This is a genomic window from Flavobacterium sp. F52 (assembly GCF_000278705.1).
Taxonomy (GTDB): Bacteria; Bacteroidota; Bacteroidia; order Flavobacteriales; family Flavobacteriaceae; genus Flavobacterium; species Flavobacterium anhuiense.
In genome coordinates this window covers 173,015-230,685 of record NZ_AKZQ01000019.1, presented here as the reverse complement: position 1 = coordinate 230,685, position 57,671 = coordinate 173,015, and the positions used below count along the sequence as shown (strand labels likewise).

Here is a 57,671-nt window from a genome sequence, read left to right as displayed (position 1 = left end):
AAAACGTTTTACATCAAACCATCTTAAACCTTCGTGCACAAAATCCCTTCTTCTTGCTTCGGCAATAGCTTTTACATAAGAAGTCTGTACTGGTGTCATGGTATAATATGGAGTAAACTCATCTGCAATTACAGGATACATAGAAACCACTTTTGCTTCTGTTAGTTTGTCTGTCGTTGCATTGTAACCTGTTGTTCTCGTTCCTAAAAAATATTCTAATTCTGTATTTGCTTCGGCAATTCTACCCTTCATTACCAAAGCCTCGATACGATTTAGATAAAATTCGTCATTAGATAAAAGAACGATTCCAACATAAGGCTCACCAATATTCGCTGTTAAGTTTGTGTATTTAAAATATTCCTCGAATTTTGGCGTAAACAATGTTCTGCTACTATTATAGCTATAAAAATCAAACAACCATGTTTTATTATACGGATTGGTTTGTGTTCTAAATAACTCTGTTTGTTTGTCATCTGACAAATAGAAATTACTACTGCTTGCAGATCTTCCTAATAGTGAGTTCGCCGAAACAATTAATAAATTGGCCGCATAAGAAGATTTCCCATACTCAATAAACTGAATATCTGGTGCAAGACTTGACAATGTTGCATAGTCTTTTAATTTTCCAACAGGTTTCGACCCAAGTCCTTCAGAAACTTGAAGCACTTTATCCCAATCTCCTTTTATCAAATAGAAACGGCTTGCAAAAGCTTTTGCAGCATCGATATTAAAATGAAATTTTGGTTCTTTGTAATTGTTCGTTACATACTTTAATCCTTCTTCTATATCTGCTTCAATAAAGTCAAACACCTCTTTTACAGTATTTCTGGTGTAATTTTTTATCAATTGTGTTTCTGGTTCTCTTACATACGGAACACCTAAGTCTGTCTGCGCTGTCGATGGATTATATCGGTTTGACCAAAAAGTTACTAACATAAAATGAGAATAGGCTCTTGCTAGCAATGCTTCTCCTTTCTGAGGATTTAGTGTAGCGGGATTTCCTAATTCTTCTATTGATTTTAAAGCTTGGTTTGCGTGTGCGATAGCGCGGTAACAGGCATCCCAATAATAGTTTTCTGTATCAATATTAGTTTCAGTATGCATTTCCCAGTTATAGCTCTGTTCATTTTTGATAGCTATACTACCTAATTCTCCATCTCCAACGTTATCTGACATTGTTTCAGCCAAATCCATATACGACGCCTGTGGATAAGCATATACCAATAGTTCAGATATTTTTTCTGGAGTATCTATCTGAGTTCTGTTATCTGGTATTTCAGAAAGAAAATCATCGCAGCTAACAAGACTTATCAGCATTAAAAATGATAAAGTTACTTTTATATATTTTTTATTTTTCATAGTCAGCTAAATTAAAATGAAAGGTTAATTGCAAAAGTGTACTGTGACGTAATAGGAAATGCGACACCTCCTGTATTACGGAATTCAGGATCTTGTCCGTTTAATCTCTTATCCGAGTAAATCAGCCAAGGATTAACCGCTGAACCTTTTAATGTAAATGTACTCACTCCTAACTTTCTTTTGAAATCACTTGGAAATTCCCAGCTAAGCGATACGTTTTTCAATCTAACAAAATCTCCGTCTGCAATTCTCACGTCAGAATAATTATAAGTATTGTAAGCGCGTCCTAATGTATTTGTTCCTCCATAATTAGTAATCAAACGTTTATCTGCAATAACTGGAACATTTGTAAATTCTTCATCACCAGGATTAATCCAACGATTTGTGAAATCTTTTGTAAAAACAGTTAAGTCATCATACTGACTGCTAAATGCTGGATTTAAACGCACTTTGTTTCCTCCAGATCCCACAACAAATACATATAATGACCAGTTTTTGTATGTAAAAGTATTCGCAAAACCAAATGATTTATTTGGTTCTATGGAGCCTTCATATTTCAAGTAATCGGTAGCATTTTCATTATCTTGAAAATTAGCGCCAGTTACATTATCAGTTTCTCCATCTTTCATGATGAAGGTTGGTAATCCTTGATTATTTAAACCTGTAAATTGATATGAATAAATTGAATTTCTTGGGTGACCAATAGCATTACCTCCGTTACCATCGACTAAATCAAATACTGTTGGCTGATTTTCTAATTTTGTAATCTCCTGTTTAAAAACAGACATATTTACAGTTGTTGACCATTTAAAGTCTTTTGTAGAAATATTTTGAGTAGTTAACCCAATTTCAAGACCTTTGGTTTCCATATTCGCATTGTTACCTTGTTTGATTTTTTGACCTCCAATTCCAGAAGTCACAACAAAATCTACTAAATCAAAAGCTTTACGGCTGTAAACATCTGTAGTTAACTGAACTCTATTGTTAAACATTCCTAAATCAACCCCAATGTTTGTTTCAAACTGTTTTTCCCAAGTTAAATCTCCATTTTGTAATTCATCAATACTAATTCCAGTTTCTCTATCAGAAAGCCCTAAACGATCTGTAATGTAGCTTTTGTAAATTGCTAATGAATTGGTCGCAGGCCCTGCAGTTGCAGTAAGTCCGTAAGAAGCTCTCAATGCCAAAGTGTTTACTTTATCAACATCTTTCATAAAATTTTCTTCTTTAACATTCCATTTACCACTAAATGTGTAAGTAGGAAGCCATCTAGAAGAACCGCTGTTTCCTTGTCTATTAGAACCATCATAACGTCCTGTTACAGATCCTGTGTAACGACGATCGTAAGTATATCCTACTTTACCGAAGAAACCAACTGTTCGCTCTCTTTCTTCATTAAAACCATAGTATGAATTCCCTTCATTTATAATTTTTTCAATCAATCTAGGATCGGTGAACGCTGTAAGACCTCTATCATATTGAAGTCCTGCCGCTGTAAAATTATCGCTGTTTCTATCTACAGAACGTAATTCTGTTCCAAAAAAACCTTCTAATTCATGTTTTTCCGCTAGAGTATTTCTATATGTAACACTATTTCTAATGTTATAAGACGTCATATCGTTTGTAAACTTTCTTAAAAAACCACCATTTGGCAATACAGATATTGGCTGTGCTGTTAAATCATCTGGATCTTTATACAGAAATATATTTGCGTTTCTAACTGTTGTGTTTACACCGTCAGCACCATATTCTGTGCCCGCTCTGTAAGCTCCCACTACATTCGAGTTTTCATAAATTTTATGCTCTCTTGAAGTATTTGCATAACGTGCAGAACCTACAAGGTTGTATGTTAAGTTTTTGTTGATCTTGTAATCTAAATCAAGCTGGAAACGAATATCTTTTACTTTAATATCCAAAATATTGTTTTCTAACTCATTGATGATATTCATTGGCGCCCAATTTGTTCTGTAATATTCCAAATTACCATTATCATCATAAGGTCTTAATGTTCTGCTGGTACTCAAAACATAATTGAATGGATTGATATCAAAATCTCTTGTAACATTACCAAAAACAACATCTTGCTGGCTTTCGTAACTACCTGGAGCATTTTGATCACGAACAGATGCTAGAGTTGAGAAAGTAATGTTTAATTTATCGTTTACAAAAAATGTTCCTTTAATGTTGGATGATAACTGTTTCACATTATCAGCAATCGTCCATCCTGGATCTGAATAATAACCTAAAGAAGCATAGAAAGTATTATTTTTTCCTCCACCAGAAAAGCTTAATGAATGATTTTGTGTGATAGATGGTCTAAATAAAACACTAAACCAATCTGTATTAGCCAATTCATACTTTCTTAAAAAATTATTTCTGCTTACAGGATCATTATTTACTAAATATCCTCCCGTCTCTGGAACGTAAGTATTGATTGCTCTGCTTAAAATATTGTAAACACCACCATATCTGCCTTGCAATGTAGACGGTACATCAAGGAAACCTTTTTGTTCCATCTCTTTTAAAATACTCATAGATTCTTGAGAATTTAAAATATCATACTGCGTGTAGTTTGGTACCGTTCTAACTGTATTTTCAACTGAATAAGTAACTTTTAGAGGAGAATCTCTACGACCTTGTTTTGTTGTAACAACTACTACTCCATTTAAAGATCTTGAACCATAAATAGAAGTAGCAGACGCATCTTTAAGAATTTCAATACTTTGAATATCGTTTGCATTTAATCCTGCAACAGATGAACTCAATAATGTTTCTGAGTTACCAGATGCTAAATCTGCAAATGTTAAATTGATGATATCCTCTTGAACAACACCATCAATAACCCATAAAGGCTTTGTATCTCCAAAAATAGACGAAGATCCACGAACTGTAATTTTAGGTGCTGTACCAAATGTTCCTGTAACGTTTTGTACTGTAACCCCTGCCGCTTTTCCTTCAATCATTCTACTAACATCGACAACACCATCCACTTTTAACTCAGCTCCAGAAATTTTACTGATTGCTCCTGTAAATGTTCTTTTTGAGGTCTTTTCATATCCAGTTGTAACGACAACTTCTTTAAGATTTTGTCCTGCTTCTGTTAAAACTACGGTTGGTGTAGGATTGCTAATTCCGATTTCTTTTGTCTCCATACCTACATAAGAAATAACCAAACGGTCTACGTTAGCAGGCATTTCAATAGAGAAATTTCCATCAAAATCTGTTAATACAGCAGTTTTTGTTCCTTTTGCTAAAACAGTAGCTCCAGGAAGAGGCGACCCACTTTGATCTGTCACTTTTCCTTTGATAATTGGTCCGAAAGCCAAAATTTCAAACAAAGAATCATGATTATTTGAATTTGAAAAAGAAACAGCACTTTTTTGAAGCACAATCTGATTACTCACTTCAGAAAAAGTAATATTAAAAGGAACCAATATTCTGCTCAAAATACTAGATAGAGTTTCTTGGTTTGCTTCAATACTTACTTTCTCTCCAAGCTGAGGAAGTCTTGAGTTATAGGAAAATTTTACACGAGCAGACTTTTCGATTTTCGATAAAGCATTGTCTAAAGTTAAGTTATCAACTGTAATAGTTACTTTAGTATCTAATTTTTTCTGCCCATTTACATTATTTGCGAGAGTAACGCTCGAAAACACAAGCGCTAACACAAACTGAAACAGCGTTATTTTCATGATTTGGTGAAGTAATCGTTGCTTGACAACAGGTTTTTTCATAATTTTGGTTTGTTTTGATTAATACTATTCGAGTGTATTTTAAGAAACATCATAAATTACCCTTTACAGAGAGTAATTTACTCAGATTTAAGTGTCGATAATGTTACAGCATTCTCGGCACTTTTTTTATGTATTAGTTTTTTACATAGGCACTTACAAATTATTTTTTAGTTTTTTAATTAGTTTAATTTTGGATTTTCTTTGTTTTTATTTTAATTGAATTAAGAATTCTAGTTACAGCCAGAAGTCGTAATTACAATCTGATTTCCATTCATTTCATAATTAGTATCGTTACCGATACTTTTACAAATTATTTTTAGCTTTTCCGCCAGTGGCTGATCGCTTAATGAAGTAGTTAATCGGCAATCTTTCAATTTGTCGTGAGGAAAATCTATATCTACCAAATAAGCCTGTTCAATGGTTTCAAGAATTTGCGCTACAGGTATATCTGTAAATTCGAAGCTTAATTGCTCTATATTTCCAACACTGCTAACTAAAATCGGATCCTGCGTAATATTTGTTATTTTGTTAAATAGCAATTCTTTACGAACAAAACGCAATGCTTGATTAGGAAGAAGAACAATTTCCTCATTTTCAACATTATGAACTAAATTGTTAGATTTTACCTTAACTTTACCGGTGCGAACAAGAACTTCGACATTTTGCTGATCTGGGTAAGCTTTTATTCTAAAGCTAGTACCAACAACACGAGTTACGATCTCGTTAGCGTAAACAAAAAAAGGCTTTTTAGGATTTTTACTAATTTCAAAGAAACCTTCGCCGGATAAATACACCTTTCTTTCGTTTCCGGTAAAGATTTTAGGGTAACTTAATTTACTATTGGGCTGCAATAACACCGAACTTCCATCAGACAAAGTAATTATCTGCGATTTTTCAGTATTGTTGGTTTGTTCTACTAAACCTTCATTATTGTCCTGAATAAGTTCGTTATAAGTAACTACGTTATCAGTAGTTGTCATGTTAGTTTTAAAAAACCATACAGAAAATATACCAACCAAAATAGCGGCAGCAACACCACTAATCCAGTATCTTTGTTTTTTTAGCTTCTTAATTTTTGAAGTTTCTTGAGAAAGTTCTTCTCTCTGCTCAATTTTACGCCAAGTTTGCTGCAAGGCTTCATGAACTTCATTTGAAGAAAGATTAGACTCTGGAACTCGCATTGCCAACAACACAAGTCTCGCGTCTTCGACAAGCTTGGCTCTCTGAAGATTTTCTAAAGTCCATTCTTCCCAGCCTTGTTCATCAACTTTTGATAAAATCCATAGTTGAAAAGATTCATCAGCTAAGAAGTCTTCTATTTCGATATAATTGTTACGTTTTTGCATCTTACTATTAAGGTTACAAAAACATAGAGGACAGTTTTTATATTATATACTCACTTATTTAAGATTTTTTTTTGATTTTTTCTTAAATTTTTAAAAAACCCCTGAGGATATAAGGACTAGAAGCGGAATACTGCCCTTCCATTCTTTACGAAGAGTTAGCAAACCACGGTGTAAAAGGTTGCTAGCTGATTGATAGTTTACATCTAACAAATCTGCTATCTGATCTACGCATAAACCTTGATGATAGCGTAAATACAAGGCTTCTTTCTGGCGGCCTGGCAAATCGTTTAATAATTTATTTAAAAGAAGAACACGTTCGGCAGTTACTTCATCTTCTACCAAACTATTTTCTATAGAAAAATCAAAAAGAAACTCCAAAACGTCTGTTGTGGTGGTTTTTCTAAACACATGATCTCTTTCATGCAAACGCGCAATTCTCTTTCTAACACTAGAAAGCAAATAGGCCTTAACTATAACATTATCTTGAAGAGAATCTCGATAAAGCCAAATATCAGCAAAAACATCTTGAATACAATCTTGCACTTTTTCAGTATACGGGCAAAGTGAATTACCATAACTGATTAAGTCTCTATAATATTTTTCAAAAAGTAACGAAAATGATTTCTCATTACCATTTTTCAAATTGTTCCATAGAATAAAATCGTCTAAAACCTTGTTCTTTAAAATTTGGCTCATACAAAAATACTTAGGTGCGCAAAAAATCGAATCAATTTAAATCAATCATAAAAAGGGATTAATTGCAAAGGGGTTAATATTGCTTTTAAAATTTGATTCTTAACGATTATAATGAATCTGTAACAAACTATAATTTAACAAAAAGTTAAGCAAGCGCCTTACATTCTATCAAACCTTATCTATCACAAAAGAACCATATTTTAACATTATTTTTTGTTTTTGTGTGATAAATATAGAAAAGCAAATGATTAAAACCCAATAATTCGCTAAAATTTGCTCATTTTTCCAAATTCATCAGTATTTACCCTACTTTTTTAACTAAACTTAAAATTTACTATAATTTAAATTTTAATTAACAGAATTAGATTTAGCGCTTTAAAAACAAAAAAGCCTTACTGAAAACAGTAAGGCTTTTTCTATTCTATTTTTCTAACTTCCTAAAAAGCTACATTCCATCTTGGCAACTTAGCATTTTCATCTAAGAAATTTTGCAAAACTTGCCCTTCAACAGCAGTTGGAATAGCTTTTGCATCACCCGCAAAAGTTTCATACCAAACTACTTCAAGCTCAGAAATATTCTCTAATTTCATTTGAGCTGGCCAAGAATACTTTCTTCCTGTTTTCGCAAACTGATGTCCGTTTACGATTTTATCATAAAGTCCGCCATTTTTGCTTTTTAAAGTTCCGTCATTCTGAACAGTTCCTGTAGAACCAACCATAATCAGTTCTTTTGTATCACCTTCAACAGCATATACGATAAAGATTCCAGCGCTTCCTTCTGGCGCGTTGCAAGCTTCTTCTAAACTATCATTTACAGTAAAAGTAAAACTGTTTGTTGATTTAAATTTTTCTAATTCTTTGTACATAATTCTTTTTTAAGCTTCTGAGATACTGTCCCGATAGCTATCGGGATCGATGCTGAGTTTTATTTTATTTATGCCTCAGCCTTTAAAATGTAAAAAAGTCTCAACAAGAAATTGAGACTTTTTTTTAAAATTTGTTATTTTGAGACTTGAAAATTATCCAAGTACTTCTTTTACTTTTTTACCAATTTCAGCTGGTGAATCAACAACATGAATTCCGTTCTCTCTCATGATTTGTTTTTTAGCAGCAGCTGTATCATCAGAACCACCAACGATTGCACCTGCGTGACCCATTGTTCTACCAGCAGGAGCAGTTTCTCCAGCGATAAAACCAATAACTGGTTTACGGTTACCATCAGCTTTTACCCATCTTGCAGCATCAGCTTCTAATTGACCACCAATTTCACCAATCATGATGATAGCTTCAGTTTCTGGATCGTTCATTAATAATTCAACAGCTTCTTTAGTAGTAGTTCCAATAATTGGATCTCCACCAATTCCGATAGCTGTAGTGATTCCTAATCCTTGTTTTACAACTTGGTCAGCAGCTTCGTAAGTTAAAGTTCCAGATTTAGAAACGATACCAACTGTTCCTTTTTTGAAAACGAAACCTGGCATAATACCAACTTTAGCTTCACCTGGAGTAATTACACCTGGACAGTTTGGACCAATTAATCTTGAATTTCTTTCTTTAACATAATTATTTGCTTTAATCATATCTGCTACAGGAATTCCTTCTGTAATAGCAATAATTACTTTAATTCCAGCATCAGCAGCTTCCATAATTGCATCAGCAGCAAAAGCTGGCGGAACAAAAATGATAGAAGTATCAGCACCAGCTTGGTCAACAGCATCTTTTACTGTATTAAAAACTGGACGATCTAAATGGCTAGTACCACCTTTTCCTGGAGTTACACCTCCAACAACATTAGTACCGTACTCAATCATTTGAGAAGCGTGGAAAGTTCCTTCACTTCCTGTAAATCCCTGAACAATTATTTTGGAATCTTTATTAACTAAAACACTCATGATATATATTTTATGTAGTTTTTAAATTTGTGTTGCAAAAATAAGGTTTTGTAATGTATTTTGACTCTTTTATTGTCAAAAAAATATTAAGAAAATTGACTCATTTGATAACCTCTATAAAGTTTATCATCTTTTATTTGCCAAATGGTTGCGAAATGCGCTAAAAGCATCTCCTCTCTCGGATTCTCGATTGTTTTCACAAAATGAGAGTAACGCACTGATACTAAATCATCTTCACTAATAATATGACTAATTCTAACCTTAGAACGTACATAGGCGCGGCTAAGCTCATTGGCCATTTCAATTATCGAATCATAATCCATCTGAATAAAACCTTTGCTGCTGTTCCATTCAAGCGTTACATCAGGATGCAGATATGTTTTTAAAATTTCGCTATCAATTAGGGCATCTGACTTATAAAATTTCTGAACAAACTCTTTAATAGACATATTACTTCAATTTACTTAAAATTTCAGGAATCTTCTTGATATTGGCTAATTGTTTCAATTTCTCTCTAGACTCTTCAATTGGGGTTCCAAAATATGATTTTCCTCCCTCAACTGATTTTGTTACACCCGTTTGCCCCATAACAACTGCTTTTGCTCCAATTGTTATACCGCTTGTTGTACCAACTTGACCCCATAAGGTCACTTCATCTTCTATAATCACGCAACCTGCAATACCAGTTTGCGAAGCAATCAGACATTTTTTTCCAATTACGGTATCATGGCCAACATGTACTTGATTATCTAATTTAGAACCTGCACCGATAGTTGTATCTCCAGTAACTCCTTTATCGATTGTACATAAAGCACCAATACCAACATTATCTTCAATAACAACTCTCCCTCCAGAAACCAACTGGTCAAAACCTTCAGGACGTTTTTTGTAATAAAAAGCGTCGGCTCCTAAAATAGTTCCAGCATGTATAATTACATTGTCACCGATTATAGTATGATCGTAAATTGACACATTAGAATGTATCAAACAGTTTTTACCTATTTTCACATGATTTCCAACAAATGTATTTGGCTGAATTATAGTACCCTCTCCTATTTCTGCAGAAGGTGCAATGGCAACATTAGCAAATTGAAACGGTTTAAAATGTTTGGTAAGAATATTGAAATCTCTAAACGGGTCGTCAGATATTAAAAGGGCTTTACCTTCTGGACATTCCACTTCTTTGTTTATTAAAACAATTGTCGCTGCCGATTGTAAAGCTTTATCATAGTATTTTGGGTGGTCAACAAAAACAATGTCTCCAGGCTCCACAACGTGTATCTCGTTCATGCCTAAAATTTGAAAGTCTTTGTCGCCAATAAATTTGCAATTAAGCAAATTGGCAATTTCTTGTAAAGAATGACTCTTTGGAAATTTCATATAGTATAATTAGAAAATTTGTCAATTAGAAAATGAGTCAATTAGAATGTGAATATACAAAATTATGTCGATTCACTTATTATCTAATTGACTCATTGTCAAATTTATCTTAATCAAAAAAACTACTCTTTTACACGCTCCATATAAGAACCTGTAGCCGTATCAATTTTAATTTTATCACCTTCGTTAATAAACAAAGGAACATTGATGTTCGCTCCTGTTTCTACTGTAGCATTTTTAGTAGCGTTAGTTGCAGTATTTCCTTTTACACCTGGTTCAGCGTAAGTTACTTCAAGAATAACAGATGCTGGCATATCTACCGATAAAGGCAAATCAGTTTCTGTATTGATTTGAACCATTACGTTTGTACCTTCTTTTAATAATTCTGGAGCATCCAAAATATTTTTGTTCAAAGAAATCTGCTCAAACGTTTCAGCATTCATGAAGTGAAATTCATCTCCCTCTGGATATAAAAACTGGAATGTATGTGTTTCAACACGAATAACGTCAATCTTGTGTCCTGCTGAAAATGTATTATCTAATACTTTTCCAGAAGTTAAACTTTTCAATTTAGTTCTTACGAAAGCTGGTCCTTTTCCAGGTTTTACGTGAAGAAATTCAATAATTTTATAGATATCGTGATTAAATTTAATACACAATCCGTTTCTAATATCTGATGTAGATGCCATTTTGTTTTTTTATTTTAGATTTTATAATGTAGATTTCAGATTCTTTACATAGAATCAATCTTCATTTTTATTTAATGTTTATTTCAAATTCTTTTCAAAGTTCAGAAATCTATCCGATAGTTATAGGAACTAAAATAATTAGTAGTTCCCTGAATAACCTTTCATAATTCCTCTAGATGAATTTCTAATAAAATCTAGAATTTCATCTCTTTCTGGAGTTGCTTCCATTTCAGCTTCAATAATACTTAAAGCCTGAGTTGTATTATAATTCTTTTGATATAAAATTCTATAGATCTCCTGAATTTCTCTAATCTTTTCAGTTGTAAAACCTCTTCTTCTTAAACCAACAGAGTTAATACCAACATATGATAATGGTTCTTTTGCTGCTTTTGTGTATGGCGGAACGTCTTTTCTAACCAAAGACCCACCAGAAATCATAGCGTGATCTCCAATATGGATAAATTGGTGAATTGCAGCCAAACCTCCGATAACAGCATGATTTCCAACAACCACGTGACCTGCTAAAGCAACACCATTTACAATAATTGCATTGTTTCCAATCTCGCAATCGTGAGCAATATGCGCGTAAGCCATTACTAAACAATTGTTACCAATTACAGTCTGACCAGAAGCAATTGTTCCTCTGTTTATGGTTACACATTCTCTAATTGTACAATTATCACCAATAATGGCAAGAGAATCCTCACCTCCGAATTTTAAATCTTGTGGTACCGCAGAAATTACAGCCCCCGGAAAAATATTACAATTTTTTCCAATTCGAGCGCCTTCCATGATCGTCACGTTTGAACCAATCCAAGTACCATCACCAATAACAACATTATTGTGGATTGTTGTAAATGGCTCTATTACAACATTTTTAGCGATTTTTGCGCCTGGATGAACATATGCTAATGGTTGATTCATCTGTATGTTTTATATTTTTAATTAAAATATTCTAATTTGAAGCAACAAACCTAAACAATAAATTTGATAATTTATTATTGTTTTCTTGCTATTTGTGCCATTAATTCTGCTTCAGTTACTAATTTACCATTTGCATAAGCGTTAGCCTGCATATGACAAATTCCTCTTCTGATAGGAGAAATTAACTCACATTTAAAGATTAAAGTATCACCTGGCAATACTTTGTGTTTAAATTTAACATTATCAATTTTCATGAAATATGTCAAATAGTTTTCAGGATCTGGAACAGTGCTTAATACTAATATTCCACCTGTTTGTGCCATTGCTTCTACAATTAATACACCTGGCATAACTGGAGCTTCAGGGAAGTGACCAACAAAGAAATTCTCATTCATAGTAACATTTTTCAATCCTACTACGTGACGATCAGACATTTCGATAATTCTGTCAATCAACAAGAATGGCGGTCTGTGAGGCAGCATAGACATGATTTTATGAATATCCATCAATGGCTCTTGATGTAAATCATAAGTAGGAACATGATTTCTCTGCTCTATTTTGATAATTTTTGCCAATTTCTTTGCAAATTGAGTATTTACAAAGTGTCCTGGTTTATTAGCAATAATTTTTCCTTGAATACGAACTCCAATTAAAGATAAATCTCCAATTACGTCAAGCAATTTGTGTCTTGCAGCTTCGTTTGGATAGTGTAAAGTCAAGTTATCCAAAACTCCGTTTGGCTTAACAGAAATCTCTTCTTTACCAAAAGCTTTCTTTAAATTTTCCATTGTAGACTCAGAGATTTCTTTATCTACATAAACAATTGCATTATTTAAATCTCCACCTTTAATAAGTCCGTGTTCCAACAATGACTCTAATTCATGAAGGAAGCTGAAAGTTCTGGAACTTGCAATTTCAGATTTAAAATCTGCTAAACTTTTAAGAGTAGCATTTTGAGTACCTAAAACTTTTGTACCAAAATCTACCATTGTTGTAACCTGATATTCATCGCTTGGCATAACAAGGATCTCGCTTCCTGTTGCTTCATCAGTAAAAGAGATTACTTCTTTTACTACGTAAACATTACGTTGCGCATCTTGTTCTTCGATTCCAGCTTTTTCAATAGCTTCAACAAAATATTTTGATGAACCATCCATAATAGGAAGTTCAGAGGCATTCAATTCAATAATAATGTTATCCAAATCGCAGCCAACTACTGCAGCTAAAACGTGTTCTGGTGTTTGAATTTTTACTCCTAATTTCTCAAGATTTGTTCCTCTTTGAGTATTAACAACATAATTAGCATCAGCCTCAATGACTGGTTGACCTTGCAAATCTACTCTTACAAAAGTGAAACCATTATTAACGGGTGCAGGTTTAAAAGTCATTGTAACTTCTTTTCCAGTGTGTAAACCAACTCCTGTTAGCGAAATTTCATTTTTGATGGTCTTCTGTTTAACCATTATTTCCATTTTTTGGGTTTATTATTTGTTTTTTTAATTCTTCAACTTCAGCCACAATTTTAGGCAGATTCTTAAAATGAACGTACGATTTATTAAAATCCGTATATCCAAGAGATGGCGTCCCCTGCAGAACTTCATCATCTTTAATGTTTCTAGCTACACCTGACTGCGCTTGAAGCCTAACATTATTTCCTATTGTTAAGTGACCTGCAATACCTACTTGCCCACCAATCATACAGTTTTCGCCAATTTTTGTAGAACCAGCTACACCAGTTTGAGCGGCTATCACAGTATTTTTACCAATTTCTACATTGTGGGCAATCTGAATTTGATTGTCTAATTTAACTCCTTTTCTAATAATTGTAGAACCAAGAGTTGCTCTGTCAATTGTAGTATTAGCACCAATATCTACATTATCTTCAATGATAACATTTCCAATCTGAGGTACTTTACTGTATTCTCCATTTTCGTTTGGAGCAAAACCAAAACCATCTGCACCTATAATAACGCCAGAATGCACTGTGCAATTATTACCGATTACAGTTTCAGAATAGATCTTTGCACCAGCAAAGATGAATACATTATCTCCAATAACAACGTTATCACCAATAAAGCTATTTGGGTAAATTTTCACATTATTCCCTAAAACCACATTTTGCCCGATATAACTAAAGCTTCCTAAATATAAATTCTCGCCATATTTAGTTCCTTCAGACATATACGACTGAGGTTCGATACCGTTTTTGTTTAATTTTACCTGATTATAAAAATGCAAAAGTTTAGAAAACGCTGCATAAGCATCTTCTACCTTTATAAGTGTAGTACTAATTTCCTGTTCAGGAATAAAGCTATCATTAACAATTGTTACTGTCGCTTTTGTAGTATATATATAATTGATATACTTCGGGTTAGCCAAAAAAGTAAGCGATCCTTCGTCACCTTCTTCGATCTTAGAAAGCTTAGAAACTTCTGCATTGGGATTCCCAACAACTTCTCCTTCTAAAATTCCTGCTATTTGTTCTGCTGTAAATTTCATCGCGACAAAAATATAAAAAATAGGATTTAAATGTTAATTTTATATAAGTTGTTTTGGGAAACAGATATAATATTTTGTTACCAATTTAGATAACGATTTCAAATTCAGCTGGTCAGAAGCTTCAACAACATCTTCAATTGTTTTATCTTTTTTCAAAATACGAATAGGTTCTGCTTCTTTACTATACGCTTGGTTTTTAATTTTTCCTCTAAAAATAAAATACCCCGCATCTACAGCCGAAATTTGATGCGCTTCTGCAAACTCCTCTTTTAAAGATTGCGATTCTTCCATCGGAATTTTCTCTGCGCTAAGCTTAATTTTCAGCAAATCTCTGTTAATGATCATTTTACTTAAAGTAGAAAGTATAAAATCATTGTGCCTCTGCCAAGCTTTTAATGCACTTATAATATCAAAATCATCTAATTGTGAAAACAAGTCTAATTTCTCTGCATCAAAATCTTCAAGCGTAATTTTATTTTGCATGAAATACATTAGAGGTTCACTGCAAGGTAGTTTAACACCTTTTAGAGTCAGTTCTTTTGCTCTTTTTAAAACTTTCATTAAAATTAATTCTGCCACCAAGCTTGTTTTGTGCAAGTAAGCCTGCCAGTACATTAATCTTCTGGAAAGCAGAAATTTCTCGACAGAATAAATTCCTTTTTCTTCAATGACCAAAACATCGTTTTCTACGTTCATCATCTGAATCAATCGTTCAGAATTTACATTTCCTTCTGCAACACCTGTATAAAAACTATCTCGTTTTAAATAATCCATTCGATCCATATCCAATTGACTCGAAATCAATTGCAACATGAATTTTCTGTGATATTCTCCTTTAAATACCTGAATCGCCAAACTTAATCTTCCGCCAAATTCTTCGTTAAGCTGATTCATAAACAATAGCGAAATGGCTTCATGATGCACATCTTCAACAATGCTTTTTTCCATTGCATGCGAAAATGGCCCATGCCCTATATCATGAAGCAAAATTGCTATTAAAAGCGCATTTTCTTCTTCTTCAGAAATAACTACATCTTTAAAACGAAGCGTATCAATGGCCTTCTTCATCAAATGCATACATCCTAAGGCATGATGAAAACGGGTATGATTTGCTCCTGGATACACCAAATATGATAATCCCATCTGTGAAATACGGCGCAAACGTTGAAAATAAGGATGCTGAATTAAGTCGTAAACCAGCTCATTCGGAATCGTAATGAAGCCATATATAGGATCGTTGAATATTTTTAATTTATTGATCTGAGTCACAGTGTGGTCATTTTTTAGGTCAACAAATATAAGTAAATAAGTATAAAGAGCTTGGTGTTTTTTATTTAAAAATCACAATCGAAATTGTAATGATTATCAATAAAATACATTTAAAAATGTTAAATTTCAAAATAAAATCATGCTTCATCTTTGGTAATTTTATACTATTTTTAATACTTTTTAAGTTCTATAACTTTAAATTGCAGTAAAATTAAATTGATTTATGGATAAGATAAAAATACTTTGGGTCGACGATGAAATCGATCTTTTAAAGCCTCACATATTATTTTTAGAAAAAAAGAATTACGAAGTTACGACTTGTAATAACGGACTCGATGCGATTGCGCTATTTGAAGAAGATAATTTTGATATTGTTTTTCTAGATGAAAACATGCCTGGAATGAGCGGATTGGAAACACTTTCTGAAATGAAAGAGAAAAAATCGGCCATCCCGATGATTATGATTACCAAAAGCGAGGAAGAATACATTATGGAAGAAGCCATTGGTTCTAAAATCGCTGATTATTTGATTAAACCGGTAAATCCGAATCAGATTTTATTGAGTTTGAAGAAAAATCTGGATGATTCGAGATTAATTACAGAAAAAACAACCTTAGATTACCAGAAAGAATTCAGAAAAATTTCGATGGAATTGGCAATGGTTAATTCATATGAAGACTGGATTGAACTGTATAAAAAATTGCTTTTTTGGGAACTAAAATTAGAAGACATCAACGATACAGCGATGATTGAAATTCTAGAATCTCAAAAAGTCGAAGCGAATTCTCAATTTGGAAAATATATCGAGAGAAATTACGAAGACTGGTTTGCTCCAAAAGCAGATAAACCAATTCAATCCAATACTTTATTTAAAGAATTAGTGGTTCCAGAAATAAAAAAGAAAGACAAACCGATTCTTTTTGTAGTAATTGATAATCTACGTTACGACCAATGGAAAGCTTTTGAAGGCGTTATTTCAAACTATTACAAACTAGAAAAAGAAGTTCCGTACTACTCTATTCTTCCAACTGCTACTCAATATGCACGAAACGCAATTTTTTCTGGATTAATGCCTTTAGAAATGGAAAAACAGTTTCCTGAATATTGGAAAAATGATGTGGAAGATGGCGGAAAAAACCTTTACGAAGCAGAATTTTTATCAGCTCAATTGAAACGTTTAGGCTTAAACATTAAGGAAGATTATTTTAAAATCACGAATTATGCTGGAGGAAAAAAACTAGCAGAAAACTTTAAGGCCTTAAAAGGAAACGACTTAGTAACGGTAGTTTACAACTTTGTTGACATGCTTTCGCACGCTAAAACCGAAATGGAAGTGGTGAAAGAATTGGCTTCAGATGACAAAGCATATCGTTCTTTGACTTTAAGCTGGTTTAAAAACTCACCTTTGTTAGAAATCATTCAACAAGCACAACTTTTAGGCTTCAAGCTGATTCTAACAACAGACCACGGAACAATAAATGTAAAAAATCCGTCGAAAGTTGTGGGAGATAAAAATACAAGTCTAAATTTGCGTTACAAAACTGGACGCAGCTTAACATATGAGCAAAAAGACGTTTATGTAGTTAAAGAGCCTAAAACTATTGGTTTGCCGGCTATAAACATGAGCAGTTCGTTTATTTTTGCCAAAAATGATTTCTTTTTGGCTTACGTAAACAACTATAATCATTATGTGAGTTATTACAAAAACACCTACCAGCACGGCGGTATTTCGTTAGAAGAAATGATTATTCCGTTCTTGGTATTTAATCCGAAATAAAAAGTTTTCAGTCGCGGTTGTCAGTCACAGTAATACTGAAAACTGCGACTGAGACTAAATTAAATAAGTAATTAAAAATGAATATCGTTTTTTCATTAGATCAAATTCAAGAAGTTGCAGAGCAGATTATAGCTTCAAATCCTAACAAAATTATCCTTTTTAATGGAGAAATGGGAGTTGGAAAAACTACTTTGATCAAACAGCTTTGCAAAAGTCTTGGAATTACTGACGCAACTAGTAGCCCAACTTTTTCTTTAGTAAACGAATATCAAATTCCAAGCGGAAAAAAAGTCTATCATTTTGACTTTTACAGAATAAAACAAGAAACAGAAGCGCTAGATATGGGAGTTGATGATTACCTATATTCTGGAAATTGGTGTTTTATTGAATGGTCTGAAAAAATCGCAAGTTTAATTCCAGAAGAACATTCTACAATAAACATCAAATTACTTTCTGACGGTAAAAGAGAGTTAGAATTGGTCTAAAAATGTTCAATCAGTACTTTTAATTGAGGGATATTATATTTCTTAACTTTTCGCTTTGAGTATTAGCAGAATTTTTACACTAATTTTAAAACTTTTTACGTAATTTGTACTCTTAATTTTTTGCACAATCCATGTCAATCACGTTAACTCCATTTACAAAACAACAATTAATACCACAGGAAGAAAAACTTGAGGTTGGTCGTTTTAAAAGAGAACTTTTTATAGGAATCCCTAAAGAAACAAGTTATCAGGAACGTCGTATCTGTCTTACGCCCGATGCAGTGGCTTCCTTAACTTATGAAGGACATCGCGTTATGATAGAATCTGGCGCTGGAGAAAGTTCGAGTTATACTGATAAAGAATACGCCGATGCAGGCGCAGAAATTACAAAAGATACCAAAAGAGTTTTTGGCTGTCCGTTTCTATTAAAAGTAGAACCTCCAACTTTAACTGAAATAGAAATGATAAATCCTGAAACGGTTATTATTTCTGCTATTCAGCTAAAAACCAAAAAGAAAGAATATTTCGAAGCTTTAGCAAAAAAGAAAATCACTGCCTTAGCTTTTGAATATATAAAAGATGAAGACGGATCTTATCCTGCCGTAAAATCCCTAAGCGAAATTGCCGGAACAGCTTCAATCTTAATTGCTGCCGAATTAATGATTACAAACGAATTCGGGAAAGGACTTTTATTCGGAAACATAACTGGCGTTCCTCCTACCGAAGTTGTAATACTTGGTGCTGGAACTGTTGGTGAATTTGCCGCTAAAACAGCAATTGGATTAGGAGCCAATGTAAAAGTTTTTGATAATTCGATCACAAAATTACGTCGTCTGCAGAACAATTTAAATCAAAGAATTTTTACGTCAACCATACAGCAAAAAGGTTTATTAAAAGCTTTAAGACGCTGTGATGTCGCAATTGGCGCCATGCGTGGTAAAGAACGCTGTCCGATTGTGGTTAATGAAACAATGGTTGAACACATGAAAAAAGGTGCTGTAATTGTTGATGTGAGCATTGATACTGGCGGTTGTTTTGAAACATCTGAAGTTACGACTCATGAAAAACCAACATTCATAAAAAATAATGTTTTACACTATTGTGTGCCAAATATCCCTTCAAGATATTCTAAAACTGCCTCATTATCAATTAGTAACATCTTAACCCCTTATCTACATCAGATAGCCGAAGATGGTGGTATTGAAAGTGCCATTCGATGCAACAAAGGACTTAAAAACGGAATTTATCTTTATCACGGAATTTTAACTAACAAAGCCATTGGTGACTGGTTCGATCTTCCGGATAACGATATTAATTTACTTGTATTTTAAGGGAACTTTAGTGTACCTTTGCAAAAAATTTATTTCATGAAGTTCGTACATCGTTTTGCATATTACCTGATTGGTCTCGTTATGGGATGTTTTATTGTATCAGGATTTTTTATCGGAAAAGACACCCGATGCAATTATTTTCCAAATGCCAGAGTTTTAAACAATCTTAGAACAAAACCATTTCAATATTCTCCAAAAGCTGTTCAGACTTTAAACGAAAAATGGGTTGACACAGCAGATATCAAAAACACCTTAACTTACGGAGATGTGGATTTTGACCAAAGTAACATTCCGTTCAAAAAAGGAAAACTTTATATCATTGAAGGTAAAACAGTAAAAAATCAAGAAATTATTCTGAAAGTGGTTAATTATGAAAACAAAGCCGTTTTAGAAGAAATCGTAAAAAAATAAAAAGAAACCCAATAACAAAACAGTTATTGGGTTTTCTTTTATAAATATATTTCTCAAAAATCACAAAGCCAAAAAGTTTTTTCTCTTTGTCACTTTGCAATTCTGAACCTTTGTAACTCTAAAAAAATTACCATTCAATTTCTTTCAATCCTTTTGATTTCAAGAAATCATTGGTTTGGCTAAAATGTTTATTTCCAAACCAAAAACCTCTATTGGCACTCAAAGGCGAAGGATGTCCCGATTTTAAAATATGATGTTTTGATGCATCGATCAAAGAAGCTTTCTTTTGAGCAAAACCACCCCAAAGCAAGAAAACAACATTTTCTTTTTCAGCAGAAATTTGTTTAATCACGGCATCAGTAAATTTTTCCCAACCTTTTCCCTGATGACTTCCTGCCTCAGATTGTCTTACTGTTAAAGTTGCATTTAGAAGAAAAACACCTTGGTCTGCCCAACGCTCCAAGTTTCCAGTTTTTGGCAGCGGTTTACCCAAATCCGTTTCGATTTCTCTAAAGATATTATATAGCGAAGGTGGAAAAGGAATTCCGTCATTCACAGAAAAACACAAACCATTTGCTTGATTTGGTCCGTGATAAGGATCTTGCCCAATAATAACCACTTTTACTTCATCAAAATGGCAATGATCAAAAGCAGAAAAAATCTGGCTCCCTTTTGGGTAGCAAACTTTTGTCGCATATTCCGATTTTACAAATTCAATTAAATCTTTGAAATATGGTTTTTCGAATTCTTCATTCAAAACAGGCTTCCAAGAAGAATGCATTTTTACGTCCATAATTTTTTTATGCGAATTTCAGAAATAAATACTTAAAATCAAAAAAGTCCAAAGTCCAAAGCTAAGTAAACTAAAAACTATAATTCATAATTCACAATTCATAACTCATAATTCATTATTGTTTTCGTACTTTTGTCTTTGCTTTCATAAAGAAATTAAATGATCAGTATTACCGAAAAAACGTTACAAGACTTACAATTTCCAACCGTTCTCGAAACCATTTCTGATGGTTGCAACACCGATATTGGAAAAGAAAAGGCTTTACAAATAAAACCATTTAGAGATAAAGAAGAATTAATGCAAGCTTTGATGCAGACATCTGAGTATGTATCTTCTTTCCAAAATAATAACGCCATTCCGAATCACGGATTTGATGCCATAACGCATGAAATTAAGTTTCTTGCCATAGAAGACAGTTTTCTGGAAGTAGGGAGTTTTAGAAAAATCGCCAATCTTTCTGCGACTACAAATGTCTTGTTGAATTTCTTAAAAAAGTTTGATGATTATTATCCAAACTTAAACGCAAGAGCTTCTCGAGTAGAATTAACCAAAGATATTATAACAGCAATTGATGCGATTGTAGATAAGTACGGAGAAATAAAAGACAATGCTTCTCCTACTCTGTCTGGAATTCGTCAGAATATGAATTTGGTTCGCGGAAAAGTAAACCAAAGTTTTGGCGTGGCTTTAACTCAATACAATAGCTTGGGTTATTTGGACGACATTAAAGAGAGTTTTGTACAAAACCGTAGAGTTTTAGCGGTATTAGCTATGTATCGCCGCAAAGTGAAAGGCTCAATTTTAGGAAGTTCTAAAACTGGAAGCATTGCTTACATTGAACCTGAAGCGACTCTAAAATATTCTCGTGAATTAGCGAATTTAGAATATGAAGAGAAAGAAGAAATTACGAGAATTTTGAAGAATTTATCAAACGTAATTCGTCCTTATCTTCCTCTATTAATTGAATATCAAGACTTTTTAAGTGATATTGATGTTGTTGCCGGAAAAGCAAAGTATGCAAATCGCATTAACGGAATCTTACCAGCAATTACAGAAGAAAGAAGATTGTTTTTTAGAGAAGCCTATCATCCGATTTTGTATTTGACTAACAAACAAAAACAAGAAGTTACGCATCCGCAGACGATTGAGCTGAAACAAGAAAACAGAATTATTGTAATTTCTGGTCCAAATGCTGGAGGAAAAACTATTTCTTTAAAAACAGTTGGATTATTACAATTAATGCTGCAATCAGGAATATTAATTCCGGTTCATGAAAGAAGCGAAACTTTCTTGTTCGACAGAATCTTAACCGATATTGGAGACAACCAATCTATTGAAAATCATTTAAGTACTTATTCCTATCGTTTAAAAAACATGAATTACTTTTTAAAGAAATGTAATCGAAAAACCATGTTTTTGATTGATGAATTTGGTACAGGTTCTGATCCTGAATTGGGTGGTGCTTTGGCTGAAATTTTCCTCGAAGAATTTTATCATCGTGAAGCTTTCGGAATTATCACAACACATTATGCGAATTTAAAAATTTTGGCAAACGAGTTGCCTTATGCAACAAATGCCAACATGATGTTTGATGAAAAAACTCTTGAACCAATGTACAAACTAGCTCTTGGTCAGGCAGGAAGTTCTTTCACTTTTGAAGTGGCGCAAAAAAATGGAATTCCATTTGGATTGATTAATCGCGCAAAAAAGAAAATCGAAGTTGGAAAAGTCCGCTTTGATAAAACTATTGCCAATCTTCAAAAAGAGAGATCGAAGCTTGAAAAAACTTCTCTTAATTTAAAAGAAGAAGAAACTCGTGCACGTGAGGAAAGCAAAAAGATGGAAACCATCAATACCAAGATTCAGCAAAAACTGGAAAGCTATCAGGAACTATACGATAGCAATCAGAAGATTATATATATAGGACAAAAAATTGATGATATTGCTGAGAAGTATTTCAACAACAAAAACAAAAAAGAACTTATTGGCGAATTTTTGAAAATTGTTGAGATAGAAAATTCAAAACGTAAAAAAGCTACTCCGAAAGAAGTCAAAGCAAAAGTTGAAAAGCAAAAAGAAATTATTGCCGAAGTTCAGGTAAAAGTTGAAGAAATTCGAAAAGAGAAAAAAGAGAAAAAAATTAAACCTGTCGTAGAAAAACCTAAACCAATTTTAAAAGTTGGTGACCGAGTAAGAATGCTCGATGGTAGATCGGTTGGAAGCATAGACTTAATCGAAAAAAATAAAGCAACTGTAAATTATGGCATTTTTACTTCGAAAGTAAGTTTGGACGAATTGGAATTGGTAGAAGCTATTAAGAAATAAAGTTTTCAGTCGCAATGACAGTTTTCACTGTAAAAAATTGATCAAAAAACGCCAAAATTAAAATAAAGCAATTTAAGCGATTGTTTTAAAAATTACACAAAAGAAGGTCAGCATTATTTTTAAATCGATTTAGAGTAATTTATGAAAGCTGTTTTCGATTTGTTAAATTTATACAAAAATAAAATTCGATAGATAAAATTAATTTATTGATATTATATAAACTTTTATAAAGTTTTACTTTTAAAGCCATATAATGGAAAGCCTTCCCATAAATAAAAAAATTGTTCTTTTTGACGGAGTTTGTAATCTCTGCAGTTCCGCTGTACAATTTATTATAAAACATGACCGAAAAGACATTTTTAGATTTGTCGCATTACAATCAGACTTAGGAATTTCGATTTGCAAACATTTAGGGATCAGTTTTTCAAAAATGGACAGTATTATTTTATATGATCCTGGAACAGCTTATTTTTATAAATCTTCTGCAATTATTGAAATTGCTAAAAATTTCGGAGGCTTTTGGAAACTCACTCCAATTTTTAGAATCGTGCCCATTTTTATAAGCGACAAAATTTACGATTATGTTGCGAAGAATCGATACAATTGGTATGGCAAAAAAGAAAGCTGCATGATTCCAACTCCGGAGCTGAAAGAGAAGTTTCTTTAAGAGAAATTCCAAATTCTGAAATTCCAAATTCCAATTTTCCACAATATTGTCATTTCGACAAAGTAGAAATCTTCGCAAGTAACTCCGTAACGAAAACCAATCTTCGAGCTTCTCTTGGAGATTTCTCCTTCGTAGAAAAGACATACTATGTATTAACAAAAATCCCAAATTCACAATAATTGGAATTTGGGATTTTTAAAAATTGGAAATTAATTAAAGTTATCTAATCAATTTTCTGTATTTCAAACGTTTTGGAGTTAAGTCACCACCTAGACGTTTCTTTTTGTTTTCTTCGTAATCAGAGAAACTTCCTTCAAAGAAATAAACTTCAGAATTTCCTTCAAAAGCTAGAATATGTGTACAAATTCTATCCAAGAACCATCTATCGTGAGAAATAATTACGGCACAACCTGCAAAATTCTCCAAACCTTCTTCAAGTGCACGAAGTGTATTTACGTCAAGGTCGTTCGTAGGCTCATCCAGTAAAAGGACGTTTCCTTCTTCTTTCAAAGTCATAGCTAAGTGTAAACGGTTACGTTCTCCACCAGATAGCATTGACACTTTTTTGTTTTGCTCTCCGCCACCAAAGTTGAAACGAGATAAGTAAGCTCTAGAATTTACTTGCTTTCCTCCCATCATAATTAATTCTTGACCATCTGCAAAGTTTTCCCAAATAGATTTATTCGGATCAATATTGGCGTGAGACTGATCGACGTAAGCGATTTTTACAGTTTCACCAACCGTAAATTCTCCGCTGTCAGTTTGTTCTTCTCCCATAATCATTTTAAAAATGGTAGATTTACCAGCACCATTTGGTCCAATAATTCCAACAATACCTGCTTGTGGCAAAGTAAAATTCAGATTATCATATAATAATTTATCGCCAAAAGCTTTAGCAACATTTTTAGCTTCAATAACATTTGTTCCTAAACGAGGACCATTCGGGATGTAGATCTCTAATTTCTCATCCAATTGTTTTTGATCTTCATTCAATAATTTGTCGTAGTTCTGCAAACGCGCTTTTTGTTTTGTCTGACGACCTTTAGCACCTTGACGAACCCACTCCAGCTCACGCTCTAAAGTTTTTCTACGTTTAGAAGCCACTTTTTCTTCTTGAGCCAAACGGTTTGATTTTTGATCCAACCAAGAAGAATAGTTTCCTTTCCATGGAATACCTTCTCCTCTATCTAACTCAAGAATCCAACCTGCCACATTATCAAGGAAATAACGGTCGTGCGTTACAGCAATTACAGTTCCAGAATATTGTGCTAAGTGTTGCTCTAACCAAAGAACTGACTCAGCGTCAAGGTGGTTGGTAGGCTCATCTAGCAACAATACATCCGGTTGTTGCAATAACAGACGGCATAATGCTACACGACGACGCTCTCCTCCTGAAAGGTTTTTAATAGGCGTATCTCCTTCTGGAGTACGCAACGCATCCATTGCGATTTCTAATTTTGTATCGATTTCCCAAGCCCCAAGCGCATCAATTTTATCTTGCAATGCAGCTTGACGGTCCATCAATTTATCCATTTTATCTTGATCTTCGTAATACTCTGGAAGACCAAATAAGTCATTAATTTGATTGTATTCTTCTAAAACCGCCATAGTTTCAGCAGCTCCTTCACGAACAATTTCGATAACTGTCTTAGAATCATCAAGAATTGGTTCTTGCTCTAAATAACCAACTGTATAACCAGGTTGAAAAACTACATCACCTTGGTAGTTTTTATCTACTCCAGCAATGATTTTTAAAAGTGAAGATTTTCCAGAACCATTAAGTCCCAAAATACCAATCTTAGCGCCATAAAAGAAACTAAGGTAAATATTCTTAAGAACCGGTTTGTCTGCTCCTTGATAGGTTTTACTCAATTTCTGCATTGAGAAAATTACTTTCTTATCGTCTGACATTTTTTATATTTTATTTTAATTATTTAACTAGATTTGAGATTAATATTGCCGCTATTTAAATTAAACCCTGCCTTTTAAAGCATTGAATACCCAGGCATTTGCAAAAAAACCAACTCCAACAGCACCAAATCCCCAACCTGACACATCACTGTACCTAAAGATTCCAAGACCTATAAGCAACAATCCCATAAGGACCATTATTAAAGTAGCCCATCCTAAAATGGTATTTTTATTCATTCCCATAGTTTATAAATATTTTAATGCAATTTTTTTAGAAAGGCAAATATCGTGAATTTTAACGGCTTAATTAAAAATTTTATAAAGCATTTCTTTTAACAAATCAGATTGAGGTAAAGCATTAGCTCCCACACCTTTACTCTTAACATCAATATCTCGTAAAGCACCAACAATCTGACTTACTTTTCGCATTGGATAATTTTTTACTGCCAAATCATATTCTTTTAAGAAATACGGATTCACTCCAAGTGCTGATGCCACATTTTTAGGACTCTTATCTTTTAATCCATGGTATTTTAGAAGCTGAACAAAAAAACCGAATACCAATCCTGTAGTCATAACAAGAGGATATTCTTTCGGATTATGGGCAAAATTTTCCGCTATCTTATAAGCTTTCAATTGATTGCGTTCTCCAATAGCTTTTCTAAGTTCGAATACATTGTAATCTTTACTGAAACCTATATTTTCTTCAATGTGCTCGGCTGTAATCATTGTCCCCTGTGGTAAAATAATCTGTAGTTTCTCCAGCTCATTATTGATTTTACTCAAATCTGTCCCTAAAAATTCTACAAGCATAGCATTTGCTTTGGGATCAATCGTATATTTTTTTCCAGCTAAAACACGTTTAATCCAGTCTCCAACCTGATTTTCGTATAATTTTTTGCTTTCATAAACAACGCCTTTCTGCCCTAAAAGCTTAGTAACTTTTTTACGTTTATCCAGCGTTTTGTATTTATAGCAAAAAACCAAAACCGTGGTCTGCATCGGGTTTTCGACATAAGATTCGATTTTGTCAATTGTTCTAGATAAATCCTGCGCCTCTTTCACGATAACAACCTGACGCTCAGCCATCATAGGATAGCGCTTGGCCGTTGAAATTATATCATCAACTGATACATCTCTTCCATATAAAACTGTCTGATTAAAACCTCTTTCTTCTTCAGCCAAAACATTCTCTTCAATATACTCCGAAAGCTTATCTATATAATATGGTTCTTCACCCATTAAAAAATAAATCGGTTTAATATCTCCGGCTTTTATATCATTAACAATTTTTACTACTTCGTCCATTTAAAATTTGTTTCAAGTTTAAAGTTTCAAGTTGATACGAAACCTCAAACTATTTTTTATTTTTGCTTTATGCTTAAACTAAATTTCCCAACTTACACTTTCCGATTCAAAAATAGCGAAAATAAAGTGTCTATTTTTGATGAAATCAGGAAAAAATTTATAATTCTTACTCCAGAAGAATGGGTTCGTCAGCACGTTGTTCATTATCTCATGCATGAAAAAAAATATCCAAAATCACTTATTAACGTAGAGAAAGTTTTAACTGTCAATGGATTACGAAAACGATATGATGTTGTTGTGTTTAACTCAGATGGTTCTATACATATATTGGTAGAATGTAAAGCACCTGAAGTCAAAATCTCTCAAGCAACTTTTGATCAAATTGCGCGTTACAATATGACAATGCAGGCACGGTTTTTGAAAGTCACAAACGGACTAAACCATTTTTACTGTCAGATGGATTTTGAAAACGAACGATATGAGTTTTTAAGAAGCCTGCCTGACTATAAAGAAAACCATTTATAAAGAATAAATAATTAGAATACTTTTGGATAAGATAGCAGTTGTCATTTTAAATTGGAACGGAGTAAAATTGCTTGAGCAATTTTTACCTTCTGTTATTCAGTTTTCAGAAGGCGCAACAATTTATGTTGCCGACAATGATTCTACGGATAATTCTGTTGCATTTGTTATAGAGAATTTCCCTACCGTAAAAATTGTAAAGAACTCAGGCAATCATGGTTTTGCAAAAGGCTATAATGATGCCTTAAAACATATTGATGCAGAAATATACGCATTGGTAAATTCAGATATCGAAGTTACCGAAAACTGGCTGAAACCAATACTTGATACTTTCGAAAAAGAAAAACAAACTGCCATTATTCAGCCTAAAATTCTTGATTTTAAAAACAAGGAATATTTTGAATATGCAGGAGCCGCTGGTGGTTTTATTGATAAATACGGCTTTCCTTTCTGTAGAGGGAGAATATTTGACACAGTCGAAAAAGATAACGGACAATATAACGACAACATCGAACTATTCTGGGCTTCAGGCGCTTGTTTCTTTATCAGAAAAAATGTTTACCACGAGTTAGGCGGATTTGACGAAAGCTTCTTTGCGCATCAGGAAGAAATAGATTTATGCTGGAGAGCTGCAAATGAAGGACATATTATAAAATACAATTCGCAAACTGTTGTTTACCACGTTGGCGGCGCAACATTACAGCAAGGAAATCCGAAGAAAACCTATTTGAATTTTAGAAATTCATTGTTAATGATGGTCAAAAATCTGCCAAAAAGAGGATTATTCTGGGTGATTTTCTTCCGCATGATTTTGGATGGAGTTGCCGGTATACGTTTTCTTACACAAGGCAAGTTTGGGCATACTTTTGCCATTTTAAAGGCACATTTTTCATTTTATTGCTTATCTTTAAAATATCTCGGAAAAAGAAAAGATTTTCAAATACAGCAATACTATATGGTAAAAAGCATCGTTTTCCTTTACTATATAAGAAAATTGACCTTATTTAAAGAAATCTTTAACAGTATTCAAAATATTAAAAACTAAATTTGTAATTCAAGTCTAATTAAAATTAAATTTATGAGAAAAATAGTTATCGCACTATCAGTATTAATGGCCCTAACATCATGTGTTTCTAAAAAGAAATATGCTGAGTTGGAAGCTAAAAACAAAGAGACTCAAGATTTGTTAAACTCATGTACTGTAAAATTAAATACGTGCTTAGAAGAAAAAGCTGGATTAGCTGCTACAGCTGAAAGCTACAAACAACATAATCAAGATCTAATCAATAGTTCTAAAGATTTAACTATCTTAACTACTAAAGGTGCTGAAAACCTTGAAAAATCTCTTGAAAGTTTAAAAGAAAAAGATTTAAAAATCGCTAGACTTCAAGACGCCTTAACTAAAAAAGACAGCGTTACTTTAGCATTGGTTACAAGCTTAAAAGGAGCAGTTGGAATCAACGATCCAGACATCGAAATCAATGTTGAAAAAGGAGTTGTATTTATTTCTATCGCTGATAAATTATTATTCAAAAGCGGTAGCTATGAAGTAAGCGACAAAGCGAAAACAGTTTTAGGAAAAGTTGCTAAAGTGGTTAACGATAAACCTGATTTCGAATGTATGGTTGAAGGCCACACTGATAACGTACCATACAAAAGCAACGGTATTATCTTAGACAACTGGGATTTGAGCGTTAAACGTTCTACTTCTATCGTACGTGTATTAACAAACGATCTTGGTGTTAACCCAGCTAAATTAATTGCTGCTGGTAGAAGCTCTTACGTTCCATTAGTTTCTAATGATACCGCTGAGGATAGAGCTCGTAACAGAAGAACTCGTATCGTAGTTATGCCAAAAATCGATCAATTTTATGATATGATTGAAAAAGAAATGAAAAAACAAGCAAAATAATCCTTGGTTTTACATACTATAAAACAGAAAAAGCAGGTCAATTGACCTGCTTTTATGTATTCTTAATTCTTATTTTAATTAATCAATTAAACGCAAAATCAAGAATAACATTATCTTTAAGTAACTAACTAAATTTTAACATAATAAAGTTACTCATTATTTTTTGTACTTTTATACTTTTAGTGTATTTTTTTACAAAATATCAATATCACCCTTACCTTCTCTTACTATAACTGGTTCATGTTCAGAAAGATCAATAATTGTTGATCCCACATTATCTCCGTAACCACCATCTATTACCATATCTACAAGATGTTGCCACTTTTCAAAAATTAACTCTGGATCTGTGGTATATTCTATTATATCATCTTCATCGCGAATAGAAGTGGAAACCACAGGATTTCCTAACTGGCGAACAATTTCTAATATGATATTGTTATCTGGAACACGAATACCTACCGTAGTTTTCTTTTTAAATTCTTTTGGTAGATTATTATTACCAGGCAGAATAAAAGTATATGGCCCCGGCAATGCTCTTTTCAAGATTTTAAAAGTTGATGTATTAATCTGACGAACATAATCTGATAAATTGCTCAAATCATGGCAAATAAAAGAAAAATTGGCTTTCTCTAACTTTACTCCCTTTATTTTAGCAATTTTCTCCAATGCTCGCGAATTGGTAATATCACAACCTAAACCATAAACTGTATCTGTTGGATAAATTACCAAACCTCCATTCTGAAGCACTTTTACCACTTTGGCAATTGCGGCTTCACTAGGTTTGTCTGGGTATATTTTTATAAATTCTGCCATATCTTTTTGTTTCAAGTTTTTGTTTGTTTCATGTTTCAAGTTTGTCAGACTGAGCGGAGTCGAAGTCCTCTAGTTGAAAAGCTCTTTGACTCCGCTCAGAGTGACAAATGTTTTCGAAACTTGAAACAATAATTTTATCCTACGACATCTAATTTAGCAAATCTTAACAACAATTTCTTAATTCCGCCTACTTCAAATTTAATTTCTGCTTTTCGGTCTGCACCTGCTCCTTCAAGATTAATCACTTCACCTTTACCGAAACGTTCGTGCATTACAATATTTCCAACAGTCAATTTGCTGTCAAATAAATTCGAATTGCCACTACTTGGCGCATTTCCAGAAACAGGTTTTAATTTACGAATATTCAAATCTGGTTTAGACTCATTTTTAGTAATATGAGCAGGAGGAGTTCCTCCAACCGGTTTGCTTAGTCTTAGTTTTGATTTATCGACGTCTCCAAAAATATCACCATCAATTGGCGATTTATAACGGTAACTTGTTTCGGCAGGTGTCAAATACTCTAAATATTGCCCATCAATTTCTTCAATAAAACGAGATGGTTCACTGTCTGTCAGTTTTCCCCAACGGTAACGAGATTGCGCATAGGTTAAATAAGCCTGATGTTCTGCACGAGTTAAGGCCACATAAAACAATCGACGCTCTTCTTCTAGTTCACTTCTAGTGCTCATACTCATAGCACTTGGAAACAAATCTTCTTCCATTCCCACCACAAAAACGTGAGGAAACTCTAATCCTTTTGCCAAGTGAATAGTCATAAGAGCCACACGATCTTCATCGTTAGTGTCTTTATCCAAATCTGTTGCCAGAGCCACATCTTCCATAAATTCAGAAAGTGCGCCTCTTGCCCCATCAATTTCTCTTTGTCCCTCAGTAAAATCTTTAATACCGTTTAATAGCTCTTCGATATTCTGAATTTTTGCCATTCCTTCAGGAGTAGCGTCTTTCTTCAATTCCTGAACTAATCCTGTCTTTTTAGCGACGTGATCTGTCAAATAAAAAGCATCCTGATTCTGATCGATAACCTGAAAACTCTGAATCATCGTCACAAAATCTTTCAGTTTATTCTTTGTACCCGCATTCAGTTTCAAATCGATTTTATCGATATTCACCATCACTTCCCAAATCGAACGTTTGTAATGATTGGCAGCAATAGTCAATTTTTCAATAGTGGTATCTCCAATTCCACGAGCTGGATAATTAATAACACGAATCAAAGCCTCTTCGTCCTTAGGATTTAGAACCAAACGTAAATAGCATAAAACGTCTTTAATCTCTTTACGCTGATAGAATGACAGTCCTCCATAAATTCTATATGGAATATCACGCTTTCTCAATGCGTCCTCCATCGCACGCGATTGTGCATTGGTACGATACAAAATCGCGAATGAACCATTATGCAATTGATGCTGCATTTTCTGTTCAAAAATGGTGCTGGCTACAAAACGACCTTCTTCTGCGTCTGTCAAACTTCTATGAACCTTAATTTTTGGTCCAAATTCGTTTGCTGTCCAAACCACTTTATCCAGTTTCGTTTTGTTGTGATCCATAACCGTATTGGCGGCTTCCACAATATTTCTTGTAGAACGGTAATTTTGCTCCAGACGAAACATCACCACACCTTCGTAATCTTTCTGGAAGTTTAGAATGTTATTGATATTCGCACCACGGAAAGCATAAATACTCTGTGCATCATCTCCAACCACACAAATATTCTGAAACTTATCAGACAAAGCTCTAACAATCAAATACTGAGAGTGATTTGTATCTTGGTACTCATCAACCAGAATATAACGGAAACGATTTTGATATTTTGCTAAAACCTCCGGGAAACGGGTCAATAATTCGTTGGTTTTCAATAACAAATCATCAAAATCCATTGCACCGGCTTTGAAACAGCGCTCCACATACTGCTGATAAATTTCTCCCAATCTAGGCTTTTTAGACATCGCATCTGCTTCCTGCAATTCAGGATTATTGAAATACGCTTTTACTGTAATCAGGCTGTTTTTGTAACTTGATATACGTCCTAAAACTTGTTTTGGTTTATAAATATCACGATCCAGCTGCATTTCTTTGATAATCGAAGAAATCAATCGCGCCGAATCCTGAGAATCGTAAATGGTAAAATTGGAAGGATATCCCAAAAGTTCTGATTCTGCACGAAGAATACGCGCAAATATAGAGTGAAACGTTCCCATCCAAAGATTTTTTGCCTCAGATGCTCCCACAATATCTGCAATTCTATGCTTCATTTCTCTTGCCGCTTTGTTGGTAAAAGTAAGCGACAAAATATTAAATGCATCAATTCCCTGATGCATCAAATAAGCAATTCTAATTGTTAAAACACGGGTTTTTCCCGAACCTGCACCAGCAATAATAATCATTGGCCCGTCTTTCTTTAAAACAGGCGCTCTCTGCGCTTCGTTGAGCTGGTCAATATATTTCTGCATGTAATTTTCTCCTTTTAGGCAAAAATAAGAATTAATACTTTAAATAGCTACTAAGATACTGAGGTTCTAAGATGCTAAGTTTTTTGTTTTTTTTAAGCCAAACAATAGGCATTTTATTAAACATAGGTTCCCGCTTTCGGCTATATCTCTCCGCTCCGCTGCGAGGATACCGCCTCAATCGGGGCTAAGAAGCAAACATTTTTTTTTGAGATGCTAAGATGCTAAGTTTCTGATATTCTAAGTTTTTTTTAGACAAAATAGAGAAAACTCAGCAACTTAGCATCTTAGAACCTTAGTAACTTACTTAAAAAACACATCGTAAGCAAATCGAATCAATGTTCCCACAACCACAATCAAAAAGAAAATTCTAATAAATCCGTTGCCTTTATTTATCGCTAATTTTGCTCCAAGCCAACCGCCAAGTCCGTTGCTAATTGCCATTGGAATAGCGATTGCCCAAATGATTTTTCCTTTTATCATAAACAAACAAATCGAACCGAAATTGGTTGCCAGATTTACCATTTTAGCATTCGCGGAAGCGTGAAGAAAATCGAAACCTAGAAGTGCAATAAAAGCGACAACAAAAAAACTTCCTGTTCCTGGACCAATAAATCCGTCATAAAATCCAACAATGATACTAATAACAACTGCATACATAATTTGAGTTAATGCAGAATGATCTTTTGCAACATGCTGACCAAAGTTTTTCTTCGCATACGTGTAAATGAACAATAATGACAAAACGACAAGTAAAAGCGGTTTCATAAAATCATTACTAACAAGCGTTAAAACAGTTGATCCCAAAAATGCAGAAGGAACGGCCAGACACATCATTATAATTAGCAATTTCCATTGAATTACTACTTTCTTCAAATACTGAAAAGCGGCAAAGGCAGTTCCGCTAAAAGCTGGAATTTTTAAAGTCCCGATTACAGTCGAAACTGGAAGATTTGGCAGTAAAATTAACCCCATAGGTGTTTGTATTAATCCACCTCCGCCAACAATTGCATCAATAAAACCGGCGGCAAAAGCCGCCAAACAAAGAAAAAGTATTATGTATGAATCCATTAAAAAGATATTTCGGTCTTAGTAAAAAACAAGTTGCAAAAGTACGTCTTCCTTTTTGTTTATTACTATAAATTTAAAGTTGATTTTTGATCAAAAAGTATATTTTTGCTTAAAAATTATTCCAATGGATTTCAACAAAATTATAGAACTTGCGAGTTATACTTTACCAGCCTTAGTTACAGGAGTTGTAGCGTATCGTTTCTTTGAATTACACATTAAAAACAATGACAGAAAGCGTGCTTTTTTATTAAACAAGCAAGCACACAAAGAATCTCTTCCTGTGCGCTTACAAGCATACGAGCGTATGACTTTGTTTTTAGAACGTATTAACTTGACAAAATTGTTAATTAGACTTTCTCCTATTTCTCAGAATAAACACGATTACGAAAATTACGTAATTGACCAAATCGAACAGGAATTTGAGCACAATCTAACACAGCAGATTTATATGTCTGAAGAATGCTGGACTATCATTACAACTGCAAAAAATGCAACAATCCAAATGATTCGTAAAGCGGCCATGAGCGATAAAGTAGAAAATGCTGATAAACTTCGCGAAGTAATCTTAAATGATTTACTAGAAAAACAATCACCAAGTAATGCAGCATTAAGTTTTATTAAATCTGAGGTTGCTGAACTTTGGTATTAAATAATATTGTAGATTTTAGATTTTAGATTTTAGAGTTCAGATTTAAAACATTCAATCTAAAATCTAAAATCTGCATTCTAAAATATCAAATCAAAATCTTATTATCACTCATAACTTCCGATTTATTCTGAGCATATTCATAACCTTGCTCCCACCATTCTTTCATTACCTCTTTATTAAAAATCAGAGCATTATCGGTTAGTTTTATCGGAGTGTAATATAAATTTAGTTTTACATTTTTATTATTTGCCATAAGTTTTCCTATAGCAATATCATGTTTTTCTACTTGATCTAAAGCAATTCGGAACAAATCGATCATTAATGAAAACGGATTCTTTCCAATTACTGTTTTCGTCGTATTAACCTCCGTTTCAAGTATAATTACATCTATTTCAGTTGCTCCTCTATTGATTGCTTCACGAATTGGCACTAAACTCGAAAATCCTCCATCGCCATATTCACAGTTATTTTTTTCAACCAAACTCATAAAAGGAACATAATTGCTGGATATCCAAGACCACTCGCAAAATTCCTCGTAAGTACAATCTTTTACCGATTTATATTCTGATTCGTTCTTAGTAAAATTGGTTACCGTAACGATAACGTCTGTTTTTAGTTTTTTTAGTTTATTGAAATCAGAAAGAGAAAAATTATTCTGAATATACTTTTTCAGCCCTTTGCTTTCGCCAAAAGTACGTTTTCCTTTAAAGAATTGACGCAGTACATTAAAGTGATTAATAGTCACAATATCAACGCCATCTTTCGTTTTTACTACAAATGGACAAATATTAAAAATACTTGACATGGTAACATTGGTATAAACAGAATGGATTTTTTTAATATGACCGAGAGCCAAATGCGGAATCAGCAAACTTCCTGTTGAAGTCCCTATAAACAAATCGTATTCGTGTTTTTTTTCTTCTATTAAATATTGGGCAACACCGCCGGCAAATGCGCCTTTACTGCCACCACCTGAAATAACCAATGCTCTCATAAATTGTAATGTAGGTTTTGTTTTTTTTGGGATATTTTTTTTTGACTTAAATAAGAGGAAAGAAGCAAGAAGAAAGACCTTTTATATTCTTTGCTATGAATTCTTGACTCTTGCTTCTTGCCTCTTTCTACTCTAATTTACTCCTTCACCAAACGATTCAATTGGAACTGTTCATCGGGTGTCAAATTAGGCAAAATTCTATTAAAAGAAGCACGCATTTCAGGATTTTTTAACAGAAGTCTTACAGTATCTCTACCAAATTTCGAAAACTGCCACATATGATGTGTTGTAGCGCCAACTAAATTACTCAAAACCTGATCATTAATAATTTTAAAAGCTATTAATTTTTCTAACGCGTTTTGACGTGTTGTAGCTTCGTATTTTGAAGATGAAAATGCGATTAGTTCATTTATCAAATCATCTTTTTTATTGGTATAGTTTGGCGTCGACAAAGCAAGAGAAAGCCATAAAGTCCTCAAATTATAATCGTTGAAGCCAATCCAACTTTTAGATTTATCCAAGTATTCTGTTCTATGATCTGGAAAATTTCTCCATAGCCAATAAAGCGCTATTTCTTGTGTTTGATATGATTTATCATCCAAAAGCGTTTCATAATTTGTTCTAAAATCTTCCGGAATTTGGGTTAAAGAACCAGCTAGATTCTGGCGGACTTTGATGTTATTAGTCTGCAATGCCAAAAGCAGAAGAGCTTTTTTGTCTTCGTATTTTTCATTTTCCAATTGATCGACAACAGCTTCTTTTACCGACTGATACACATCCGATTCTAAAGTAGATTTCAAAATATCTTTTTTCTCTGCAAAAGGTGTTTTTTTTAGCTTATCGATTTCTAATCGCTTTTGAATTGCTTTGTTTTTGCTTAGCAATGCATTTGCAGTCGGCGTATCAAAAGCGGTCGATTCCAGCCAAGTTTTCTGAAATTTCTCCAAATCAAAATCGGAAACTTTTTTAATTTCATCAAAGAAATTCTGTGTGTTTACAGTTTGATAAGCATATTTATTCAGATAGCTTTTAATTGCTTTTTTGAACGCTTTATCGCCAATTGATTCATGCAAAACAAACAATGCCCAAGCGCCTTTTTCGTAAAACGTAAGCGAACTTGCTTTTGCATTTAAAACAGGAATGGTGTCCGTTCGAGACGCAAACTTTATTTGTTGCGCTGTGTCGTATAATTTAGAGTAAAAATAATGTTCTCCATAAATGTCTTTTTCAGCAAGCAACGCAAAATAAGTGGCAAAACCTTCTTGAAGCCAATGATGCGTGCTGCTTTCGGCGGTAATAAGATCTCCAAACCAATGATGCGCTAATTCATGAGCGTCTACATTGGTATAATTTCGATCACAAAAACCAGTTGAATCTACCACATAACGGGTTGCAAAAAGAGTCGAAGTTGTATTTTCCATTCCGGCATACAAAAAGTCTCGTACAGGGATCTGTCTATTGATTTTCCAAGGATATTTTACGCCGATTTCTTTTTCAAGGAAATCAAAAATGCGTTTCGAGTAACGATACGTTGGCTCAAAACGATCTGCATCTTTTGGTTCGTAATAATATTCTAAAAGAATTCTACTCTTAGATTTAAATTCTTTTTTATCAAATTTCCCGATAGCCAGCATCAATAAATACGAACTCATTGGTTTTTCCATTTCAAACTGCCAATGATTCAGATTTCCATTTGCAGTTTTTGTTTTTAAAACTCCGTTAGCGACCACCTGATAATCTTTATCATAAGAAATCCCAAGATTAAAAATCAGTTTTTCATTTACATCATCAAAACTCGGAAACCAATTGCTTGTATATCTGCCCTGCCCTTGTGTCCAGATTTGCACTTCGTCATTGCCCATATCTACAAAATACAAAGCTTGTTTTGGTTTTGCTGTGTAATTGAATGTCAAATGATTCTGTCCTTTTTTAAACGGAAAAGCCAATTTTAATTCTTTATTGGTATTGATAAACATGATTTCATTTTCATTGACTTTTACATTCGAAAATTCCATGTTTTTAGCGTCAAGCGAAATTGTATCGGTGTTTTGCAATACCTCAAATTGAAAATCGACAGCTCCAGAAATAAGTTTATCTTTTGGATTTATAGACAATTGCCCTGAAACCGATTTAAAATCAACGTATTGCGTTTGCTGAGCAAATAGAAAACTGGTGAATAATAGAAAAATGTATTTCATTGAAACAATTTTGAAGGCGAAATCCCAAAGTTACAAAGGTTTCCTTTACAAATAGAATGAAATTTGTATGTTTACAGTATTAAAATGCCAAATCGTGTCTGAACCTCAAAAAGCCTTATTTAACTGGAGCAGCGGAAAAGATTCTGCTCTCGCTTTATACAAAACACTCCAAAATACTGATTTTAAAATCGAATGTTTATTGACAAGCGTAAACCAGCAATATCAAAGAATTTCGATGCACGGAATCCGTATTGAATTACTGCTCGAACAAGCGCAGAGCATCGGAATTCCGTTAAAAATTCTAGAAGTACCCGAAATGCCGACAATGGAAGTTTACGAAAAAGTGATGACTGAAACGTTAACCGAACTAAAGCAAAATGGCATAACGCATTCTATTTTTGGAGATATTTTTCTGGAAGACTTACGTCAATACCGAGAAAATCAATTGGCAAAAATCGGATTAACAGGTGTTTTTCCGATTTGGAAAATCCCAACTCAAGATCTAATTCAAGAATTTATTTCATTGGGATTCAAAACCATTGTGGTTTGTGTAAACGAAAAATATTTGGATAAAAGTTTTGTCGGCAGAATAATCGATCAAGATTTCATAAATGATCTGCCTGAAAATGTTGACGTCTGCGGCGAAAACGGTGAATTTCATACTTTTACTTTTGATGGTCCGATCTTCTCAAAACCAATAGATTTTGAAATTGGCGAGATTGTTTATAGAAAATATGAAAAGCCAGAAAAGCAAGATTCATCAAATACAGCCTGTGATACTAATAATGAAACTGCTTTCGATTTTGGATTTTGGTATTGTGATTTAATTAAAAAGTAAAATGAAATTATTGTTTAGGCTCTTATTTGTCATTTTTATCTCTTTATCTTTCCAAAGCTGTTTGGTCAACAGATGCAAGAGACCTCAAATAACAGGATACATTTATGATGCAGAAACAAAACAGCCTATTGAAAATTGTAAAGTTGGTGAGACTTTAACTCAGTCAAACGGTTCTTTTTCATTAAAAGAAAAACGGTATCGCCAATTTACTTTTTTTGGTTTTGAAGCGCCTACTTTGTCTGTAAATGAACCTATACAAAAAGAAGGTTACGAGCCTCAAAGCGTTCAATTTATGCAGCCTTTTGGAGGCGGAATGAAAAAAGGAGCGTTACATCATGCAGATACTATTTACATCAAGAAAAATATTTTAAAAACAAACTAACATGGATTTAAAAGAAAATGATGAAGTAAAAAAAGTAATATTCTTTCTGAAAGAAATTGGAATTGATATTGTAGAAAAAGAGCTTGGAGAAACTTTTTTGCCAGGATTAGAATTAGGTCCTAACTGCATATATATCGATTACAGTAAATTATTATATCCTGGCGATATTTTACATGAAGCTGGACATCTAGCTGTAACGCTTCCGGCTGAAAGAAAACTAGTTGGAACCGTAGAAATCTCTAAAGATTGGCCAACACAAGGCGACGAAATTGCTGCGCTTTTATGGTCTTATGCAGCACTGCATCATTTACAGCTTCCTGCCGAATTTGTATTCCATCCAAATGGGTATAAAGGTAGTTCTGAATGGTTTATTTCAAATTTTACTTCAGGAAATTATATGGGATTGCCTCTTCTGGAATGGATGGGACTATGTTTGGGGAAAGAAAAAGCTGAAAAAGAACAAAAAACGCCTTTTCCAGCTATGCAAAAATGGATTCGAGAATGACATTAAGTCGATTGATCGACAAAAGTTTTCAAAAACCATTTGTTATCTTTTAATTCGAAAATATAATCAATATAAATCCCATTATCTAGCCCGCGCTCTTCAAGAGTGGCTTTGTTTTTCTTTACTAACAATGTACGCTTTAAATATCTTTCATCAGCCTTATTGTTGAGATGAAGCACTTTATATTTTTCCTTTGTCATTGTATAATCTGACAATTCAAAATCTTCATTGTTCGCTTTGTATTTTAACGGAAAAATAACTCTAGTTATTTGAAATTTAGGATCTGAATTGAATTTCTTAAAAAACTCATTAAAATCTTCTGAAGTTGCTTTTGAGGTTTGCGCCAGAGTCACTGAGCTTAGTCCTAAAAGGAACATCATAAAAAAAAACTTTTTCATTACTCATTATACATTTTAAGCAAGTTCGTAACCGTATTCCAGTTGCGAATTGTTGCTGTTACATTTAGTTTTTTCTCTATATATTTTTGGTCAAAACGAGTTTTTCCAGCGCCAACAGCATATTTAATAAAAATTCTATTTTCATCAATGCTGGCTTCGTCTGGCTTAAATTGGCTTATTTTCAAATCGTTTATACTTTCTTTTTTCAAATTCATTGAAACAAAAGCAACATATAGTTTTTTCATATCGATATCCTTCTCTTTCAAGAACGGATTATTGGCAAAACACGATTCTAGATTTTCTTTGGTAATCATTACAACTGGAACTTCGTGTCCGAAAACTTTAAAGATTTCCTGTTTAATCATGAAACCAACTTTAGAAGCTTCTTCTTCGCTATCCACAAAAACATTTCCAGATTGCAAATACGTTCGTACATTTTGAAAGCCAAGATTCTCCAGCATTGCTTTCAAAGCTTCCATTTTCATCATATTATGCCCAGAAACGTTGATTCCGCGTAAAAGCGCTAAATGTGTTTTCATTTTTTTAATTTTTTTCAAAGATAAAAAACACTATTCATCTTCCTCACTGATTTCAATGCCAAACTTTACTAAAAAGTCGTTAAACTTTTGTTTATATTTTCTCTGTGCCTCTTCTACAATTTCATTTGCATCTTCATTAGAATCTATTGCCTCCAAATCAAACTCTTCTTTCACCCATTCGCGAAACTCTTCCTTATTTTCACTTTCTTCGTAATATTCTTCGTCTTGATAAAAATAAGCTTTATCAAAATCAACAGAAATTTCAGTATCGAATGTTAGAAGCTGAATCAGTTTTTGAGTGTTTTCTGCTACAACATGAACTCCGCCTTCGTCTCCAAAAACAACAATTGGGCAATTATTCAAATCTTTATCAATAATCCAGTATGCATAAGAGCTTCCTGAACCGTTTGCACCTGCAAATTCGATAAAACTATTATAGAATTCTTCTTCTTCAGACCAAGTTTTTATACCCGTTTTATCATCAGTTATGGTAAGCCCAAAACATTCTGAAAACGTTTCTACACCATATTCCTGCTCAAATTCAAATAGCTTCACTAAATCTTCAGGCAGTTTATAATTGCCAAATTGAGAAGCATATTCTTCCAATGAAAATCTATTACTGTAATCTGAATACTCTGTTTCATCATCAGCTTCGCCGCCTTCCTCAACAACTTCAGCGGTCAATATTTCAAAAGTTTTCATGACCGCATTTTTCACGCAGAAAAGTTCAATTCCTGGAGCATTTTCATCATTCATCCATTGGTATTTCGGATCTCCGTTTTCATCTAGATATTCCAAAATAAGCATAATTTCTTGGTCTTCATGACACCATAAAGCGCGCATTCTTATGCCAAAACCATTCGCAATTTCTTCAGAAATCTGGCTGTATTTTTTTCCTTCATAATCAAAAGGAATAAACAAATAAGTTGTTCCTGAAACATGTCTAACAATTTTTCCGTTTTCTTTCTGTTCTTCAGTTTCAGACAGAACTTCAACCATATTAATAAACTGACTTCGGAAATCAGCATACATATATTTATCCTTTTTGTCGTAATCTAAAATTGAAAGACCTTCTTTAAAAACTTCTAAATAGTTATTGCCTAATATTTCTTCGTTATAATCTGAATTTTCGACAAAAGAATCTTCTACAATATCAGATAATTTATGCGTTGAAGGCAGATAATTCTCAACAGTTATAATAGATCCGTCGGTATCCTGAACATTGCTGCAGATTAGAATATCGGGTCTATTGGCACTGATAATTGCCTGAACGTCTGTAAAACGTTCAAAATGAAATAACATATCATCGCTATAAATTAGCCATGCTGTAAGATCTCCTTTTACAAAAAGTTCTCCGTGATTGTATTCTCCTGCAAGTGTGTCGCATTGCAGACCTCCGCCCAAATAATGCACACTTCCAAACAAGTTAATATTTACTGTTGTAGTTTTTCCTAAAACGATTAAAGCCGGAGAATTATCCGTATCATAAGAACTGATCAGTTTTGTAACGGTTAGATTTCCTTTAAAAATAAAACCTAAAATGAAAATATCGGGATGTTCTTCGGTACTGAAATCCATCTCAAACAAATCCATTTCCACATCATTTTCTGCTAACAGAAATATCGAATTTTCTTCGTAATCGGGAAAACGCCAAGTATCTTCAAAAACATTGTAGATTTTCTGATTCTTGAAATCGGTTAGATCTCCAATGATATTGTGCGCTTCATGTCGGTTAATTATCTTGAATGTAACCCCAGAAAAGACAAGGGTTTCAAAAGGAACTTTTTTTTCTTTCATTATATTAGGCTTATAATTTGAACAAATCTAACAAATATCTTTTTTATTAAAATAATACTGAGAGGAAAATAAAATACTTGGATCTCAAGATACAATGTCATTATTTTAAACGATATAATTTAAATCAAAACAGTATTCATCTTTAAATTTTACCACAGAATTCATTTTCAATTTTCCTAATTAAAATTTATCTTCGCTTTCTAAAAAGAGAAAAGAATATAGAAGAAAGAAAAAAGATAATGCTTGTCATTTTTCTTTCTTCTTGCCTCTTTTAATCTTGCTTCTATAAAATCTAATCTTCGAATGTCTAATAATCTTCTCGAAACTCCAATTGAATACTTAAAAGGCGTTGGTCCAAGCCGTGGCCAGCTGCTTCGTAAGGAATTGGGCATTCATAAATATGGAGATTTAGTCAATCTTTTTCCAAATCGATACATTGACAGAACGCGTTATTATAAGATTAACGAATTGCAAAATACGGGTTCTGAAGTTCAGATTATTGGCAAAATAATCCACATCAAAACAGTTGAATTTGCTAAAAACAAAAAACGTCTTGTTGCTAGTTTTGTTGATGATACGGGACAAATTGATTTAAACTGGTTTCAAGGCCATAAATGGATTCGTGAAAGTTTAAAACTTAATGAACCTTTGGTTATTTTTGGAAAATGTTCTCTTTACGGAAGCCAATTCAGTATGGCGCATCCCGAGATTGAATTGCTTAGCGAACACGAAAGAAGTTTGCGTTCGGCTATGCAACCTGTTTATCCTTCAACAGAAACTTTAGCTAATAAAGGCATTTCGAACCGTACGATCAATAAATTGATGGAACAGCTTTTTTTGGAAACACAGGCGTTGTTTACTGAAACTTTTCCGCCATTTTTAATAGAAGAATTAAAGCTGATTCCGAAACGTGCCGCGTTATTCAATATTCATTTTCCAAAAAGTGCAGAGATTTTAGCTAAAGCGCAATTTAGACTGAAATTTGAAGAATTATTCTTTATTCAGCTGCAGTTAATTACAAAAAATCTCATTCGAAAACATAAAATAAAAGGGCATCCATTTGATAAAGTGGGCGAACTTTTTAATGAATTTTATAAAAATCACCTTCCTTTTGATTTAACGAATGCTCAAAAAAGAGTAATCAAAGAAATCAGAACCGATATGGGAAGTAACGCCCAAATGAACCGTTTACTTCAAGGTGACGTAGGTTCTGGAAAAACGATTGTGGCTTTTATGAGCATGCTTTTGGCTATTGACAATGGTTTTCAGGCTTGTTTGATGGCACCGACAGAAATCTTGGCCAATCAGCATTTTCTTGGTTTGTCGGAATTTGCTAAAACATTAAATATCAATATTCGAATATTAACGGGTTCTACAAAAACTTCTGAAAGAAAAATTATTCATGACGAACTGGAAAGCGGAGAACTTAAAATTCTGATTGGAACACATGCTCTGTTAGAAGATAAAGTACAGTTTCAGAATTTAGGTCTAGCCGTGATTGATGAACAGCATCGTTTTGGTGTAGAGCAAAGATCAAAATTGTGGAAGAAAAATGATATTCCGCCACACGTTTTGGTTATGACCGCCACTCCAATTCCGAGAACTTTGGCAATGAGTTTATACGGTGATTTGGATATTTCAGTTATAGATGAATTGCCTCCTGGAAGAAAACCAATTCAAACCGTACATCGTTATGATACGAATAGATTGAAAGTATGGAAATTTCTTCGTGACGAAATTGCAAAAGGTAGACAGATTTACATAGTTTATCCTTTGATTCAGGAATCTGAAAAAATGGATTATAAGGATTTAATGGATGGTTACGAAAGCATTTCTCGTGATTTTCCATTGCCTCAATACTCTATTTCGATACTTCACGGAAAAATGAAACCTGCAGATAAAGATGCAGAAATGAAGCGTTTCTCTGAAGGAAAAACCAATATCATGGTTGCTACAACTGTAATTGAAGTTGGTGTAAACGTGCCAAATGCCAGTGTAATGATTATAGAAAGTGCCGAAAGGTTTGGACTTTCGCAATTGCACCAGTTGCGCGGACGTGTCGGTCGTGGTGCAGAACAAAGTTATTGCATTTTAATGACTGGCCATAAACTAAGTTCTGACAGTAAAACCAGAATGGAAACTATGGTGAAGACCAATGACGGCTTTGAAATTGCAGAAGTGGACTTAAAACTCCGAGGCCCTGGTGACATGATGGGAACACAGCAAAGCGGTGTGTTAAATCTTCAAATTGCAGATATTGTTAAGGATAGAGAAATTCTCTCTTTAGCTCGAAATTACGCCATGAAAATCCTAAAAGAAGATTCTGCTCTTCAAAAACCTGAGCATGCTGTTTTAAGAAACATCTTCATTGAGTTAACTAAGAAAAAGAATATTTGGAATTATATTAGCTAGATTCTAAAGTTCTAAGATACTTTAAAAAGAAAGGTTGAAAAGGTTAATTAATTAACCTTTTCAACCTTTTGTACATTAAACTAAAAAGCTTAGCATCTTAGAACCTTAGCATCTTAAAAAAAATACTTCATTGAATTCTAATATTCATGTGATTTAGTTTTGCTGGGGGACAAATTTTGGGGTTGAATATTTTTTTTAGAAACAATGAAGTATATATTTGATTATTTCTTTTTCACATCATTCTTTTTTTCAAAAAGCCCGCTGAACAAACCTTTGCTTATTTTGTTTTTATCGTCTTTTCCAGTTGCAATCAAATGATCGATATATTCCATGTAGTTTTTTTTTCTTTCTTCTAGAAAACCCACCAAATACTCCTCTGAAGCGTGCATACCACTGGTTTCTTCAATCTGCAAAAGTTTCTTGTACAAAGGCTCTATAAATTTTACAATGATATCATTCGGAACCGATTTTCGGGTACAAAAGAAACCTACAATTTCACCATCGGTATCTGCTACAATTTTAAAATCGGTTACAACCCAGTAATAACGTCCCGTTTTGGCCATGTTCTTTATGATGACATGGATATTTTCGCTAGACTTAATGCTATCCCACAAGAACTTAAAAATAACCTTAGGCATATCTGGATGGCGAATTACATTATGTGGCTGGCCGACAAGTTCAAATTCATCGTAACCAGAAACATCTATAAAGTCTTCATTCGCGTATAAAATGGTTCCCTTTTTGTCAGTTTTACTAAGCAGTACTTTATTCTTATTCCAGTCCACTTCTCTATCAGAAGGTGTAGGACGGTGCAATCTGGTATCCATAAATTTTACATTTAAATTAATTTACAATTCAGTAAGTATAAAATGAATCCTTTAAACCATTTTCAATTTGACTCGATCTCCAAGACAAGGAGAATATTTCTGATTTTGCGAAAAACAGTTTCAAGTTCATTTTCAAGCCATTCAGGAATCTCATTATCAACCGCAAGATTAAGCTGGCGAATATCGTTCACGATCTGGATCAGCTTTTTATACTGAAAATCGAGATCATAAACATGAGAGCTAGTTTGGTAATTTTTAAAAATCTCTCTTACCTCTATTTCAAAATCAGATTGGATTTTAATTTTTTCGATCGAATCTAATGTTATGCTTTCATTCAAAAAATCTTCAATTATTTTTTTAAGATTATGCAGTGTAGGCACTGCAGTTGGTAAATCATACTTAAACATACAATTGGTTTAAAAAATATTAGTATCGTTTTAGGGCTTAACTCGAGTTCTAATTCCTGCTGTTTGTCGATTTTACATGAATATCATTAACTAAATCATCTATTTTTTTGGCGCTTTCCCTCATCATTTCAAGATAACTCAGTAATTTATCATTATCTGTATGTCCTTTCGAAACATCAATAAGCTTTAAAACAGAATTTACAGGTAACTTTAAATCTAAAGTTGTTCTATGAATAAAATCATTGTAATCTTTTGTAGCAGACATTGAACTGTATTTCGCCGAAGCCAATTTCATGTTTTCCAACTCGTATTCGTCTGAAATTTTTGAAATGTGATTTTCGCTATGTTCTTTAAAATAATACGCCCAGTAACCGTTCATAAAAAATACAACAGCGGCTAAAACGGTATGGATAATCAAAGTTTCAAGATCAAAATTTAATTGCGAAAAATATACTTGAAATCCGTTAGCATCATTATAAATATAGTTTTGCAAATAAGCTAGTCCCGCATGATGTACTACAACGAGCAAGGTAAGCGGAATCTGGAGTTTCCAGTTCTGATAAATAATTAAAATCGTACTTGCAATAAATACCGTAAAATGCATTTCGAACATTCCGTGCATTTGATAAATGTACTGCGCCATAAAAATTGCCAGAACAACAGACAGAACATACTGGTAAAATTTAGAATTTTTCATGAAAAATTTTGCCGAGTAGTACAACAAAAGATTCAGTGTTCCAACGCCAACACCAATCTCGAAAGTATCGTATTTAAAAGAAAGTCCGATACCCAGTAGAAAATATACTGCAAGTACATAATTGATAATTGTATCTGATTTTTGTGTCATTGTAGACATAAAACTGTGCAGATAGTCTTGTTCGTTTAAGCTAGCTTTTGTTTTCATAGGTTATTAGTTTTAGGTTTTTGGAAAAAATAGTTATTTAGTACATTTAGGTAATGAGCATCCGTAAGCTCTAAGAGCTAAGGCATTAAAAGACGGATTTCCTTTTCTACTAAGGAGCGAATCGATCGCCATTTGGGCATAATTGCTTCGAGTATCCGTACAATATCGGGTTTTATTGTAATTGCCTCTATAATACAAATTATGCGACTGATCTAGCAAAACAGCCTGAGGTGTTGAAATAACGCCACATTTTTCAGCAATTGATTCGTCAAAGTAAACAGGAATCTCAGCGTCAAACTTTTGCTGAATTTCATCAATAGTAAATTTTTTCTGTTTGTTCAAAACAACAATTTTAAAATTGATCTGATCTCCATATTTTTTTATCAAATCACTCACATGTGGTACATTGAACCGAGAACAGGGACATTCGGGGTTAAAGAAATGTACAAAAATGGGTTTATTATCAAATGCACAACATGGACCAAGTTCTATATTAGATCCCATCGCAATAGCCTTATAATTCTTTGGAATAGGAGTTGGAAGGCTGTACTTAAACTCGTTCTGCCAAAACAGATAGCCAATTGAAAGAAGTAAAAATGTAAACCATAAACCGAGAAGTAATTTTTTCCTCATAAATTATTTTTTTTATATTATTAACAACAAAGCATAAACACTTGTTAACATAATTATTCATTATATATAATCAAAAACCAAAAAAAACAACTTCTGCATACATATTTTAACATAAAAAGCAAACACAACCGTTAGCCTTTATGTTATTTTTTTTCATTTTGTTTAACATATCAATGTTACAAATAAAATCGATAAACTGCAAAAAAATCAGACAAATTGCGCAAAATTTCTTCCGATGTAGAGACAGCCTGCCTTTGGACCACATAACAAAACATACTTTTGACGAAGTTTCATTTATTTTTTCAAAAAAAAATTAATCTTTAATTAAACCTTTTACCCCGTATCTAGTCTAAATGCAAACCTTTGTACATACAAATGTTAAATAAAAGCTAACAGCTTCCGATTTCACATCAAAAAGTTAAATTTGCAAGCTTACCAAAACACATACCTAAAATCTATATTTACCTCAAGTTTATGAAATTAAAACACCTCATTTACACGCTTTTAATCATTACAATTGGAGGCTTTATTACCTACAGAATCATATCTAACAAAGGAAAAAATGAAGACTCAAAAAAGTTTAATGATAAAAAATCTCCAACAACTGTTAATGGAATCGTAATAAAAACGGCCACTTTTGACAATAATTTAGCTTTATCAGGATCTATTGAAGCTAATGAACAAGTAGAAATTCATAGTGAGGTTTCAGGAATTGTTGAAGGAATATTTTTTAATGAAGGCACCAACGTTACTAAAGGACAGGTACTTTTAAAAGTAAATGATATTGAGTTAAAAGCGCAATTAAGACAAGCTTTAACCCGAGAAGATTTGGCCGCTGAAAACGCAAGAAGAGCAAAATTACTGTTGCAGAAAGAAGCCATAAGCCAAGAAGAAGCTGATGTTGCAAAAGCTGACCTTGCTTCTGCCCAAGCCCAATCTCAATTAATACGAGCACAGATTTCTAAAACATCTGTTAGAGCGCCATTTTCAGGGAAAATTGGTTTACGAAACATCTCTCCAGGAACTTATATCACTCCTACTGTTTTGGTGGCAAAACTGGTAAATACCAGCAAATTGAAAATTACTTTTTCAATTCCTGAAAAATATGCTGCAGAAGTAAAGTCAGGATCAGTAATTGATTTTAAAGTTTCTGGATCAGACAAAACGTACAATGCAAAAATTTATGCTATCGAACCAGAAGTAGCCGTAGCAACGCGTACACTTCAAATTCGTGCCCTTGCTGATAATATTGACGGAAAACTTTTTCCTGGAACTTTTGCAGATATCAAATTGCCTTTAAATATCATTAAAGATGCCATAGTTGTTCCTTCTCAAGCAATTGTACCTATTCAAGACGGTAAAAAAGTATATGTCGCCAATAATGGCCAAGCAAAAGAAGTAATGGTTGACGCAACGACAAGAACAGATTCTTCAATTTTAATTTTAGCAGGATTAAAACCTGGAGATACTTTGATCACAAGCGGTGTTATGTCATTAAAAGACGAAGCTCCAATTAAGGTTAAAGTAAAATAGTTCTAAAGCCAAAAGTTTTAAAGTCAAAAGTCGCAAGACTGAATATAGATTAAAGATAATAGCGATTTAACAATAAATCAGAAATCTAAAGTCTGAAATCTAAAATCCAAAATTACAAATGAGTTTATCAACTACAAGTATTAGAAGACCTGTTTTAACCATAGTACTGAATCTATTAATTATATTATTCGGCTTTATTGGTTATACTTTTTTAGGTGTTCGAGAATTCCCTTCTATTGACCCTGCACAGGTATCCATTCGTACCAATTATACGGGTGCCAATGCCGATATTATTGAATCGCAAATTACAGAACCTCTTGAAAAAGCTGTAAATGCAATTGACGGAATTAGAAATATTACGTCCTCCAGCAACCAAGGAAGCAGCAATATCACAATTGAATTTAATCTGGATAAAGATTTAGAAGAAGCTGCGAATGATGTTCGTGACAAAGTTTCGCAAGCCATTAGAAATCTTCCACAAGATATTGATGCTCCGCCAGTGGTATCGAAAGCAGATGCTGATAGCGACGCTATTATTTCGATGACCGTTCAGAGTGACTCAAGAAACTCTTTAGAATTAAGCGATTATGCAGAAAATGTTATTTCGCAACGTTTAGAAACAATTCCGGGAGTGAGTGGCGTGCAGATCTGGGGACAGAAACGTTACGCGATGCGTTTATGGATTGACCCTGCAAAACTTACCGCTTATGGCTGTACAGTAGCCGATGTGCGTACAGCTTTGAATGCGCAAAATGTTGAACTTCCATCAGGTAAATTAACGGGTAATAACACTGAACTTACTGTAAAAACAATTGGAAATCTTTCTAAAGCAGAAGAATTCAACAACATCATCATTAGAACTGACGGAGATAAAATTGTCCGATTAAGTGATATTGGAGGAGCAGAATTAGGTCCCGAAAATATCGAAACCAAATTAAGCCAGTCTGGTTTACCAATGATTGGTTTGGCAATTGTACCGATGCCAGGTGCAAACTACTTGGATATTTCGAAAGAGTTTTATAAAAAATATGAAGCCTTAAAAAAGGATCTTCCAAAGGATATCAAATTAAACATTGCTCTTGACAATACGATTTTCGTAAAGAAATCAGTATTAGAAGTTGCCGAAACATTGGGAATTTCTGTAATATTGGTAATCATTATCATCTATTTATTCTTTAGAGACTGGGCTATTGCTTTTAGACCTTTAATTGATATTCCGGTTTCGTTAATTGCTACATTCTTCATAATGTGGTTATTTGGATTCTCAATTAACGTATTAACTTTATTAGCAATTGTTTTAGCAACAGGTCTGGTTGTAGATGATGGTATTGTGGTAACCGAAAATATCTTCAAAAAAGTAGAAGAAGGAATGTCCCCAATTGAAGCAGCGATTAAAGGTTCTAACGAAATTTTTTATGCTGTAATTTCGATTTCGGTAACATTGGCTGCTGTATTTTTACCTGTAATTTTTTTAGAAGGTTTCGTAGGAAGGCTCTTTAGGGAATTTGGAGTGGTAATTGGTGCTGCTGTATTGATTTCAGCATTCGTTTCTCTTACTTTAACACCAATGTTAAACGCCTATTTAATGAAAGGCGGAGAACAGAAAAAATCGAAGTTTTATATTAAAACAGAACCATTTTTTGAAAAAATGAACAGCAGTTATGCTGAAGCGCTTTCAAAATTTATGGAAAAAAAATGGATCAGCTTCCCTATTCTTATTGCTTGTTTCGGATTGATTTATTTATTCTTTACTATTCTTCCGAAAGAAACAGCACCTTATGATGATAGAAGCTCTGTAACCATGCGTATGACTACTCCAGAAGGATCTTCATACGAATATACAGACCGTTTTATGCAGGAAATTTCAAAGCTAGTTGACGATTCGATTCCTGAGAAAAAAGTAAGCTTGGTTATTACCGCGCCTGGTTTTGGAGCTTCGGCAACAAACACGGGTTTTATTAGGCTTTCATTAAAAGAACCAGACGAAAGAACGGTCTCTCAAAAAGAAATTGCAGATAAGTTAACAAAATGGACCAAACAATATCCTGATGCTAAAACGGCAGTAATCCAACAGCCTACAATTGCTGTTAACAGACGTGGAGGATTACCGATTCAATACATAATTCAGGCTCCTAATTTTGACAAACTACGAGAAAAAATTCCTCTTTTTATTAATGAGGTAAACAAAAGCGATGTGTTTTCGACGACAGACGTAAACCTAAAATTTAACAAACCTGAAATCAACGTTACTATTGACCGCGCAAAAGCAGAAAGTTTAGGAATTTCTATTCTTGATATTGCGCAAACTTTACAGCTTTCTTTAAGCGGACAGCGTTTTGGCTATTTCATTAAAAACGGAAAGCAATATCAGGTAATTGGTCAGTTTGATCAAAAAGACAGATCCAAACCTTTGGATTTGACTTCTATGTTTGTAAAAAACAAAAACGGCGAACTGATTCAGATGGATAACGTTGTAAAAGTATACGAACAAAGTAATCCGCCGCAATTGTATCACAATAATAGATATATGTCTGCAACCGTTTCTGCTGGTTTAGCACCAGGAAAAAGTATGGGAGACGGAATTGAGGAAATGGACCGAATCAAAGCTAAGGTTTTAGATGAAAGTTTCACTACAGATTTAGCCGGGGAATCACGAGATTTCGTAGAAAGTAGCTCTAATACTTCTTTCGCATTCGGATTGGCTTTATTATTAATCTTTTTAATTCTAGCAGCACAATTTGAAAGTTTTATAGATCCGTTTATTATCATCCTGACGGTTCCTATGGCCGTTGCTGGAGCGCTATTCTCATTGTGGCTATTCAATCAGACATGGAATATTTTCAGCCAGATTGGTACAGTAATGTTGATTGGTCTGGTAACCAAAAACGGTATTTTGATTGTAGAATTTGCCAATCAGTTACGAGAACAAGGAAAGCCTAAATTAGAAGCTATTTTAGAAGCTTCAGAAGCACGTTTACGTCCAATTTTAATGACCAGTTTAGCCATTGCTTTAGGAGCACTTCCTATTGCATTGTCTCTTGGAGCTGCATCAACCAGTAGAATTGGTATGGGGGTTGTGATTGTGGGAGGAACTATTTTTTCATTGGCTTTAACGCTTTTTGTAATTCCTGCCATTTATTTAATGTGGTCTAAAGCTAGAAAACATTATCCTGAATTTGACCATATTGACGAATACGAAAGAGAAAGCATTAAATAGAAACCAAAACGCAATTTTTGGTTAAAGAAAACAAATATGAATATCAAAAAAACATACTGTACGGTACTTATTCTATTCTTTTGCTTTATTCAGGCAAAGGCACAGGAAGTTCTTACTATTGAACAAGCTATGACTATAGCTTTGGAAAATAATTTTGAAATTAAAATTGCTAAAAACAATTCCAAAATAAACGAAACAAACGTTACAATTGGAAATGCAGGAATGCTGCCAACAGCAACGGCAAACATTACAGATAACAATAGCATTACCAACTCTACACAAGTACGACAAGACGGTACATCTACCTCATTGGATAATGCCAAAAACAATAGTTTAAATTATGGTGTAAGTATAGGTTGGACTGTTTTTGACGGAATGAAAATGTTTGCCAAACTAGATCAGCTGAAAGAACTTCAAAAATTGGGTGACGCAGAATTAAAAAGAACTATTTTAGTCAAAATTGCACAGGTAAATTCGGCTTATTATGATTTAGTGCAAATGCAGCAACAATTGGCGGCACTAGACACTACAATAGTAATTTCGAATCAGCGCTTAACTTTAGCAAAAAATCGCTTTAGTATCGGAAAAGCTTCAAAGCTGGAAGTTTTAAATGCTCAAGTTGATTTAAATTCAGATCAGGTTGCTTTGCTTAGACAAAAAGAAGCTTATGCCAATGGCAAAATCTTGCTGAATCAGCATTTAGCACGCGATCCAAAGATTGATTTCAAAGTTACAGATGAAGTCAAAGTAGACAACAAATTAGTATTGGCCGATTTGATGGATTTGGCCCAAAAACAAAATCCAGGTTTAGAGGCGCAAATTATCAATAAACGTATCGCCGAATTACAGCTCAAACAGGTAAAGGCAGACCGATACCCTACTTTAAGATTAACTTCAGGATACAACTTTTCTGAAAGTCAGTCTAGTTTGGGTTTTACCAGCGAAACGTCTTCAAGAGGTTTGAACTACGGTTTTAATGCTTCGATGAATATTTTTGACGGTTTTAATCAGCATCGCAACGAGAAAGTAGCCAAACTGCAGATTGAAAATTCACAACTTGCAATCGAACAGCAGAATACGCTTTTGAATACGCAATTGAGCACTGCATTTCAAACGTATTTGACAAACCTAGAACTAATTGATTTAGAAGAAAATAATGAGAATATTGCTAGGCAGAATCTAGAAATCACGCTAGACAAATTTAAAATCGGTACCATTACAACACTTGATTTTAGAACTGCCCAGCTAAATTATGTCAATGCAAAAGTGCGTTACAGTAACGCACAATACGAAGCAAAATTATCTGAAATTGCTCTTAAAGAATTAGCAGGAAATATTAATTTTTAGCTTTCCTGATTAAAAAACCAGATACGATCTGCTAAATCTACTAAATCTCCGCGTTATTTTTTTTCTCGCAGATTTAGCAGATCTAGCAGATTTTTTTTTATTACCAAGAATCTCGAATTTCTTAAAGACTTATTTTTTTGCATAAGTACATGAGTAAATGTCTGTGTCTATTCTAAATGAATTTAGAATGCCTCAATGAGTTAAAATATTTTCTTCCGTTTTACGTTCAAAAGTTGATTTTTAATTTAAATTTGTTTCAAAACCCACTTCAATGATTACATACAATACCAAAGACTGGTTTACATTTATTTTTCATTTTCATAAATCGGATACTGTTCGAAAACTGTTTACGATTATGATTGCAATTGGAATATATTCTTCAATAGTATGTTATCTTGAACTCCATTATTTTAAAGTAACCAAAAACGATTATATTCACAACATTCCAATTATGCATGGAATGTTAGGGTTTGTCATTTCGCTTTTACTTGTTTTTAGAACCAATACTGCTTACGACAGATGGTGGGAAGGCCGCAAACTCTGGGGCGGACTTGTAAATAATAGCAGAAATCTGGCTATTAAGCTTTCGGCAATTTTAAAAGATGAAAATGATAGAAAGTTTTTCAGAAAATATATTCCCATGTATGCCGATATTCTTAATCAGCATTTAAAAGATGAAGACACCAGCAAACAGCTTTTTGAAGATGTTGATCTGGAAATTGACCATCACAAACACAAACCAAATCAGTTGAAAAGAATCATGTTTCACAAAATCAATGATTTGTACGATTCTGGAAAAATAACTGGAGAACAGCTCATTACTATAAATGAAGAATTGGTTGCTTTTACAGATATCTGCGGGGCATGCGAGCGCATCAAAAATACGCCTATTCCCTACTCTTACAGCGCATTTATTAAGAAATTCATCTTCTTTTACACCATGACGCTTCCATTTGGATATTCAGTAAGTTTGGGGTATTTGGTAGCTCCTGTCGTAGTTTTTATATTTTATGTTTTGGCGAGTTTAGAGCTAATTGCAGAAGAGATTGAAGACCCATTTGGGAATGATGAAAATGATCTTCCTACAAGAAAAATATCCGAAAACATCAAAAAACATGTTGAAGAATTAATATAAATTCAAAACACTTACAAAAACCTAAAAAACAAGTATTTAAGCGATAAAAAAACTCGTTGGACGAGTATTTTTTGAAGTCTGATAAATATGTTATAAAATTTGTAACAGCATTTTAAATTCCCTCCTTTAAAATTGCTTTAATTTTTCTTTGTTACTAATTTTTTAACTTCTTTTACGATGAAAAAAATTATCACACTTGTTTTTTTTGCTTTTCTGATTGTCAATTGTACCAACGAGCCCTTAAGCACAGACATTCAAACTGAGGCCACACAACCGAATAGCTCTTCTGCTACTGCCAAAGGAACTTATTCCAACTGCGATCCAATTTCAATTAATATTATGGCTGGCCAGTTTACCAACGCTGGAAAAGTTTTAATTGAAAATGACGCTACAAATCTTTACGTAACCTATACTGCATTTCAAGATTGGTATTTTAGTGAATTACATTTATATGTAGGTCCTTATGCCAATGTACCATTAGCAAATGGAAATCCTATTCCTGGACAATTTCCATATAAAAAATCTTTTAATCCATTAGTTCAAAGCTATACTTTTATAATTCCTCTTTCTGCAATCGTTCTGGATGCTAACAAATGTTTATTTATTGCTGCGCATTCTAGCATGAAAAACATTGTAAACGGAACTGTTATCAGAACTGAAACTGGATGGGCTGGTGATATTAAATTCCCTGGAAAAAATTGGGCTACTTATTTCAATTACTGTTTGAGAACCTGCGATACTCCGCCACCTCCACCCGTAACTACCTGTGATACTGCCTATATGTTTGGCAACAATACTTTCAACAGTTTGCAACTTTCAGAAAAATGGGGCTGGGTTACGTCTTACAGCAATGTCACAAACGGAACTTATACTTATAACTTGTATGCAGGTGCAGGACAAAATAATATCAATAACGGCTATTTAGCTGGAACTGTAACCGTTGTCATTCAAGGAAGCAACGTACAAGTAACCTTAAACGCAACTCACTCTGGAACCGTATTTACAGAATCACACGTGTATCTATCCGATAGTCCGCCAACTACAGCGGCTCCTGGACAATATGGCAACCAGCATACTTTAAACAATACTACCACAGATACTTATAACTTAACATATAGTGGAGACGGAAGTTTCTGGCTAATTGTTCATGCGGGAGTTTGCACCACCGAATAATTTTGAATTAGTATATAAATTAGGAGAAAAAGAGAGGACCCAAAATTCTCTCTTTTTTATTCTATGCGATCCTACACAAAGCATAAAAAAGGCTTAAATATTCAAACTGTATATATATTTTTAGTAAATTTAGTTCTTCACCCAAAAATTAAATTTAATGAACAATCAACGATTTTTAGTCAATCCGCTCCAATTATCGCAAGAGAAATCATTAAAAACTCTTGTAGAAAACAGAACGATTTACAACCTTAATAATTGTGAATTAAATCTATTTGAAACCTACGAATCGACTCAAAAAGTCCCATTAAAATTTAACGATTTGGTGGTTACCAGTATGCTGAGAGGCAAAAAAATCATGCATCTTTTTGATGATCCTGAATTTGTTTACCTTCCGGGTGAAACAGTCATTGTACCTTCAAATGTAGAAATGAAAATTGATTTTCCTGAGGCTTCAAAAAACAATCCTACACAATGTTTGGCATTAGCGATTGATCAGGATAAAATTGTTGAAATATTAAACTTCTTAAATGAACAATATCCGAAAGAAGGAACCAATATGTATTGGCAGTTGAATTACCAAAACTACTTCTTTTACAACAATGTAGAAATGGCGGCAACAATTAACAAACTCATAAAAGAATGTATGAGCACTTCAGTTGCCAAAGATATTTTTGCAGATTTAACTTTAAAAGAATTATTGATTAGAATTATTCAAACTCAAACGGTAAAATCTATAGACGAAGGAAAATTTTTGGACGCAAACAATCCCATAAAAGAAGTTACAGAATATATCAAACAGAATCTGAAAGAAAATATGAGCTTAAAATCTCTGAGCGAAAAAGCCTGTATGAGCACCACTTCTTTCTATCGTTTCTTTAAACGCGAATTAGGAATGAGTCCGATTGAATATATTTTGAATGAGAAAATAAAATGTGCTAAAAATCTTTTGAAGAATCCAACCCTTCAAATTAACGAAGTCTGTTATTTAGCTGGCTTTGAAGATGCCAATTATTTCATTAGATTATTTAAAAAATACGAAGGAATTACGCCGAAACAGTATCAGTTACTTTATATTAATCAAAGGTGCTAAGGTTCTAAGATTCTAAGATTTTTTATCGGAGACTGAAAACTGTGACTGAGACTTAAAACTTTTACTCAATCCTTGTAACCGGCTCTAGATTTAACTCTTCTTCTGGAGTGAAAATTCTGTATTCAATTTGAAATGTTTTCTTTAATGGAGTTTCTAATGAAAAACCACCGACTCCGAATGCATCAATTACCGTTAGAGTAAAATGCGCATGTTTCCAGTATTCAAATAAATCTTTATCTACCCAAAATTGGGCGCCTTCAACTGTACCAATGCAAACATCCCCTGTTCGCTGATAATAACCGCCTTTCTCGAAACACTGCGGCTGCGTGCCTTCACAGCATCCTCCTGCCTGATAAAACATTAGGTCGCCATGTTTTTCTTTTAAAACTTTAATCAGTTCTATCGCTTTTTCTGTGGCATCAATTCGTTTAATCATCGTTTTATCTACTAAAATTTAAAAGCAGCAAACTCTATAAAGAAATTTACTGCTTAACATAACCAACTATTTGTATTTACTTACATTCAAACTGTAATTTGATTGTATTGGATATTTGCAAATCAAAATTGCCTGGAGGAAGTTTGCTTAATGCCATTAAATTTTCATTTAACGCCCCATGCATGTCGCCAACCTAAATACTCCAGGATTTTGATTATCTTTTTCTTAGAAGAATCCTAATTTCTTTTTATCATAAGAAATCAGCATGTTTTTGGTTTGGCGGTATTGGCTCAGCATCATTTTATGGTTTTCACGACCAATTCCAGATTGCTTGTAACCTCCAAACGGAGCCCCTGCTGGATAAGAATGGTACTGATTGATCCAGACACGACCTGACTGAATTGCTCTAGGAACCTGATAAATTTCGTGTGCGTCACGTGTCCAAACTCCTGCACCTAATCCGTACATGGTATCATTGGCAATTTCGATAGCTTCTTCGGTAGTTTTGAAAGTGGTTACCGCTAAAACAGGCCCAAAAATCTCTTCTTGGAAAATCCTCATTTTGTTATGGCCTTTAAACAATGTTGGCTTAATATAATAACCTCCTTCCAGTTCGCCTCCTAATTTATTTTCATCACCTCCTGTTAGCACTTCTGCTCCTTCTTCTTTTCCTAA

The 57,671-nt window shown here is 33.6% G+C and carries 51 protein-coding genes (2 of these 51 running past the window's edge); 20 read left to right on the top strand and 31 right to left on the bottom strand.

The window, feature by feature from the left end:
- The 13 genes from FF52_RS06745 to FF52_RS06685 all read right to left on the bottom strand — a co-directional run.
- Positions 1-1,359, bottom strand: the 5' portion of a protein-coding gene (locus FF52_RS06745; protein ID WP_008464051.1) for a RagB/SusD family nutrient uptake outer membrane protein. It extends 126 nt beyond the left edge of the window; 1,359 of the gene's 1,485 nt are visible here — the first part of the coding sequence; the start codon lies at positions 1,357-1,359; its stop codon lies beyond the left edge, outside the window.
- A gap of 11 nt (positions 1,360-1,370) precedes the next feature.
- Positions 1,371-5,093 (bottom strand): SusC/RagA family TonB-linked outer membrane protein, encoded by a 3,723-nt coding sequence (locus FF52_RS06740; protein ID WP_008464049.1) that lies wholly within the window; start codon positions 5,091-5,093, stop codon positions 1,371-1,373.
- 230 nt (positions 5,094-5,323) lie between these two features.
- On the bottom strand, positions 5,324-6,439 hold the full coding sequence (locus FF52_RS06735; RefSeq protein WP_008464048.1) for a FecR family protein: 1,116 nt from the start codon (positions 6,437-6,439) through the stop codon (positions 5,324-5,326).
- Between the two features lie 90 nt (positions 6,440-6,529).
- Entirely contained in the window at positions 6,530-7,135 is a 606-nt protein-coding gene (locus tag FF52_RS06730; protein ID WP_008464047.1) for an RNA polymerase sigma factor, read from the bottom strand.
- Between the two features lie 437 nt (positions 7,136-7,572).
- On the bottom strand, positions 7,573-8,001 hold the full coding sequence (locus FF52_RS06725; RefSeq protein ID WP_008464046.1) for a hypothetical protein: 429 nt from the start codon (positions 7,999-8,001) through the stop codon (positions 7,573-7,575).
- Positions 8,002-8,154: 153 nt separating this feature from the next.
- Entirely contained in the window at positions 8,155-9,027 is an 873-nt protein-coding gene (gene sucD / locus FF52_RS06720) for a succinate--CoA ligase subunit alpha (RefSeq protein WP_008464045.1), read from the bottom strand.
- A gap of 86 nt (positions 9,028-9,113) precedes the next feature.
- Positions 9,114-9,476 (bottom strand): nuclear transport factor 2 family protein, encoded by a 363-nt coding sequence (locus FF52_RS06715; RefSeq protein WP_008464044.1) that lies wholly within the window; start codon positions 9,474-9,476, stop codon positions 9,114-9,116.
- Position 9,477: 1 nt separating this feature from the next.
- Positions 9,478-10,407 carry a UDP-3-O-(3-hydroxymyristoyl)glucosamine N-acyltransferase gene (locus tag FF52_RS06710; RefSeq protein WP_008464043.1) on the bottom strand — a complete coding sequence of 310 codons (930 nt, stop codon included), beginning with the start codon at positions 10,405-10,407 and terminating at the stop codon, positions 9,478-9,480.
- Between the two features lie 122 nt (positions 10,408-10,529).
- Positions 10,530-11,096, bottom strand: a complete 567-nt coding sequence (efp, locus tag FF52_RS06705) for an elongation factor P (protein ID WP_008464042.1) — start codon at positions 11,094-11,096, stop codon at positions 10,530-10,532.
- Positions 11,097-11,234: 138 nt separating this feature from the next.
- Complete coding sequence (gene lpxA, locus FF52_RS06700) at positions 11,235-12,020, bottom strand: acyl-ACP--UDP-N-acetylglucosamine O-acyltransferase (RefSeq protein ID WP_008464041.1); 786 nt, start codon at positions 12,018-12,020, stop codon at positions 11,235-11,237.
- 74 nt (positions 12,021-12,094) lie between these two features.
- Complete coding sequence (locus tag FF52_RS06695; protein WP_008464039.1) at positions 12,095-13,483, bottom strand: bifunctional UDP-3-O-[3-hydroxymyristoyl] N-acetylglucosamine deacetylase/3-hydroxyacyl-ACP dehydratase; 1,389 nt, start codon at positions 13,481-13,483, stop codon at positions 12,095-12,097.
- Positions 13,476-14,519, bottom strand: coding sequence for a UDP-3-O-(3-hydroxymyristoyl)glucosamine N-acyltransferase (lpxD, locus tag FF52_RS06690; RefSeq protein WP_008464038.1), 1,044 nt, complete (start codon positions 14,517-14,519; stop codon positions 13,476-13,478). The genes FF52_RS06695 and lpxD overlap by 8 nt, the downstream gene beginning before the upstream one ends.
- 39 nt (positions 14,520-14,558) lie before the next feature.
- Positions 14,559-15,788, bottom strand: a complete 1,230-nt coding sequence (locus FF52_RS06685; protein ID WP_008464036.1) for an HD domain-containing protein — start codon at positions 15,786-15,788, stop codon at positions 14,559-14,561.
- A 223-nt stretch (positions 15,789-16,011) separates the two neighbouring features.
- Here FF52_RS06685 and FF52_RS06680 point away from each other — a divergent pair, with 223 nt between their 5' ends.
- The 4 genes from FF52_RS06680 (at position 16,012) to FF52_RS06665 (ending at position 19,792) form a co-directional block, all read left to right on the top strand.
- Positions 16,012-17,565: a bifunctional response regulator/alkaline phosphatase family protein gene (locus FF52_RS06680; protein ID WP_008464034.1), complete on the top strand. Its 1,554-nt coding sequence runs from the start codon at positions 16,012-16,014 to the stop codon at positions 17,563-17,565.
- A gap of 77 nt (positions 17,566-17,642) precedes the next feature.
- The gene (tsaE, locus tag FF52_RS06675; protein WP_008464032.1) at positions 17,643-18,050 is read left to right on the top strand and encodes a tRNA (adenosine(37)-N6)-threonylcarbamoyltransferase complex ATPase subunit type 1 TsaE; all 408 of its coding nucleotides are present in this window, start codon (positions 17,643-17,645) and stop codon (positions 18,048-18,050) included.
- Positions 18,051-18,181: 131 nt separating this feature from the next.
- Entirely contained in the window at positions 18,182-19,381 is a 1,200-nt protein-coding gene (locus FF52_RS06670) for an alanine dehydrogenase (protein WP_008464031.1), read from the top strand.
- A 36-nt stretch (positions 19,382-19,417) separates the two neighbouring features.
- Positions 19,418-19,792 (top strand): DUF4258 domain-containing protein, encoded by a 375-nt coding sequence (locus FF52_RS06665; RefSeq protein ID WP_008464030.1) that lies wholly within the window; start codon positions 19,418-19,420, stop codon positions 19,790-19,792.
- Between the two features lie 127 nt (positions 19,793-19,919).
- On the opposite strand, the gene FF52_RS06660 is transcribed toward FF52_RS06665, so the two are convergent.
- On the bottom strand, positions 19,920-20,585 hold the full coding sequence (locus FF52_RS06660) for a uracil-DNA glycosylase (protein ID WP_008464029.1): 666 nt from the start codon (positions 20,583-20,585) through the stop codon (positions 19,920-19,922).
- 159 nt (positions 20,586-20,744) lie between these two features.
- On the opposite strand from FF52_RS06660, the gene FF52_RS06655 reads away from it, so the two are divergent.
- Together FF52_RS06655 and FF52_RS06650 are read left to right on the top strand one after the other, a co-directional pair.
- Entirely contained in the window at positions 20,745-22,910 is a 2,166-nt protein-coding gene (locus FF52_RS06655; RefSeq protein ID WP_008464028.1) for an endonuclease MutS2, read from the top strand.
- A 253-nt stretch (positions 22,911-23,163) separates the two neighbouring features.
- Positions 23,164-23,577, top strand: coding sequence for a thiol-disulfide oxidoreductase DCC family protein (locus FF52_RS06650; protein WP_035691022.1), 414 nt, complete (start codon positions 23,164-23,166; stop codon positions 23,575-23,577).
- A 219-nt stretch (positions 23,578-23,796) separates the two neighbouring features.
- Here the strand turns inward: FF52_RS06650 and ettA are convergent, their stop codons facing one another.
- Genes ettA through holA form a run of 3 tightly spaced genes read right to left on the bottom strand, consistent with a single transcriptional unit; the run spans position 23,797 to position 26,796 of the window.
- On the bottom strand, positions 23,797-25,488 hold the full coding sequence (gene ettA / locus FF52_RS06645) for an energy-dependent translational throttle protein EttA (protein WP_008464025.1): 1,692 nt from the start codon (positions 25,486-25,488) through the stop codon (positions 23,797-23,799).
- A 60-nt stretch (positions 25,489-25,548) separates the two neighbouring features.
- Positions 25,549-25,731, bottom strand: a complete 183-nt coding sequence (locus FF52_RS06640; RefSeq protein WP_008464023.1) for a CAL67264 family membrane protein — start codon at positions 25,729-25,731, stop codon at positions 25,549-25,551.
- Positions 25,732-25,791: 60 nt separating this feature from the next.
- Positions 25,792-26,796, bottom strand: a complete 1,005-nt coding sequence (holA, locus tag FF52_RS06635) for a DNA polymerase III subunit delta (protein ID WP_008464021.1) — start codon at positions 26,794-26,796, stop codon at positions 25,792-25,794.
- Positions 26,797-26,865: 69 nt separating this feature from the next.
- Here holA and FF52_RS06630 point away from each other — a divergent pair, with 69 nt between their 5' ends.
- From FF52_RS06630 to FF52_RS06620, 3 genes are read left to right on the top strand one after another with little or no spacing between them, the layout of a single operon-like run.
- On the top strand, positions 26,866-27,321 hold the full coding sequence (locus FF52_RS06630; protein ID WP_008464020.1) for a type I restriction enzyme HsdR N-terminal domain-containing protein: 456 nt from the start codon (positions 26,866-26,868) through the stop codon (positions 27,319-27,321).
- Between the two features lie 22 nt (positions 27,322-27,343).
- Complete coding sequence (locus FF52_RS06625) at positions 27,344-28,363, top strand: glycosyltransferase family 2 protein (RefSeq protein ID WP_008464019.1); 1,020 nt, start codon at positions 27,344-27,346, stop codon at positions 28,361-28,363.
- 33 nt (positions 28,364-28,396) lie between these two features.
- On the top strand, positions 28,397-29,230 hold the full coding sequence (locus FF52_RS06620) for an OmpA/MotB family protein (protein ID WP_008464017.1): 834 nt from the start codon (positions 28,397-28,399) through the stop codon (positions 29,228-29,230).
- Positions 29,231-29,422: 192 nt separating this feature from the next.
- On the opposite strand, the gene FF52_RS06615 is transcribed toward FF52_RS06620, so the two are convergent.
- The 3 genes from FF52_RS06615 to FF52_RS06605 all read right to left on the bottom strand — a co-directional run bounded on the left by FF52_RS06615 (position 29,423) and on the right by FF52_RS06605 (position 33,582).
- Positions 29,423-30,043, bottom strand: coding sequence for an L-threonylcarbamoyladenylate synthase (locus FF52_RS06615; RefSeq protein ID WP_008464014.1), 621 nt, complete (start codon positions 30,041-30,043; stop codon positions 29,423-29,425).
- Positions 30,044-30,177: 134 nt separating this feature from the next.
- The gene (locus FF52_RS06610) at positions 30,178-32,514 is read right to left on the bottom strand and encodes an ATP-dependent helicase (RefSeq protein ID WP_008464012.1); all 2,337 of its coding nucleotides are present in this window, start codon (positions 32,512-32,514) and stop codon (positions 30,178-30,180) included.
- 300 nt (positions 32,515-32,814) lie between these two features.
- Positions 32,815-33,582: a sulfite exporter TauE/SafE family protein gene (locus FF52_RS06605; RefSeq protein WP_008464011.1), complete on the bottom strand. Its 768-nt coding sequence runs from the start codon at positions 33,580-33,582 to the stop codon at positions 32,815-32,817.
- Between the two features lie 124 nt (positions 33,583-33,706).
- Between FF52_RS06605 and FF52_RS06600 the strand changes: the two genes are divergently transcribed.
- Positions 33,707-34,231: a hypothetical protein gene (locus FF52_RS06600; protein ID WP_008464010.1), complete on the top strand. Its 525-nt coding sequence runs from the start codon at positions 33,707-33,709 to the stop codon at positions 34,229-34,231.
- 85 nt (positions 34,232-34,316) lie between these two features.
- Here the strand turns inward: FF52_RS06600 and FF52_RS06595 are convergent, their stop codons facing one another.
- Together FF52_RS06595 and FF52_RS06590 are read right to left on the bottom strand one after the other, a co-directional pair.
- Positions 34,317-35,225, bottom strand: a complete 909-nt coding sequence (locus FF52_RS06595) for a patatin-like phospholipase family protein (protein ID WP_008464008.1) — start codon at positions 35,223-35,225, stop codon at positions 34,317-34,319.
- Positions 35,226-35,362: 137 nt separating this feature from the next.
- The gene (locus FF52_RS06590; RefSeq protein ID WP_008464006.1) at positions 35,363-37,423 is read right to left on the bottom strand and encodes a M1 family metallopeptidase; all 2,061 of its coding nucleotides are present in this window, start codon (positions 37,421-37,423) and stop codon (positions 35,363-35,365) included.
- 67 nt (positions 37,424-37,490) lie between these two features.
- Here FF52_RS06590 and FF52_RS06585 point away from each other — a divergent pair, with 67 nt between their 5' ends.
- The 3 genes from FF52_RS06585 to FF52_RS06575 are packed head-to-tail and all read left to right on the top strand — an operon-like array spanning position 37,491 to position 39,148.
- Positions 37,491-38,261, top strand: a complete 771-nt coding sequence (locus tag FF52_RS06585; protein WP_008464004.1) for a diphthine--ammonia ligase — start codon at positions 37,491-37,493, stop codon at positions 38,259-38,261.
- Between the two features lies 1 nt (position 38,262).
- A complete protein-coding gene (locus tag FF52_RS06580) occupies positions 38,263-38,643 on the top strand; it encodes a hypothetical protein (RefSeq protein ID WP_008464002.1) in 381 nt (126 codons plus the stop codon).
- Between the two features lies 1 nt (position 38,644).
- Entirely contained in the window at positions 38,645-39,148 is a 504-nt protein-coding gene (locus tag FF52_RS06575; RefSeq protein ID WP_008464001.1) for a hypothetical protein, read from the top strand.
- A gap of 2 nt (positions 39,149-39,150) precedes the next feature.
- Here FF52_RS06575 and FF52_RS06570 read toward each other — a convergent pair whose 3' ends face one another.
- From FF52_RS06570 to FF52_RS06560, 3 genes are read right to left on the bottom strand one after another with little or no spacing between them, the layout of a single operon-like run.
- On the bottom strand, positions 39,151-39,546 hold the full coding sequence (locus FF52_RS06570; RefSeq protein WP_008463999.1) for a DUF4348 domain-containing protein: 396 nt from the start codon (positions 39,544-39,546) through the stop codon (positions 39,151-39,153).
- On the bottom strand, positions 39,546-40,085 hold the full coding sequence (locus FF52_RS06565; protein ID WP_008463998.1) for a DUF1697 domain-containing protein: 540 nt from the start codon (positions 40,083-40,085) through the stop codon (positions 39,546-39,548). Before FF52_RS06565 ends, FF52_RS06570 begins: the two co-directional genes overlap by 1 nt.
- 30 nt (positions 40,086-40,115) lie before the next feature.
- The gene (locus FF52_RS06560) at positions 40,116-41,882 is read right to left on the bottom strand and encodes a hypothetical protein (RefSeq protein ID WP_008463997.1); all 1,767 of its coding nucleotides are present in this window, start codon (positions 41,880-41,882) and stop codon (positions 40,116-40,118) included.
- A 303-nt stretch (positions 41,883-42,185) separates the two neighbouring features.
- Between FF52_RS06560 and recG the strand changes: the two genes are divergently transcribed.
- Positions 42,186-44,294, top strand: a complete 2,109-nt coding sequence (gene recG / locus FF52_RS06555; RefSeq protein ID WP_008463996.1) for an ATP-dependent DNA helicase RecG — start codon at positions 42,186-42,188, stop codon at positions 44,292-44,294.
- Positions 44,295-44,515: 221 nt separating this feature from the next.
- Here the strand turns inward: recG and FF52_RS06550 are convergent, their stop codons facing one another.
- From FF52_RS06550 to FF52_RS06535, 4 genes are all read right to left on the bottom strand, one after another.
- The gene (locus FF52_RS06550; protein ID WP_008463995.1) at positions 44,516-45,121 is read right to left on the bottom strand and encodes a PAS domain-containing protein; all 606 of its coding nucleotides are present in this window, start codon (positions 45,119-45,121) and stop codon (positions 44,516-44,518) included.
- A 62-nt stretch (positions 45,122-45,183) separates the two neighbouring features.
- Positions 45,184-45,528 (bottom strand): hypothetical protein, encoded by a 345-nt coding sequence (locus FF52_RS06545; RefSeq protein ID WP_008463993.1) that lies wholly within the window; start codon positions 45,526-45,528, stop codon positions 45,184-45,186.
- A gap of 49 nt (positions 45,529-45,577) precedes the next feature.
- Positions 45,578-46,432 (bottom strand): hypothetical protein, encoded by an 855-nt coding sequence (locus FF52_RS06540; RefSeq protein WP_008463991.1) that lies wholly within the window; start codon positions 46,430-46,432, stop codon positions 45,578-45,580.
- A 33-nt stretch (positions 46,433-46,465) separates the two neighbouring features.
- Positions 46,466-47,065 carry a TlpA family protein disulfide reductase gene (locus FF52_RS06535; RefSeq protein ID WP_008463989.1) on the bottom strand — a complete coding sequence of 200 codons (600 nt, stop codon included), beginning with the start codon at positions 47,063-47,065 and terminating at the stop codon, positions 46,466-46,468.
- 474 nt (positions 47,066-47,539) lie between these two features.
- On the opposite strand from FF52_RS06535, the gene FF52_RS06530 reads away from it, so the two are divergent.
- From FF52_RS06530 to FF52_RS06505, 6 genes are all read left to right on the top strand, one after another.
- Positions 47,540-48,598: an efflux RND transporter periplasmic adaptor subunit gene (locus tag FF52_RS06530; RefSeq protein WP_008463987.1), complete on the top strand. Its 1,059-nt coding sequence runs from the start codon at positions 47,540-47,542 to the stop codon at positions 48,596-48,598.
- A gap of 118 nt (positions 48,599-48,716) precedes the next feature.
- Positions 48,717-51,815 carry an efflux RND transporter permease subunit gene (locus FF52_RS06525; RefSeq protein WP_008463985.1) on the top strand — a complete coding sequence of 1,033 codons (3,099 nt, stop codon included), beginning with the start codon at positions 48,717-48,719 and terminating at the stop codon, positions 51,813-51,815.
- A gap of 36 nt (positions 51,816-51,851) precedes the next feature.
- A complete protein-coding gene (locus FF52_RS06520; protein WP_008463984.1) occupies positions 51,852-53,162 on the top strand; it encodes a TolC family protein in 1,311 nt (436 codons plus the stop codon).
- 271 nt (positions 53,163-53,433) lie between these two features.
- Positions 53,434-54,297 (top strand): bestrophin family protein, encoded by an 864-nt coding sequence (locus FF52_RS06515; protein WP_008463983.1) that lies wholly within the window; start codon positions 53,434-53,436, stop codon positions 54,295-54,297.
- 177 nt (positions 54,298-54,474) lie between these two features.
- Entirely contained in the window at positions 54,475-55,470 is a 996-nt protein-coding gene (locus FF52_RS06510) for a hypothetical protein (protein ID WP_008463980.1), read from the top strand.
- Positions 55,471-55,627: 157 nt separating this feature from the next.
- Positions 55,628-56,560, top strand: a complete 933-nt coding sequence (locus tag FF52_RS06505; RefSeq protein WP_008463978.1) for an AraC family transcriptional regulator — start codon at positions 55,628-55,630, stop codon at positions 56,558-56,560.
- Positions 56,561-56,621: 61 nt separating this feature from the next.
- On the opposite strand, the gene FF52_RS06500 is transcribed toward FF52_RS06505, so the two are convergent.
- Positions 56,622-56,996, bottom strand: a complete 375-nt coding sequence (locus tag FF52_RS06500; RefSeq protein ID WP_008463977.1) for a DUF779 domain-containing protein — start codon at positions 56,994-56,996, stop codon at positions 56,622-56,624.
- Between the two features lie 225 nt (positions 56,997-57,221).
- Positions 57,222-57,671: the 3' portion of an aldehyde dehydrogenase family protein gene (locus FF52_RS06495; RefSeq protein WP_035691075.1), read on the bottom strand. The gene runs 1,056 nt beyond the window's last position; only the last 450 of its 1,506 coding nucleotides appear in the window; the start codon falls outside the window, past its right edge; its stop codon occupies positions 57,222-57,224.

Excerpts from the sequence above, each read along its gene's own strand:
- FF52_RS06740 (WP_008464049.1), bottom strand. The coding sequence starts at position 5,093 with ATGAAAAAACCTGTTGTCAAGCAACGATTACTTCACCAAATCATGAAA.
- FF52_RS06735 (WP_008464048.1), bottom strand. The coding sequence starts at position 6,439 with ATGCAAAAACGTAACAATTATATCGAAATAGAAGACTTCTTAGCTGAT.
- FF52_RS06730 (WP_008464047.1), bottom strand. The coding sequence starts at position 7,135 with ATGAGCCAAATTTTAAAGAACAAGGTTTTAGACGATTTTATTCTATGG.
- FF52_RS06725 (WP_008464046.1), bottom strand. The coding sequence starts at position 8,001 with ATGTACAAAGAATTAGAAAAATTTAAATCAACAAACAGTTTTACTTTT.
- sucD (WP_008464045.1), bottom strand. The coding sequence starts at position 9,027 with ATGAGTGTTTTAGTTAATAAAGATTCCAAAATAATTGTTCAGGGATTT.
- FF52_RS06715 (WP_008464044.1), bottom strand. The coding sequence starts at position 9,476 with ATGTCTATTAAAGAGTTTGTTCAGAAATTTTATAAGTCAGATGCCCTA.
- FF52_RS06710 (WP_008464043.1), bottom strand. The coding sequence starts at position 10,407 with ATGAAATTTCCAAAGAGTCATTCTTTACAAGAAATTGCCAATTTGCTT.
- efp (WP_008464042.1), bottom strand. The coding sequence starts at position 11,096 with ATGGCATCTACATCAGATATTAGAAACGGATTGTGTATTAAATTTAAT.
- lpxA (WP_008464041.1), bottom strand. The coding sequence starts at position 12,020 with ATGAATCAACCATTAGCATATGTTCATCCAGGCGCAAAAATCGCTAAA.
- FF52_RS06695 (WP_008464039.1), bottom strand. The coding sequence starts at position 13,483 with ATGGTTAAACAGAAGACCATCAAAAATGAAATTTCGCTAACAGGAGTT.
- lpxD (WP_008464038.1), bottom strand. The coding sequence starts at position 14,519 with ATGAAATTTACAGCAGAACAAATAGCAGGAATTTTAGAAGGAGAAGTT.
- FF52_RS06680 (WP_008464034.1), top strand. The coding sequence starts at position 16,012 with ATGGATAAGATAAAAATACTTTGGGTCGACGATGAAATCGATCTTTTA.
- tsaE (WP_008464032.1), top strand. The coding sequence starts at position 17,643 with ATGAATATCGTTTTTTCATTAGATCAAATTCAAGAAGTTGCAGAGCAG.
- FF52_RS06670 (WP_008464031.1), top strand. The coding sequence starts at position 18,182 with ATGTCAATCACGTTAACTCCATTTACAAAACAACAATTAATACCACAG.
- FF52_RS06665 (WP_008464030.1), top strand. The coding sequence starts at position 19,418 with ATGAAGTTCGTACATCGTTTTGCATATTACCTGATTGGTCTCGTTATG.
- FF52_RS06660 (WP_008464029.1), bottom strand. The coding sequence starts at position 20,585 with ATGGACGTAAAAATGCATTCTTCTTGGAAGCCTGTTTTGAATGAAGAA.
- FF52_RS06655 (WP_008464028.1), top strand. The coding sequence starts at position 20,745 with ATGATCAGTATTACCGAAAAAACGTTACAAGACTTACAATTTCCAACC.
- FF52_RS06650 (WP_035691022.1), top strand. The coding sequence starts at position 23,164 with ATGGAAAGCCTTCCCATAAATAAAAAAATTGTTCTTTTTGACGGAGTT.
- ettA (WP_008464025.1), bottom strand. The coding sequence starts at position 25,488 with ATGTCAGACGATAAGAAAGTAATTTTCTCAATGCAGAAATTGAGTAAA.
- FF52_RS06640 (WP_008464023.1), bottom strand. The coding sequence starts at position 25,731 with ATGGGAATGAATAAAAATACCATTTTAGGATGGGCTACTTTAATAATG.
- holA (WP_008464021.1), bottom strand. The coding sequence starts at position 26,796 with ATGGACGAAGTAGTAAAAATTGTTAATGATATAAAAGCCGGAGATATT.
- FF52_RS06630 (WP_008464020.1), top strand. The coding sequence starts at position 26,866 with ATGCTTAAACTAAATTTCCCAACTTACACTTTCCGATTCAAAAATAGC.
- FF52_RS06620 (WP_008464017.1), top strand. The coding sequence starts at position 28,397 with ATGAGAAAAATAGTTATCGCACTATCAGTATTAATGGCCCTAACATCA.
- FF52_RS06615 (WP_008464014.1), bottom strand. The coding sequence starts at position 30,043 with ATGGCAGAATTTATAAAAATATACCCAGACAAACCTAGTGAAGCCGCA.
- FF52_RS06610 (WP_008464012.1), bottom strand. The coding sequence starts at position 32,514 with ATGCAGAAATATATTGACCAGCTCAACGAAGCGCAGAGAGCGCCTGTT.
- FF52_RS06605 (WP_008464011.1), bottom strand. The coding sequence starts at position 33,582 with ATGGATTCATACATAATACTTTTTCTTTGTTTGGCGGCTTTTGCCGCC.
- FF52_RS06600 (WP_008464010.1), top strand. The coding sequence starts at position 33,707 with ATGGATTTCAACAAAATTATAGAACTTGCGAGTTATACTTTACCAGCC.
- FF52_RS06595 (WP_008464008.1), bottom strand. The coding sequence starts at position 35,225 with ATGAGAGCATTGGTTATTTCAGGTGGTGGCAGTAAAGGCGCATTTGCC.
- FF52_RS06590 (WP_008464006.1), bottom strand. The coding sequence starts at position 37,423 with ATGAAATACATTTTTCTATTATTCACCAGTTTTCTATTTGCTCAGCAA.
- FF52_RS06585 (WP_008464004.1), top strand. The coding sequence starts at position 37,491 with ATGTTTACAGTATTAAAATGCCAAATCGTGTCTGAACCTCAAAAAGCC.
- FF52_RS06580 (WP_008464002.1), top strand. The coding sequence starts at position 38,263 with ATGAAATTATTGTTTAGGCTCTTATTTGTCATTTTTATCTCTTTATCT.
- FF52_RS06575 (WP_008464001.1), top strand. The coding sequence starts at position 38,645 with ATGGATTTAAAAGAAAATGATGAAGTAAAAAAAGTAATATTCTTTCTG.
- FF52_RS06570 (WP_008463999.1), bottom strand. The coding sequence starts at position 39,546 with ATGAAAAAGTTTTTTTTTATGATGTTCCTTTTAGGACTAAGCTCAGTG.
- FF52_RS06565 (WP_008463998.1), bottom strand. The coding sequence starts at position 40,085 with ATGAAAACACATTTAGCGCTTTTACGCGGAATCAACGTTTCTGGGCAT.
- FF52_RS06560 (WP_008463997.1), bottom strand. The coding sequence starts at position 41,882 with ATGAAAGAAAAAAAAGTTCCTTTTGAAACCCTTGTCTTTTCTGGGGTT.
- recG (WP_008463996.1), top strand. The coding sequence starts at position 42,186 with ATGTCTAATAATCTTCTCGAAACTCCAATTGAATACTTAAAAGGCGTT.
- FF52_RS06550 (WP_008463995.1), bottom strand. The coding sequence starts at position 45,121 with ATGGATACCAGATTGCACCGTCCTACACCTTCTGATAGAGAAGTGGAC.
- FF52_RS06545 (WP_008463993.1), bottom strand. The coding sequence starts at position 45,528 with ATGTTTAAGTATGATTTACCAACTGCAGTGCCTACACTGCATAATCTT.
- FF52_RS06540 (WP_008463991.1), bottom strand. The coding sequence starts at position 46,432 with ATGAAAACAAAAGCTAGCTTAAACGAACAAGACTATCTGCACAGTTTT.
- FF52_RS06535 (WP_008463989.1), bottom strand. The coding sequence starts at position 47,065 with ATGAGGAAAAAATTACTTCTCGGTTTATGGTTTACATTTTTACTTCTT.
- FF52_RS06530 (WP_008463987.1), top strand. The coding sequence starts at position 47,540 with ATGAAATTAAAACACCTCATTTACACGCTTTTAATCATTACAATTGGA.
- FF52_RS06525 (WP_008463985.1), top strand. The coding sequence starts at position 48,717 with ATGAGTTTATCAACTACAAGTATTAGAAGACCTGTTTTAACCATAGTA.
- FF52_RS06520 (WP_008463984.1), top strand. The coding sequence starts at position 51,852 with ATGAATATCAAAAAAACATACTGTACGGTACTTATTCTATTCTTTTGC.
- FF52_RS06515 (WP_008463983.1), top strand. The coding sequence starts at position 53,434 with ATGATTACATACAATACCAAAGACTGGTTTACATTTATTTTTCATTTT.
- FF52_RS06510 (WP_008463980.1), top strand. The coding sequence starts at position 54,475 with ATGAAAAAAATTATCACACTTGTTTTTTTTGCTTTTCTGATTGTCAAT.
- FF52_RS06505 (WP_008463978.1), top strand. The coding sequence starts at position 55,628 with ATGAACAATCAACGATTTTTAGTCAATCCGCTCCAATTATCGCAAGAG.
- FF52_RS06500 (WP_008463977.1), bottom strand. The coding sequence starts at position 56,996 with ATGATTAAACGAATTGATGCCACAGAAAAAGCGATAGAACTGATTAAA.